Source organism: Streptomyces sp. NPDC014623, from assembly GCF_043088245.1.
In the GTDB taxonomy this organism is placed as follows: Bacteria; Actinomycetota; Actinomycetes; order Streptomycetales; family Streptomycetaceae; genus Streptomyces.
The window spans coordinates 171634-228900 of sequence record NZ_JBIBZU010000012.1 but is presented as its reverse complement, the minus strand read 5'-3'; the positions used below and the strand labels follow the sequence as shown (position 1 = coordinate 228900).

Here is a 57267-nt window from a genome sequence, read left to right as displayed (position 1 = left end):
CCGGCGAAGAGCAGGACGACCGCGCTGGCGGCCATGCCGCCGGCGAGAGCCCACACCAGCATCGCGCCCGGGGAGTCGGCACCGAAGAAGGTGAGTCCGAGGACCACGGCGAAGGCGGCCCCGGAGTTGACGCCCAGCAGGCCCGTTTCGGCGAGCGGGTTGCGGGTGGCCGCCTGGAGGAGGCAGCCGGCCGCGCCGAGGCAGGTCCCCACGAGGAGCGCGGCGAGCGTACGCGGAAGGCGTACGTCCATGACGGCCAGCCGGATCTGGGCATCGGCGCGGGCGGCGGGGTCACCGAGGAGGAAGTCCCAGGCCCGCCCCGCGGAGCTTTCACCGGTGCCGATGACGAGGGAGAGCAGCACGAGGGCCGCCAGGAACAGCAGAAGTCCCGTGGTGATCCAGAGGGTTGAGCGCCCCTCAGCCGGAGGGCCTTCGGATGGGTGGGATCCGGCTGTTCTCGGCCGACCCCCTTGCACTATCGACATAAGGTTAGCCTAACCTAAAAGCACTCGTCCGGTTCCGGCGGGTCATGGGCCGACCTATGCCCTGAAGTGGCGCGATGTGCGCCACTTCTCTCCGATGCAGGATTCGGAGGGTGCCCTGCCGGAACAGGATTCACCGAAGTAAACGGAGATCCCAGGCCATGGCGCCGTACTCGTCCCCCTCGTCCCGCGGTATCGCACGTCCCGTCGTGTCTGCAACCCTGCTCACACTCTGCGCTCTCACCCTCAGCGCTTGCGGATCCTCCGAGGACAAAGCCGAGTCCGCCGACGCGGGCGCCACGACGACGACCCAGGTCACGGACGCGGCCGGAACGAAGGTGAAGGTCCCGGCGGACCCGGAGCGCGTGGTCGCCCTCAGCGAGATGGACCTGGACGCGGCCCTCGCCCTGGGCGTCGAGCCGGTGGGCCTGACCGCGGGACGCGGTCAGAAGGGTGCCCCGCAGTACCTCGCGGACCAGGCGAAGGGCATCCCGGTGGTGGGCGCCGTGACCGGCCCCGACATCGAGAAGGTCGTCCGGGCGAAGCCGGACGTGATCCTCGCCGGGCAGCTCGCGGACGAGCAGGTACTCGCACAACTCCGGAAGATCGCGCCCACGGTGGTCACCATCGACGGCACCAAGGACTGGAAGAAGGCCCTCCGGCTCACCGGCACGGCGCTCGGCAGGTCCAACGAGGCCGAGAAGTTCCTCGCCGGCTACGCGACGAAGGCCGCGGCCCTCAAGACCGACCTCGGCGCGCAGGCCGGTGCGAGCGTGTCCGTGGCCCGCTACTCCGCCAAGGGCACCGCCGTCATGCAGCAGGGCGTCTTCATCAGTGACGTCCTGAAGGACCTCGGCTTCAAGCGTCCCGGCATCCAGAACGACAAGGGCGAGGGCCACTCGACGCCGCTCAGCGACGAGAACCTGAAGGAGATCGACGGCGACTGGCTGTTCATCGGTTCCCTCGACCCGGGCACCGACGCCGACCTCCTGGGCCGGCTGGAGAAGAAGCCCGCCTACCAGCAGCTCGGCGCCGTGCGTGAGAAGCACGCCACGGTCGTCGACGGGACCAAGTGGACCAGCCTCGGTGGTGCGCAGGCGGCCGTCTCGGTGCTCGACGACATCCGGAAGGCCATGGTCAAGTGAGCCACGATCAGGAACTCGCCGGCCGGACCGCCCTCGTGACGGGAGCGGGCCGCGGCATAGGCGAGGCGGTCGTCCACGCCCTCGCCGGCCGCGGGGCCCGTGTCCTCGCCACCGACCTGGCGGCGGACGGCATCACCGCCCTGGAGAAGGAGTACGCCGGCCCGGTGACCGCGCGCACGCTCGACGTCACGGACCCCACGGCCGTCGAGGAACTCGTCGCCGAGGCGGAGACCACGATCGGCCCGCTGGACATCGCGGTCAACGTGGCCGGGATCCTGCGTGGTTCGCCGGTCGCGGACCTGTCGGACGAGGAGTGGGCGGCCACGTTCGCCGTCAACACCCACGGCGTGTTCCACGTGTCACGGTCCGTCTCCCGCCGGATGACCGCACGCGGCTCGGGCAGCATCGTCACCGTGGCCTCCAACGCCGCGGGCGTCCCCCGTACGAACATGGCGGCGTACGCCGCGTCCAAGGCCGCGGCCGTGATGTTCACCAAGTGCCTCGGCCTCGAAGTCGCGGCCCGGGGCGTACGGTGCAACACCGTCTCCCCCGGCTCGACCCTGACCGACATGCAGCGCGGCCTGTGGACGGCGGGCGACGAGGAAGCCTCCGCACGCCGCGTCATCGAGGGGGACACGGCGACGTACCGCACGGGTATCCCGCTCGGCCGGATCGCGGACCCCTCCGACATAGCCGACGCCGTCGCCTTCCTGGTGTCCGACCGCGCCCGCCACATCACCATGCACGACCTGTACGTCGACGGCGGAGCCACCCTGCGGGCCTGACCCCCGCCCCGCCCCGCCGCCCTCCGGCGCTCGAGCCATCCCCACTGGAGACCACCCATGTCTGCATCTCTGCGCGTCCCCGCCGCTCCTCCCCCGCTCGACTCCCCCGGCGCGGCGACCGCCCTGCTGGAGGCCTACCGGCCCGGCACGGACCGCTTTCTCGCCACTCCCCGGCACACCCTGCTGGGCTCCGGCACCGCGTCGCTGGTCCCGCACGACTCACGGCCCCTGCCCGTACGGGTGCGGGAGGTCCTGGACGTCGCCCGGCGCGGCGGCGGACCCGCCCCTGTCGTCGTGGGCTCGGTGCCGTTCGCGCCCGGCGGTGCGGCGGCCCTGGCCGTCCCTGAGACCGTCCGGTGGGCGAGCGCCCTGCGCGCGGACCCCCTCGTGGCCCTGCACGGCCCGGCCGTGGAACACGGGGACGAGTGGCAGATACGCGAAGTGCCCGCCGCCGAGGAGTACTCCGAGGCCGTCGCCGCGGCCGTGAAGCGGATGCGGGCCGGGGAGTTCGACAAGGTCGTGCTCGCCCGCACGCTCGAGTTGACCTCGGCACGTGACCTCGACCTGCCGGCCATGCTGAGCCGGCTGGCACGCCGTGACCCGGACGGATACACCTTCGCCGTTCCCAGCGGACCGGGCCGCACGCTCGTGGGTGCGAGCCCCGAACTCCTCGTGGCCAGGCGGGGTACCCGGCTCGTCGCCAACCCGCTGGCCGGCTCCGCGCAGCGCAGCAGCGATCTGGCGGAGGACGTCCGCAGGGCGGCCGCGCTCCTGGATTCCCCGAAGGACCTCCATGAGCACGCGGTCGTGGTCGACGCCATCCGTGAGGCACTCGCGCCGTTCTGCGTGCGCCTGGAGGTGCCCGAACGCCCCACCCTCGTGCGGACCGCTGCCATGTGGCACCTGTCGACGACCCTGACCGGGGAACTGCGCGAGCCCTCGTCCACCGCCCTGGACCTGGCGTCGGCCCTGCATCCCACTCCGGCGGTCTGCGGCACGCCGACCGATGTGGCCCGGCAGGTCATCGCGGATTCCGAGCCCTTCGACCGCGGCGCGTACACCGGCATGGTCGGCTGGCAGAACGCGGACGGCGACGGCGACTGGGTCGTGACCATCCGCTGCGCCGAGGCCGAGGGACGCACACTGCGGCTGTTCGCCGGCGCGGGTGTGGTGGCGGAGTCCTCGCCTGCCGCCGAGACGGCGGAGACCGGGGCCAAGTTCCGGACCTTCCTGAGCGCCGTGGGAGCCGCCCTGTGACCGCCTCTCAGGCAGCTGACGCCCCTACCTGGCCCGCTGAGTTCGCCGAGCGCTACCGCGCGGCGGGCCACTGGCGCGGGGAGACGTTCGGCGGGTGGCTGCGCGAGCGCGCCGCCGCCCACCCCGACCGCGTCGCGGTCGTCGACCCGGCCCCCGAACGCCGCGAGTGGACGTACGGGGAGCTGGACGAGCGGGCCTCGCGGCTGGCCGCCGGATTCACGGCACGTGGCATCTCGCCCGGCGACCGGGTCGTGGTCCAGCTCCCCAACGTCGCCGAGTTCGTCGAAGTCGTCTTCGCGCTCTTCCGCATAGGCGCACTGCCCGTCTACGCGCTCCCCGCGCACCGGGAGACGGAGATCGAGTACTTCTGCTCGTTCACCGAGGCCGTCGCCTACGTGGTCCCGGACCGGCATGCCGGCTTCGACCACCTCGCGCTCGCGTCGAAGGTCAAGGAGCGTACGCCGAGCCTGGAGCACGTGTTCGTCGTCGGCGCGCCGGGGGAGCACACCGCCCTGTCCGAGGTGCCGTGCGCGCCCACGGGGACCGGATACGAGCCGGCGCCGCACGACCTGGCGTTCCTCCAGCTGTCGGGTGGCACGACCGGTGTGCCCAAACTCATCCCGCGTACGCACGACGACTACATCTACTCGCTGCGCGGCTCCAACGAGATCTGCGGTGTCGACGAGGACACCCGCTTCCTCGTCGTGCTCCCCGCCGCGCACAACTTCCCGATGAGCTCCCCTGGCTGGCTCGGAACGCTGTACGCCGGGGGCACCGTGGTCCTGTGTCCCGGTCCCGATCCGGCGACGGCGTTCCCCCTCGTGGAACGCGAACGCGTCACGATGACCGGCATGGTGCCGCCCCTGGCCCTGGTGTGGACGCAGGCCGCCCCCGACACCGGGTACGACCTGTCCAGCCTCGGCCTCGTCCTCGTCGGCGGGGCCAAGTACAGCGAGGCCGCGGCCCGTCGGCTGCAGCCCGCTCTGGGATGCAGACTCATGCAGGTCTTCGGCATGGCCGAGGGACTCGTCAACTACACGCGCCTGGACGACGACTACGAGACCGTGGTCACCACACAGGGCCTGCCGATCTCCGAGGACGACGAGATCCGTGTCGTCGACGACGCGGACGAGGACGTGCCCGAGGGGGGTTTCGGACACCTGCTGACCCGGGGCCCGTACACGATCCGCGGCTACTGGCGCGCGCCCGAGCACAACAGGAAGGCGTTCACCGAGGACGGCTTCTACCGCACCGGTGACATCGTGCGCCGTACCCCGACGGGCCACCTGGTCGTCGAGGGGCGTGCCAAGGACCAGATCAACCGGGGCGGTGAGAAGGTCGCGCCCGAGGAGATCGAGAACATCATCCTCGGCCACCCCTCGGTGCACGACGTGTCCGTCGTGGGGGTGGCCGACGAGTACCTGGGTGAACGCACCCTGGCCTACGTCATCCTGCGCGAGGGTGCCGAGCCGCTGAAGCCGGTCGCGGTCAAACGCCTCGTGCGCGAACGCGGTGTCGCCGCGTACAAGATTCCCGACCTCGTCGAATTCGTCGAGGCCTTCCCGCAGACCGGAATCGGCAAGGTCAGCAAGAAGGGACTGCGCTCCGAAGCGGTCCCCGGCCGCTCCGAATCCGCTCAGCACTGAGATCAGCACCGAGTTCCGCCCAGAGCGGCACCGAAAGGTTCCACCCCATGGCTCTTCCCGCCATCGCTCCCTACGCACTGCCGGCCGAATCCGAACTGCCCGCGAACCGCGTGGACTGGACCGTCGACCCCGCACGGGCCGTGCTCCTGGTCCACGACCTGCAGAATCACTTCCTCGGTGCGTTCCCGTCCGGGGAGCAGCCGCTCACCGGCATGCTCGACAACACGTCCCGCGTCATCGCGGAGTACCGCCGTCTCGGTGTACCCGTCGTCTACTCGGTGCAGCGGGGCGGTCAGACCGCGGAGGAACGCGGTCTCCAGCTCGACTTCTGGGGCCCGGGCGCCGCCGACGACCCCGAGGCGCTGGCGATTCCCGACGCCGTGGCGCCCGTGGACGGTGACACCGTCCTGACCAAGTGGAAGTACAGCGCGTTCGTGCGCACCGAACTCGAGTCCCTGCTGCGGGAGTCCGGTCGCGACCAGTTGGTGATCACCGGTGTGTACGCGCACATCGGCGTGCTCATGAGCGCCTGCGACGCGTGGATGCGTGACATCCAGGCCTTCCTGGTCGCCGACGCCGTGGCGGACTTCTCCCGCGAGGACCACGACATGGCGCTGCGCTGGGCCGCGGGCCGCTGCGCGGTGGTCACCTCGACCGACGCTCTTCTGAAGGGGATCTGAACACCGTGGCGCTCACCCTTGAACTGATCCGGCACGATGTCGCCGACGCCCTCGGTGAGGACCCGGCGGACATCCCTCTCGACGAGAACCTCCTGGACTACGGACTGGACTCGGTACGCATCATGGCGTTGCTGGGGCGCTGGCGCCGGGACCACGGTGTCGAGGCGGACTTCGCGGACCTCGCCGAGCAGCCCGTCATCGATGCCTGGGCGCCGCTGCTGGGGGCCTCATGACCGTCCTGCTGACCGGGACCGGAGGGACCGGACCGGAGGCCGGCCCGGAGGCCCGGTCCGTCGTGCTGCCACTGACCGCAGCCCAGTCGGGCATGTGGTTCGCGCAGTCGCTCGATCCGCTCAGCCCGGCGCAGAACACGGCGGAGTGCCTGGAGATCGACGGGCCGCTCGATCCGGAGGTGTTCGCGGCCGCTCTGCGCCATGTGACCACCGAGGCCGACGCCTTGCGTGTGTCGGTCGAGGACTCCCCGGACGGCCCGCTTCAGCGCGTCCGCCCCTCGGTCCCGCTGCCGCTCACGACCCACGATCTGCGGGACGCGCCGGACGCCGGCCGGGAGGCCGGGGAATGGATGCGCGCGGACCTGGCCGAGCCCTTCGACCTGGCGGCCGGCCCGCTGTTCCGGCATGCCCTGTTCCGTGTGGGCGAGGAACGGTGGCTCTGGTACCAGCGCATTCATCACCTCGTCATGGACGGCTTCGGCTACTCCCTCCTCGTACGCCGGACCGCGGAGGTCTACACGGCGCTCGCCCGGGGCGGGGATCCCGGCCCCCGTGTTTTCGGGACGCTGGCCGACCTCGTCGCCGAGGACACCGCCTACCGGTCCTCGGAAGCATTCACCGCCGACCGCGCGCACTGGACGGAGGCGTTCGCCGACCGCCCCGAGGCGCCCCGGCTCGCGGGCCGCGGGGCCCTGCCCTCCCGGACCTTCCTCCGGCGCACGGCCCACCTGGGTACAGAGGCCGCCGAGGGCGTGCGGGAGCTGGCCTCCCGCCTCCGGGCCACCTGGCCGGACGTGCTGATCGCCGCTCAGGCCCTCTACACCTCACGGGCGACGGGTCACCAGGAGGTCGTGCTCGGCCTGCCGATGATGGGCCGCGTGGGGTCCGTCTCGCTGCGGGTGCCCGGCATGGTCATGAACGTGCTCCCGCTGAGGCTGGACGTCTCCCCCGCCGCCACCTTCGCCGAACTGGTCCGCCAGGTGGTGCTCGGCATTCGCGAGGTCCGCCGCCACCAGCGCTTCCGTTACGAGGACATCCGCCGTGACCTGCGGCTCCTCGGAGAGAACCGCGGGCTGGTCGGTCCCCTCGTCAACGTCATGCCCTTCGACTACGACGTGGACTTCGCGGGCGCCCCGGCGCGCGCCCGGAACCTGTCCGCCGGGCCGGTCGACGACCTGACGGTGAACATCTACGACCGGGCCGACGGCCGTGGTCTGCGCATCGACCACGACGGCAATCCCGCGCTGTACGACGACGAGGGGCTGGCCGCGCACCAGGCGCGTTTCCTGGATCTGGTGGAGCGGCTGGTCCAGGCCGATCCGCATGTTCCGACGGCCACGCACGGCATCGCCACGGCAGCCGAACTCGACCTGGTCCTCGGCACGTTCAACGACACCGGCCGCGAGCTGCCGCCCACGACCCTCATCGGGCCCATCGAGTCGCGCGCCGCGCGCACCCCCGAGGCGACCGCTCTGGTGTACGGCGACACCTCGCTCACCTACGAGGAGCTGAACACCCGCGCCAACCGCCTGGCCCGGCACCTGCGGACGCTCGGCGCCAGGCCGGGTGCCGTGGTGGCGGTGTCGGTGCCGCGCTCGGTGGACCTCGTCGTGTCCCTGCTCGCCGTGCTGAAGGCCGGGGCCGCGTATCTGCCGCTGGATCCGGACTACCCCGGGCAACGGCTGGCGTACATGCTGCGGGACGCGGCGCCGGTGTGCGCGGTGACCGACCGGGCGGGGCGGCTCCCCGAGGACACCGGGACACCGCTGGTCGTCCTGGAGGGCCTCGACGTCTCGGAGTACCTCTGGGTGAACCCGTCGCGCCCTCTCACCCCGGCGCACCCGGCGTACGTCATCTACACCTCCGGTTCGACGGGACGCCCCAAGGGCGTCGTCGTCCCGCACGCGGCGATCGACAACCGATTGCGCTGGATGCAGAGTGCTTACGGGCTGACGGCGGACGACCGGGTGCTCCAGAAGACACCGTCGTCGTTCGACGTGTCCGTGTGGGAGTTCTTCTGGCCGCTGCGCCAGGGCGCGGCGCTGGTGGTCGCCGAACCCGGTGGCCACAAGGACCCGGCCTACCTGGCCCGGCTGATCCGCGAACAGGGCGTCACCACCTGCCACTTCGTGCCGTCGATGCTCCAGGTCTTCCTCGCGGAGGCGGAGCCGGACGCGTGCACGAGCCTCACGAGGGTCTTCTGCAGCGGTGAGGCCCTGCCGCGCGAGACGGCCGACGCGTTCGGGCGAGAGCTTCCCGGCGTCGAACTGCACAATCTGTACGGTCCCACGGAGGCGGCCGTCGACGTCACCTTCCACGCGTGCGCGGCGGACGCGACCGGCCCGGTCCCGATCGGCCGGCCCGTCTGGAACACCCGCCTCCATGTGCTCGACGCCGCGCTGCAGCCCTGCCCGCCGGGGGTCCCCGGCGAGCTCTACCTGGCAGGGCGCCAGCTCGCCGAGGGGTACCTGAACCGTCCGGAACTGACCGCTTCCCGTTTCGTCGCCGACCCGTTCGGCCGGCCGGCGGAGCGCATGTACCGTACGGGCGACCTGGCCCACTGGACGGCGAAGGGCGAAGTCGTCTACCTCGGCCGCACGGACGACCAGGTCAAACTCCGCGGGCAGCGCATCGAGCTCGGCGAGATCGAGTCGGCGCTGGCGGCCCGGGACGGGGTGGATGCCGCCTGCGCCCTCGTGCGGGAGGACCGGCCGGGCGACCAGAGGCTCGTCGGTTACGTCACCGGGGGCGCGGACCCGGCGGCCGTACGCGCCTCGCTGGCGCGGGAGCTGCCGGAGCACATGGTGCCGGCGGCGGTGGTGGCCCTGGACGCCTTCCCGCTGAGCCCCAACGGGAAGCTGGACCGGCGCGCCCTGCCCGCCCCGGTGTTCGGCGGCGCGAGTGCACGGCGCCCGTCGGGCGCGCGGGAGGAGGCACTGACGCGGCTGTTCGCGCAGGTGCTGGACATCGCGCGGGTGGGTCCGGACGACGCCTTCTTCGACCTGGGCGGCACCTCGTTGCTCGCCGTGCGGCTGGTGGCCCGCGTACGGGAGGAGTTCGGCGCCGGGCTGACCATCGGGTCGCTGTTCGAGTCCCCGACCCCGGCGGCACTCGCCGCCCGGCTCGGCGCCGCGGAGCCCGCTTCGGAGGACGCGCTCGGCGTCGTCCTGCGTCTGCGGGGCGGGGACGGGCGTCCGCCGCTGTTCGCCATCCATCCGGCCGGAGGGATCGCCTGGTGCTACGCCGGGTTGTCGGCCCGTCTGGGACCGGAGCAGCCGGTGTACGGCATCCAGGCCCGCGGGCTGGCCGGGGACGAGCCGTTGCCGCGCACCCTCCAGGAGGAGGCGGCCGACTACGTCGAGCACATACGCGCGATCCAGGAGCACGGCCCCTACCGGCTGCTGGGCTGGTCCGTCGGCGGAGTGCTGGCGCACACCGTGGCCGTGCTGCTCCAGGAGGCGGGTGAGGAGGTCGAACTGCTCGCGCTGCTGGACTCGTTCCCCGCCGAGCAGTGGCGGGAGCGGCCGGCGCCCGAGGAGGGCGACGCACTGACCGCGGTGCTGCGGATGGCGGGCTTCGAGCGTACGCACGAGCAGGACCGTGAGGACGTGCTGGCGACGCTGCGCCGGGCGGGCAGCCCGCTCGCCGGGCTCAGCGACCGTGCCCTGTCGAAGATCGTCGACATCGTGCCGAACCACGCCCGCATGATGCGTGAGCACGACCACCGGTGCTACGAGGGTGATCTGCTGTTCTTCACGGCCGCTGCCCCCCGCGCGGAGGACTGGCTGACCCGTGAGGCGTGGCGGGCGCACGTGACCGGGGTCATCGACAACCACGACCTCGACTGCACTCACCCGCAGTTGATGCAGGACCGCTTCCTCGACGACATCGCGGCCGTCCTGGCGGCCCGGCTGAAGGAGCTGGACGCGTGAGCGCGAGGAGTGGCCCGTTCGACGCGGACTCCGAGGGCCGCGCCACGCACCTGGTGCTGGAGAACGCCGCCGGCCGGCTGTCACTCTGGCCGGTCTGGCGGGAGGTGCCGGAAGGCTGGTCCGTCAGGTTCGGCCCGGCTCCGCACGGGGTGTGCACCGCCGTACTGGAGCCGGGCGGCGAGCGGGGATGAGCCGCCGGGCCGCCCCTAGGGCGTGGGGGCGGCCAGCAGGTCGACGAGACCGTCGGCCAGCTCCGTGCGCCAGCACAGGTAGTCGTGGCCGCCGTTGAACTCCCGGTAGGAGGCGTCGCCGTAGCCCGCCGCCGCCAGGACCTGGCGCAGACGCCTGGCGGCGGGCAGGGTGACCCATTCCTGTTCGCCGAAGGAGAGCCGGAAGCGGACCGGCAGACGTGGCGTCCGGGCGATCCGCTCGGTGAGCCACTGCGCCTGTGGCCCGTCGGGCCACCAGAAGGAGCCGGACTGGGCGAGGACGTTGCCGAAGCGGCCGGGCACGGACAGCGCCGCGTGGGCGGCGGAGAGTCCGCCCAGGCTCTGTCCGGCGACGATCGTACGGGCGGGGTCGTCCGTGACCGGCAGACGGGCCGCCGCCCAGGGCAGCAGCTCGTCGGCGAGGAAGCCGGCGAACTCCGGCCGGCAGGTCATCTCCGACCACCTGGTGTCCGCGTCGACGGACTCCGGGAGCAGGGCGACGAGCGGCGGGACGCGGCCGTCCGCGATCAGGTTGTCCAGGAGGTGTGCGAGCCCGAGCCGCGGCTGCCAGTGCTCACCGTCGAGGAGGACGAGCACGGGCAGCTCCGCCGGGTGCCCCGGGCCGGGAGGGGGTTCGTAGAGCCAGACACGGCGGGTGCCGCCCCCCAGCTTCGTGGCCGGCACCTCGTGGGCGGCCACCCGGCCGCGGACGACGCCGGGCCTCGGCTGCCAGTCCTGCCCGCCGGGCGCGGCCGGGAGCTCGGCGTAGGACACCGGGGTGCCACTCCAGCGGCGCGGCAGCGTGCGGTCGTTGAACGGGTCGTGCCGGGGCCGGCTGCGCAGCCACTGCCAGTAGCCGGCGGTACCGGGCCCGGGGCCACCGCCCTCGTCCACGTAGAAGTCGTAGGTGCCCCGCCAGTCGTGGCGCAGACGCAGCGACCAGTGCCAGACGTCGGTGCCGGGGACCCGCTCCATCAGGTTCCCCTCGGGCTCGCGGGGGTCGCCGAGCTTGTTGGGCAGTACCTGCACGGCGCGGGTGGCGGGGGTGCCGCGCCACAGGAACGTCACCGCCCGGTGGTCGGGGCTGCCCTGCGGGTCCGGGGCGACGAGGGGCGTGCCGCTGCCGCGTACGGCCTCCCAGAACTCCTCGGTCTCCCCCGGTGCCGGGAGCCGGCATCCCGGCTCCCGGAGCCGCGGCACTCCGTCCGGGCGCGCGGTCCGGGGCGGCCGGCGCGGGGCGTCTTGCGGCGGCACTGACGTGATCACGAGAGGAACTCCGAACAACGAGGAATGCGACTTAGGGTCACCTTATCTCCGATGAGGCGTGCAGGCCTTCAACGGTGGCGGGGCGAGGCCGGCCCGAGCTCGCGGGCCGCCGCTGCGGCGGGCGGAGCCGACGGCGCACGCCGGACGCGGCATCCCACAAGAGATCTGTTGCGCAGGTCACATGTCGGGGGTGAATTACTTAGGTAAGGCTAAGCTAAGTTGCAGGTGTTGTGTTTCCCATTGAACCCCTGTCAGGGAGTTGACCCCAGCATGACCTCGTCCCGCAGAAGCCGTCGCACCGTCACCCGTGCCGCCATCGCCCTCGTGCTCGCCACCGGCAGCACCGCCGCACTGACGGGCACCGCCTCCGCGCACACGGCGGCCGGCACCGTCACGGTCGCGCCGCTCGTGAAGGGCCTTTACCAGTCCTCGTACTCCGAGCGGAACAATGTCCTGTGGACCACCTCCGCCGTGGGCCGCCCGCCGGTCGTGGCCTCCAGCCTGCTCAAGGTCGACCCGAAGACCCTCAAGGTGAAGCAGACCATCACCCCGCCGGTCGCCGACGCCGCGACGGGTGCGCTGGAAGCCGTCTACGGGGTGGCCGTCGACGACGAGCACAACACGGTCTGGACGACGAACACCCGCAACAACACCGTGGCCGTGTACAGCCAGCGCACCGGCAAGCACCTCGCCACCCTCCCGGACGTGGGCCACGCCCGTGAGATCGTCGTGGAAGAACGGCGCAACACGGTGTGGGCCAGCGCGTTCACGGACGGCACCCTGGTCGCCTTCGACTCCAGGACCCTGAAGGAGAAGCAGCGGGTCACCGTCGCCGGTTCCGGCCCGACCGGCCTGGTCGTGAACGAACGGACCGGCACCGCCTACGCCGCGGACCTCAACGGCGACCAGGTCATCGAGGTCACCGCGAAGTCCGCCGCCCCGCGGCTCATCCCCGCCGGTGACGGCCCGATCTCGATCGCGCTGTCCAGGAACGGCAGGACCGCCTACACAGCCAACCAGACCGGCGGCGACCTCTCGGTGATCGACCTGAGGAAGGGGCTCGTCACCAAGTCCGTCGCCACGGGCGCGGGCGCCCTGTCCGTCGCCGACGACGACCGCACGGGCAACGTCGTGGTCGTCAACCGCACCGACGCCACCGCGACGGTCGTCGATCCGCGCAAGGGCACCGTCGTCCGGACCGTGACCACGGGCACGAACCCCAACCACGTCACCGTCGCCGGCGGCACCGCCTACGTGGTCGACAAGTCCGGAGCCGGCCTCGGCGGCTCCGACCAGATCCACAGCTTCCGCGTCACCCGCTGACCCCGGCAGCCCTGTTTCCCCTCCCCCGCTCCGCACAGCGGGTGTCCGGCTCACCGCTCCCCGCGGTGGGCCGGAATTTCCCGGCCGGCCCCTGGTCCGGAGCCGGCAGCGGAGCTCCTCCTCCGCGGTGAGCGCGTCCGCAGGCTGGTGGATGCGGACGGGCTCGGGCCGCGTCCGCAGGCCGTCGTTCCCCCGCGGCGCTCACGGCTCCGGCGAAGGCCCGGTGGAACGACCTCGGCGGCTTCCTCCAGCCGGCGCCGCGTCGGCGCGGGCAGCCGCTTCGTCCCGTGCAACACCCACGCGCCGCCGGTCGCCTCTTCCGTCGGACGCCGCCGCCCGACCACCTGCGCCGGGAGCCCGGGATGACCCGCTTGGCGACAAGCGCCGTACCGGTGTTCCCCGAAGTCGGCTTCCCGCTCCGTCCGCGCTTGCGTGCCCCTGGACGACCAGTGGTCCCATGGGAGTCGATGACCGTCAGCTCCGTATCCGGCCGGACGCGGCCGAACGAACCCGTCGGGAAGGACGCCCGGCGGCCGTCCGGACTCGTTTTGCGGTGAGACGTCCGGGGGTTCCTCGTCCGCGCTGCCGAGTCGGGCGAGAACGGCGCGGACCTGTGCCTCTTCGGGCTCCTGCCCTATGGCGTCCTCCACGGAGCAGTCACCGTCGCGCTCCGCGACCGGGTACCGCCCGGAAGGACGCGGCCGGCGCTCACCCGACGAGCACGCTGCGCGGTGTCCAGGACCCGGTGCCGGGGCCCGGCCCCGTGGAGACGGAGCGGAGAGTGACGGAACATAGCGTCGCACCCGGCAACTGGGGCCACGCTGCCGGCCCTGTGGTGCCGCCTGCGCCCCCGCACCTCACGAACCCGCCCCGCCGGGCCCGCGACGAGGCCCGTGCCCAGGGCGTCGACGAAAGGACACATGTGGTGAAGGTACGGATTGCACGTATGGGAGTCGCCCTTGTCGCGGCGGCCGCGGCCGTCGCGACGACGGCCGCGTCCGCCCAGGCCGACTCCGGCTTCTCCGTGGAGAAGTACGAGCAGATCCAGTTCGGGATGACCTTCGACGAGGTCTGGGAGATCGGCGGTGGTGAGGCGGCGTGTGACACCGGCGGTGTCATAGGTGACTCCATCCTCTGTTTCGCCGGGTCGGGCGACTACGCCCCTTACGGAGGCTTCTCCTTCACCGACGACGGCGAGTTGTACAGCAAGCGCAACGAGTACCTGTACCAGCCGAAGACGCCGTCCATGAGGCTGTCGCACTACGACAAGACCGCTCTGGGCATGACCGAAGCCCAGGTGTGGGCCGTCGTCCCGAAGGACTCCTGTGTGGTGCAGGGGGAGAGCTATCCCGGCTGGCCGGCCACCACCGGCTTCGTCAAGAAGTACGCCTGCAAGGCCCAGACAGGCCTCTTCCCGCCCACCGCCTACTTCCACTTCACCGACGGTGAGCTGACCTACCGTTACCAGCGCAGCCTGGTCTGATCCCGCGCGGACGGCGGTCGGCTGCGCTTCCCCGGCCGGTCCGGCCGCCACCGGCACAGCCATGAGCGGTGCCCGCCACCGCCGCGTCCTCGTCCCACCGCACACGGAGACGGAGACGGACCGGGCGGCCCGCCGGGCCGGCCGGTGCGTACGCGGAAGCCGCGTTCACCGTCCCGGTCGTCACTGCCGGCGGTGTCATCCTCGGTCTCACCGCCGAGGATCGCCTGGCGGAAGCCCGCCCGGGACGGCCCGCTCCGGGCAGGCCCCGTCCCTGCGGGGCGGGGAGTGCTCCTGCTGTTCGCCCAGGCCGTTCGGCGCCGGCGCGTGAGGCGGGTGGCCCCTGCCACTGCCGAACCGCTCGTTGCCGGTAGCCGCGCGTGACGAGTCCCCTGCCTACGCCGTCAGCGCCTGGCCGAAGCGGGCGTACGCCTCCTCGTCGAAGAGCACGAACCGGACCTCGGTGATCGGTGGGTGCGCTGCCTCACGGACCGTACGCACGGCGATCCGGGCACCGTCGCCGAGCGGCCAGCCGTAGACGCCCGTCGAGACCGCCGGAAAGGCAACTGTCCGGGCTCCCAGCTCCGACGCCACCCGCAAGGACTCCCGGTAGCAGGAGGCGAGCAGCGCGGAACGGTCCTCCGTACGCGACCAGACCGGGCCCACCGTGTGGACCACGTGCTCCGCGTGCAGCCGGCCGGCCGTCGTCGCCACAGCCTGCCCGGTCGGCAGCCCCTTGCCGTAGTGCGAGGCACGCAGGTCGCGGCAGGCGGCAAGGATCTCGGGCCCGCCACGCCGGTGGATCGCACCGTCCACCCCGCCACCGCCGAGGAGCGAGGAGTTGGCGGCGTTGACCAGGACGTCGGCGTGCTGCTCGGTGATGTCCCCGTGTACGAGGGTGATCGTCGGTCGTGTCGTCATGCGGCCATACTGCCGTCTGCCGGCCGGCCGTACCGGTGTCCCCCGAGGCCTCGCACGCGCCGGAGGCGGCGCCCGTACTGCGGGCGCCGCCTCCGGCCTGTTCCGTGGCGTCGTGTCAGACCGTGGAGGGGAAGCGGTCCCAGACCCGGTGCCTGCCCAGGAGCTGCTTGACCTCTTCCAGCACCTCGCTGCCCGAGCCCGCGTTCACCACGCCCGGCGCGTCCTGGGGCACGCCCGCGGAAGCGAGGACACGGTCACCGCCCGCCCACGTGCCGATCGCCTTGGCATGCCGGTACGCCTCGTTCAGCAGCAGAAGCACCCGGGGGTCGGTGGCGGTGCCGGCCGCGCCCGCCTTGGCGTCCCGCGCACCGATCGCGTCGGCGCCCGCACCGGGGGCGCCGGCGAGCAGCACGGCGTCGAACTCGATGGAACGGGCGGTGGCGTAGGTCCGCTGGACGGTGACCGGGTCGCCGTCCGCGCCGAGGACACCTCCGGCGGGAGCGATGACCAGCGGCACCATGCCGGCGGCCTGTACCGCGTCGCGTACCGCCCGGACACCGTCGAGGTCGGCGTCCTTGTCGGCGACGATGCCGATGATCCGCCCGTCCACCGGCCAGACACCGCCGACCTGTGACAGGGCAGGGCTCGGTTCCGGGTTCGCGAGCGGCCCGTCCGGCTCAGGAGCCGGCAGCCCCAGGCCGGCGGCGACCTGCTCGCACAGCTGGGCGTCGATCCGGGCGAGCACCTTGAGGGCACGCTCCTTGATCGCCTGCTCGTAGCACTTGCCCAGCTCGAAGGTGTACGCGGCGATGATGTGCTCGCGCTCCACGGGAGTCATGCTGAGCCAGAAGAGACGGGGCTGGCTGAAGTGGTCGTCGAAGGACTCGGGGGCCTCGCGTACCTTGCGGCTCGCGGCCACCTCGGCGGGCACCTCGACGAACGCGCCGTTGTCCGCTCCCGCCAGGAACGGGCAGCCCCCGTCGAGGGAGTTGGGCCGGTACGGCGCGACTCCCCGGTGGACCGCCGTCTGGTGCATGCCGTCCCGCAGCATGTCGTTGACCGGGGCGTGCGTCCGGTTGATGGGCAGCTGCGGAAAGTTGGGGCCGCCCAGCCGGGTGAGCTGGGTGTCGAGGTAACTGAACAGCCGGCCTTGGAGCAGCGGGTCGTTGGTGACGTCGATGCCCGGCACCATGTTGCCGACGTGGAAGGCGACCTGTTCCGTCTCGGCGAAGAAGTTCGACGGGTTGGCGTCGAGGGTCATCAGGCCGATCGGCTGTACCGGCGCGAGCTCCTCCGGGACGATCTTCGTCGGGTCGAGCAGGTCGATGCCCTGGAACATCTGGTCAGGGGTGTCGGGAAACGTCTGGACGCCCAGTTCCCACTGGGGGTAGGCACCGGCCTCGATGGCGTCGGCGAGGTCCCGGCGGTGGAAGTCCGGGTCGACGCCTCCCGCGATCTGGGCCTCCTCCCAGACCTGGGAGTGGACCCCCAGCTTGGGCTTCCAGTGGAACTTGACCAGGGTGGTGGCTCCTTCGGCGTCGACGAGGCGGAAGGTGTGGACGCCGAAGCCCTCCATGGTGCGGTACGAGCGCGGGATACCGCGGTCGGACATGTTCCACAGCGTGTGGTGGGTCGCCTCGGAGTGCAGGGTCACGAAGTCCCAGAACGTGTCGTGGGCACTCTGCGCCTGCGGGATCTCCCGGTCGGGATGCGGCTTGCCCGCGTGGATGACGTCGGGGAACTTGATGGCGTCCTGGATGAAGAAGACCGGGATGTTGTTCCCGACAAGGTCGAAGACGCCTTCCTCGGTGTAGAACTTCGTGGCGAAGCCGCGGGTGTCGCGCACGGTGTCGGCCGATCCGCGTGAACCGAGCACGGTGGAGAACCGGACGAAGACCGGTGTCTCCACGTCCTTCGCCAGGAAGGCTGCCTTCGAGATCTTCGCCGCGCTCCCGTATCCGCGGAACACCCCGTGGGCAGCGGCGCCACGGGCGTGCACCACACGCTCCGGGATGCGCTCGTGGTCGAAGTGGGTGATCTTCTCCCGGAGATGGTGGTCCTGGAGCAGGACCGGGCCGCGTGGGCCGGCCTTCAGGGAGTGGTCGGTGTCGTACAGCCGGGCGCCCTGTGCCGTGGTCAGGTAGGCACCGCTCTGAGCGTTGCGTGCCTGGTCCGCTCCGGTGGGCTGACCGGTCGGGCTCACCGTCTCGGGGCCGGTCTGGTCGTCCTTGGGAGGCAGCGGCTCGCGAGGAGCGGCCGGCTCCTCCACCGACGGGGGCATACTGCTGGGCGCGCCCGGAATCGGCTCGTTCCCGTCGTTCTCCGTCACTTCTCGTCCTCCTGAGATGTAGCTCGCCACCGGACCGACGTGCCGGTGGGTGCGGCGCAGTGAGCCGCCCGGTCACACATGTGCATTCCTGCCGTGGCAGGGCCCGACTGCCACGGCGGACGCCGCGCCCTCACTCGTTCGGCAGCGTCCGCCGGTGGACGGGTCAGACGTTCTTCCTGGGGATCTGTTCGTTCCACGTACGGGAGAAGACCCGGCGGCCGCCCTCGTACCCGTCGAGCGTGGCGTCCACGTGGAAGGTCTCCTCGTCCGAGGTCAGCACGGTTCGTGTCTCGACCCGGATGTCCCATCCGGGGCGTCCGAAACGCATCTCCCAAGCCGATTCACCGCGTACGGATCCGAAGTCCTCACCCACCCAGCTGTACTTCTCGCAGGCCCTCAGCCCGGTCTCGATCCCGGTGTCCTCGTGCCGCTGGAGGCCGCGGTCCTTCACGATGTCGAGCACCGACCGGTAGTTCACGAGGTCCCTGGACACGGTCCACGCCTGCTCCGGCTCGCTCAGCGGGGTGACGGCGGGGGGCGCGCAGCCCTCGGGCTCGCCGAAGGGCAGCAGCGCCTTGTCCTCCGTCACGTCGCCGGGGCGGACCGGCAGGGTGAGGGTGCTGCCCTTCTCGTACACGCTGAGCAGCGCCGGTCCCGGCGCCGGCCACACGAGGGGCCAGTACGAGGTGGACAGTGACAGCCTGATCCGGTGCCCGGGCGGGAACGCCTGTGCGACACCGTGGAGCGGTACGCGCACCCGGTAGCGCCTGCCCGGCTCCAGGGCCTCGGGGGCTTCCTCGCTGTCGCGGTGGGTGAGGTTGAGCACCCCGTACGTGACCCGGGTCGAGCGTCCGTCCGGTGCCACGTCGGACAGCCTGACGTTGACCTGCGCGACCGGGGCGTCCGCGGACACCTCCAGGACGACGGCGGGTGCGCCGAGGATCTCGATCCGCTCGGGCAGCGGCTCGGTCTGGAAGACGAGGGAGCCGCCGTCCTCCTCGCGCTGGTCGTAGGGCAGGTCCGGCGGAGCGTTGTACGAGGCCCACTTGCCGGCGAACTGGCCGACGGACAGCGGCGACTGCACTGTCCGGACCCGGTCCTCCTGCTCGCTGCCGCCACCTGGCATCCCGAGGGTCGCGTCGCACAGCGGGAAGACGGCTTCCCCGATGTTCGGGGAGGGCCAGGACGGCTCGCCGACCCAGCGGCCCGGCCGTTCCTCGTACGAGGTCGAGGGCGGGACGCTCTCCTGCATCCACGCCTTGAGCATGGGGCCGTCCATGACGCCGTTGTCGACGCCCTTGAGCCAGTGGTCCCACCAGCGGACGACTTCCTGGAGGTATCCGATGGCCGGCCCCGGCTCGCCGAGGTGCGGAAGCTTGTGCGACCAGGGGCCGATCAGCCCCTTGCGCGGAACGTCGACGTGGCTGAGCAGCCGGGTCACCGCGTTGGAGTAACCGTCCGCCCAGCCGCTGGAGGCGAGTACCGGGCAGCGCAGGGCCGAGTAGTCCTCGCTCAGGCTGGCATGACGCCAGTAGCCGTCCCGCTGCTGGTGGCGCAGCCACTCAAGGACCCAGGGGCGCGCGGCGTCGAGCCGCTCCCGCCACATCTCCCGCCAGCGGTCACCGACCACGGCCGGATCGGGCGGACAGGTGGCGTACGCGAACATGGTCCCGGCCTCGGCCAGGTTGTCGGACAGCATCGCACCGCCGAGGTAGTGCATGTCGTCCGCGTACCTGTCGTCGGTGAACGACGCGATGCAGATGGCGCGCAGGCTCGGCGGCCTGCGTGCGGCGGTCTGGAGGGCGGCGAAGGCTCCCCAGGAGATGCCCATCATCCCGGTGTTCCCGTCGCACCAGGGCTGCTCGGCGAGCCAGGCCAGCACCGCTTCGGCGTCACTCTGTTCCTGTTCGAGGTACTCGTCCAGCAGCACGCCCTCCGACTCTCCGGTCCCCCGCACGTCGACACGCACACAGGCGTAGCCGTGTCCGGCGATGTAGGGGTGGTGGATGGCGTCACGCGTGGAGGTGAGGTCGTTCTTCCGGTACGGGATGTACTCCAGAACGGCCGGCACGGGATCCGCGTCGGAGGCGGTGGGACGCCAGATCCGTGCGGAGAGCCTGACCCCGTCCTCCATGGGGATCGTGACGTGCTTCTCTTCGTGGGTCGCGTAGGGCAGCTGGTCGACGTATCGCATGCCTGGGCGACCTCCTTTCGTCGTGCTGGACTGCCGGATCACCGGGTCTTCGTGCCGCGGCCTCCCGGCTCCGTCTCGTCGAAGGTGAGGCCGAGGGCGGCCACGCACCGGTCGAACTTGCGGCGCAGGTCCTCCTCGTCGTCGCCCCCGGTGAAGATGTGTGCCACCTCGTAGCTGTAGCTGTCCTGCTGGGAGACCGTGGAGAGCTTCTGCCCCTCCTCGGGTACGACGTCGATGCGCACGCCGGGTATCTCGCGCTCGATGGCGGCGATCCGCTCCGGGGTGGGCACCTCGTGCACCTTGCCGTCGCCGAACCAGCGGTAGTACCACTTGGCGGCCATGGCGTAGGGCCCCTTGCCGCCGGGCAGTGCCGGGTCGCGGCCCAGTGCGAGGCTGATCATGCGGTGGTGGTTGGGTGCGCCGTCGACGTAGTCGAAGAGTTCGGCGTGGGACTGCGAATGCCGCGGGTTGATCTCCAGGAGGCGGATGTCCTGTGTCTTCGGGTCGTAGAAGTACTCGATGCTGAAGGTGGCCGACTCCATGCCGATCTGCAGCATGGTCCGCTCGCTGACCTCGTGCAGCTTGCGGACGACCGGGGCGGGGAGGCTGCTCGGGTACTGATGGCGCAGGAAGCACGGGGAGGCCGGGTAGTTGATCGAGTCCAGTACGCCGTACACATGCGCTTCGCCCTGGTACACGTAGCCCTCGACAGCCACCTGGATACCGGTCATCGCCTCCTCGGCCAGGCAGACCTGTCCTCCCACGCCCTCCATCTCCGGCGGGAGGTCCAGCAGGCCGAGCACGGTGTCGAAGGGCCTGCCGACCCGGGCTATGCCCGCCCGGATCTCGTCGACGGCCTTCCTGAACTCCGTCATGTCCGAGACGCCGAACGCCAGCTCGGACGAGTAGGCGAGGGCCGGCTTGAGCCACATGGGGAAGTTCACTCCCTCGGGGGGCTTCGGATCGTCCGTGTCCAGGTCCACCCGGCCGAAGCGGGGGTACTCGTCGATGACCTTCCGCTGTTCCAGCCGGCTCCAGTACTTGTGCTCGCACTTGACGACGGATTCGAGACTGGTCGTACGCACTCCGTACTCCTTGCCGAGCATCGGGACGAGGGTGCTCACCGGGAAGTCCCAGTACCCGACGATCGCGTCGATGCTGCCTTCGTGCGCGTCGAGAACGGCTCGGGCGCGGTCCATGAGGTCCGGTACGGACACCTCGCCCTCCTGCAGTTCCCCGACGGTCAGCAGACGGTGGAACCGGTAGGTGCCGGCGTCCGGGACCGCTTCCAGCATCGGCAGGTTGGAGTCGTCGAGGCCGACGACGAAGATGTTCCTGCGCTGCTCCTGCGGCATGTGGGAGTGTCCCTTCGATAGGAAGTGTTCGGGCACTCCGCAGCGCCTGCCCTGAGGGGCGCCCGACATGCGCGGGGTCGTCTTCCGGGACGGCCGTACGGCTTTCCCCGCCGCGTCAGCGCACTCCGTGGGGGCGGTACTGGACACTGATCCGCGGCCCTCTGGCGTGTGCGGTCTTGGGAACGGCGTGCTGCCAGGTGCGCTGGCAGGAGCCGCCCATGACGATCAGGTCGCCGTGCCCCAGCGTCCGGCGCACCGTGTCGCCTCCGCAGCAGGGGCGCAGGAGCAGATCACGCGGGGCCCCGAGGGAGAGGATCGCCACCATCGTGTCCTCGTGCGAGCTGCGTCCGGTCAGGTCGCCGTGCCAGGCGACGCTGTCGCGTCCGTCCCGGTAGTAGCAGAGTCCGGCCGTGGTGAAGGGCTCGCCCAGTTCGTCGCCGTAGTGGCGGGACAGCGCGTCCCGGGCCTCGTCGAGGACGGGGCTCGGCAGGGCGTCGTGGGCGCGGTAGAAGGCGAGCAGCCTGGGCACGTCGACCGTCCGGTCGTACATCTGCCGGCGCTCGGCCCGCCAGGGCACCCCGTCCGCGAGCTCGGCGAAGAGCTCGTCGGCACCACTCAGCCAGCCCGGCAGCAGGTCGATCCACGCACCGTCGCCCAGGGCCGTCCTGCGCAGCCCGGTGAGACGGCCGAGGTGCGGGCGGTCGGCCTGGTCGAAGAGCGAACCCTGGAGATGAACGGACATGGCGACCACCCTACTCACGCACTAGAACGAATGTTCCCTTCGCTGGGCGGGGCCGTCGCCCTCGGGGTCGCCTCCGCCCAGTTCCGGCTCCAGCCCTTCGGAGACCCCGGCCCGGCCGAGACCCGCGTCGGCACGCCACGCCCCGAAGGACCAGCCCGTCAGTGCCACTACCACCAGCCCGAGCGTCCAGCCGCCGAGCACGTCGCTGAACCAGTGGACGCCGAGCGCGATACGGGTGAACCCGACGCCCAGGACGGAGACTGCCGCCACGGCCCAGAAGAAGGGACGGGCCCCTTGACGCACCACGGGCAGGAGGACGAGCAGCAGGATCGCGAACGAGGTCATGGCCGTCATCGCGTGGCCGGAGGGGAAGGAGAAGCCGGGGGCGTGCGCCACCGGGTCCGGCAGCTCAGGCCTCGCCCGCTCGACCACGACCTTCACCAGCAGGCCCGTCAGTCCTCCGGCCACCGCGGTGACGGCCGCCCATGCGGCCAGACGCCAGGCGCGGCGGTGCACCAGCCACAGGGTGAGCACCGCCACCGCCGCACGCAGGGTCACGGGATCCCACACCACGTCGGAGAAGAAGCGCAGGGTGCCCGTCCACGCCGGATGGTCGAGGGCGGTCCGGTTCAGCCACCGTGCCGCGTCCGCGTCGAGACGCCGCAGCGGACGCCATCCGCTCTCCACGAGGGCGAGCAGGAGGCCGAAGAGGACGGCGGCGGCCGCGGCGGCGGCCGCGGATCCGAGCAGCCGGATCCCGAATCTGCGGTCGGCGTCCCGGCTGCTCCGTCGTCGGGGCCGGGCGGCGGTTCGGACGGTCATTCAGACTCCTGGGTCGGGTTCCACGGGGCCGGGCCGCCTGGCCCGCACCGCCTCTAGCTGGGCGGCGAAGGAGAGGCCGAGGAAGAGGGCGATGGACGTGAGGTAGGCCCAGAGCAAGAGGGACATGAACGCCGTGAGCGGGCCGTACACGGTGTCGAACGAACCGCTGATCTCCAGGTAGAGGCTGAACAGCCAGGTCAGGGTGGTCCAGAGCACCAGGTAGACGGCGGCACCGAACGCCAGCCAGGTGTAACCCGGCTGGCGGCGCCTCGGGGAGCGGCGGAAGATCGCGCTCGCCGAGAGGATGACGAGGACCACCCCGGCGGGCCCGCGCAGCAGGTCCCCAGCGGACCGGGCACCGGGACCGAGGTCGTACACGTCGGCCGCGGCCGCCACCAGGTCGCCTCCGGCCACCATCGCGATGAAGCCGACGCCGAGCGGGATGCCTGCTGTCATCGCCATCATCAGCCCTCGCAGGTACTTCAGGTGGAACGCCCGGTCGCGCTCGACCCCGTAGATGCGGTTGGCACCGCGCTCTATCTGGCACATCGCGGTCGTGGTGTTGGCCAGGGAGAACAGCAGCCCGAACCACAGGGCGAGCTGGGTCCCGTCTCCGGCCCTGTGCCGGCTGCGGTCCAGCGCGTCCTGGACCACCTCGGCGCTGGGCCCCGCTGTGATGCGGTGGATCGTCAGTTCCGCCACCTTGCCCAGGTTCTCCGTGTGCAGGGTTGTGGAGAGCCCGACGAAGACGATGACCAGGGGGACGACGGCCAGCACTGTCTGCAGGGCGAGCGCCCGGGAGTTGCTGAAGCCGTCGGCGTACCGGAAGCGGACGAAGGAGTCACGCAGCAGCGGCCAGCGGCCGTAGCGCCGCAGGGTGGTCAGCGCCTCGTCGCCGGACAGTTCGCTGCCGACCATGTCACGGGTCTGCGGGACCCTGGTGGCAGTGCCCATCTCACTCTCCTCCCACAGGCATGAGTACGGTCAGCGCGCCGGGCCTGACCCACGCGGTGAGGCGCCGGCCCGGTGGCACCGGGTCGCCGTCCAGCTCACGCGGTTGTGCCTCCTCGAAGCGGATGTCCGCGTGGCGGAAGGTGAAGTACTCCACGGGGCGGGACCCGCCCGCGGGGCCGGTCTCCCCTCCTGACCGACGGCACACCAGTGACGCCACGGCGCTCAGCCAGCCCGCCGGCCCACGCGGGTCGAGGATCATGAGGTCGAGCAGGCCGTCGTCCGGTTCCGCGGCCGGAACCAGGGCCGCGCCGCCCTGCACCTTCCCGGTGTTGGCCATGAGAACCATCCTGGCGGTGCGCCGCAGGGGCCGTGCTCCGTCGATCTCCACCGTCAGGCGCATCCGGGGCGCGCGCAGTTCCCGCAGGCCCGCCATCACATAGGCGGGCCATCCGAGCAGGGCCTTGGCGCGGTCGCTGGTGCTCTCCAGCATCGCGGCGTCGAGCCCCGCTCCGGACATCACGGTGAAGTGTGCGGGCGTCATGCCGTCCCCCTCGATCCGCCCGAGGTCGACCCGGTGCGGAACACCGCTCAGCGCGACGTCCAGCGCCTGGGCCGGCTTCACCGGCAGGCCGAGGTTGCGGGCGAGGAGGTTGCCCGTGCCGCACGGCACCACCGCGAGCGGTACGCCGGTGCCGGCCAGCGCCTCCGCGGCGGCGCGGACCGTTCCGTCGCCGCCGCAGACCACGACGAGTGCCGCCCCTTCGCGTACCGCGCGTGCGGTCTGTCCCTCCCCCGGGTCGTCGGCCGTGGTCGGTACGAAGACCGCTCCGTGGCGGCCGTGGTCCTCCAGGACGCGCCGGAGTGCGTCGCAGGCCGCCTCGTCGGTGACGGTGGGGTTGAAGACCACCGTGGTGCGGCCGGCGGCCCGCCCGCCCGGCATACCGGTGGCCGGCTCCTGGCGAGCGGCCCTGTCGGCGGGCGCGGGGGCGGGCACATGCGGCCCGGCCAGCAGGGCGCGGCCGACGATCAGCAGGGAGAGTCCGCCGTTGAGCAGGCCTCCCGCGATGTCCGTCGGATGGTGCATCCCCCGGTAGGCCCTGGCGAGGCCCACCAGCAGGGGCACGAGCAGCAGCAGCACCGCGACCGCCCTGCGCCAGGGGGCCTTCGTCCGGTGCAGCACCAGGATCGCGAGGCCGGCGTAGAGGGCGGTCGCCGCCCCGGTGTGTCCGGAGGTGTAGCTGGAGGTCGGGGGCGAGGCGTCGAGTCGTTCGACCTCGGGCCGGGCGCGGTCCACCGCTGCGGTGACGACCAGGAACACCAGGGACTGGAGCGCGACGGCGGCGGCCAGGAAGAGCGCCTCCCGCCACCGGGGAAGCCGCGGGACCAGGAGCAGGCCGAGGCAGGCGAGGAGGGTGCCTGCCACGACGGTGACCGTGTTGCCGGCCTCGGACACGACGAGGGAGACCGTGTCCAGCGTCCCGGTGCGGGCCCGTTCCAGCGCCTCGCCGGCCTCGTCCTCGGACGCCAGCGGCCACAGCCGCGCCGCCGGCCCGGTGAGCAGGAGCCCGAGCCCCACCATCAGGGCCGTCTGGCAGACCGCCGTCGAGGCGATGATTCCGGCGGCCCGGCCCATGCCCCCGGCGGTCTCCGCAGCTCCGCGGCGCGGGCGCTCCGCGCCGGTCCGGAGCGGCGCGGACGGGCCGTCTCCACCGGCCGGGGCCGGCACGGCGGGCACCTGTCCGCCGTGGCGGGCTGTGCGTCTTTCCGGTGTGTCGGTCGACATGGCTTTCCCGTCGGTTCGGTGCCCCTCGGGCTACGAGTTGGGCCGGGGCTCACCCCGGCGTTCGCCGTCTGCCCCTTCCTGGCCCCGTCAGACCTGTCTCAGGGCTCCGTGCCTCCCTCTTCCGGCACCGTGCCGCGGTCCCTCCCGGTCGCAGCGGCCGGGGAACGGCCATAAGCTGCCGGGGCCGACGGGGTTCGGCCGTGGGGGCTCCGACCAGGACTTCCGCTCCGCCCGGCAGTCGAACCGAGCGCCCCGGAGGGTGAGCGGCGATCGGGAAAAACCGCATCACTGAGATGCGCGCACGTGGGCAGGAGAGCGGCGACGCCGCACGGCCCGGTACGGGCGGCGGCGGATACGGCAACCTCAAGGGAAGGAGCGTCCCGATGTCGGAAGCAGCACGCGGTGACGACGTCTACCAGCCGGACGGATCGGACTCGGACAACAGGCCGACGGACGATCTCGACCCGCAGAACGTGATCGACGAGCCCGATCTCGACGACATGCTGGACACGGGTTACTCCCCGCCGGAGAAGCCCCTGGGCGTATCGAAGTACGGCACCACCGGCGAGGAGCAGAGGGAGGGCGAATCCCTCGACCAGCGTCTCGCGCAGGAGCGGCCCGAGGAGGACCCTCTCAAGGCCGCCCGGGCCGACGACGAGCCGGAGGACAACGGCCCGGAGGAGGACGACGCCGGGCAGGAACGTGCCGGCCGCGTCGCCACCGCCGACGAGGAGCCCGGCGCCGTGCGCAACAACAGGGTGCTGGGCCGCGACGTCGGCATCGACGGAGGCGCGGCCTCCGCCGAGGAGGCGGCGGTTCACATCCAGGAGGACGACGAGAGGGCCTGAGCCGCGCGGCACGGAGACCCAGGTGCCGTTCTCGCGGAACGCGGTGTACGGAGTACGGCCGGCGCACCGCGGGGTCGCGGCCGGCCGCGCCGAGGCTCTTCCCCGCGTGAGCAGCAGGCTCTCGGGGGAGTTGGCGGGCCACCACCCGGGCCGCGCCGTCCCTCGACGCCTTGCCCGTCACGATGACGGCAGGACGTTCCCGCAGGCTCCACTGCGGTCCCCCGGCCTCTCCCGACCCTGCAGACGGGGCCCGCGTCCTGCTGCTCGGGGTCCCGGCGGAGCGGCGGCCGACCGGTGGCCCGCAAGGCCACCGCTGCCGTGAGCCGGAGGTGCCCGGTCCGGCCGCCTCCTCCCGGGCCCTGTGACCTACCCGCCCCGGACACCGGAGGCATATGCTCCGTATAGCGGGGAAACGTCACGATTGCGGGCCACGATCCGGTGTTCCGCCCGAGGAAAGGTGACAGCCGATGACCGACAACGACGTGAAGCAGCAGAAGGTACTGGCCGTGGTCACCAACTACGGCGTGGAACAGGACGAACTCCTGGTGCCCCTTGACCACCTCCGTGGTGCGGGAGCCCGGGTCGACGTCGCGGCCGTTTCGATGGACGACATCGTGACGCTGGTCGGCGACAAGGACCCGGGGAAGACCGTCCGCCCCGACCTCACACTGGCCGACGCCGACCCCACGGACTACGACCTGCTGCTCATCCCGGGCGGCACCCTCAACGCCGACACCCTCCGCCTGCAGAGCGCCACCACCGGGATCATCCGTTCCTTCACGGACTCCGGGCGCCCTGTCGCGGCCATCTGCCACGGCCCGTGGGCGCTGGTCGAAGCGGGCGTCGTCGCTGACAAGCGGCTGACCTCCTACGCCTCGCTGCGGACCGACATCCGCAACGCGGGGGGCGAATGGACCGACGAACCGGTCGTGACCGACGGTTCCGGTGGCTGGACGCTGATCACCTCACGCAACCCGGGTGATCTGGAACCGTTCGTACGGGAGATCGGCACGGCACTCTCGGCGCGGTCCTGACGCAGCGCACCGGCGGCACGGTCGCCCTCGCCCGCTGCGGCGTGCTGATCACCAGCCTCAAGGCGTCCAGGAAGGCCGTGCGGGCCGTGACGTACGAGAGCCGCACCGGACGGGAAAACGAAGGCCCGGGGCCGGGCCGCCCCAGCGATCGCCCGGGGCGGCCCGGCCCCGGACCTGTGGGAGGCGGCCCGTGCTACCAGCCGGCCTTCACGGCGTTGTAGGTCCGTCGGCAGTCGGCGTTGGTGGCCTGGTCCGCCAGCTTCTGCATGGAGGTGGCCCAGACCTTCTTGGCGACCGTCTCCAGCCCCCGCGTCCCGGCCGGAATGCCGGGTGCGTACTTCTTGATGGTCGCCAGGGCGGACCTGGCGAACTTGTTGCACACCGGCCCGGCGGCGCTCCGGTAGCGGGTGTCCAGGTCACCGGCCACTGCCTGGCCGTTCGCGGTGGCCCAGTCGTTCCAGGCTGTGCACGCCGACTGCGTGAACGCGGCCTGATCGGCCTCGCTCAGGTTGAGGACCTCGACCAGCGCGGTGTTCTGGACCTTCTCGGGGACCGTGAAATCCACGACCGGGAACTTGTCGAGCGTTTCGAGCAGCGCCGTCTGACAGGCGGGCGGCAGCTCCGCCGCCTGCGCGGAGGCGGGCACGGTCAGCACGGAGGCGGAGACGATCACCGCGGTGAGAGCGGCACGCTGGACGGTACGTGAGAGGGTCATGGCGGGCGGTACTCCTTGGGAAAGGCCGGTTCCTGGCCGGGCGCCGATGGCGGCCCGGCTACAGAACGGAACGATCACGGGGCCCCGGAGTCACGGCCGGCGGAACTGGAGGAGCGGCAGGCGGGGGTGTGATCCTCCGGCCCCGGACGCGGGCCCGCTCCCCGTCAGCTGCCGGACTCCAGGGGAGCCACGGCGCGCTCCAGCTCCTGCACCGCCTGCTCCCACAGGCCCGGCAGGGTTTCCCCCTGAGGGAGTGCCCGGTCGGTCACGAAGGACCCCTCGGCATAACTGCCGAAGAACGACAGCCCCACCCCGCAGAGGTGTCCGGGCAGGAGCGGAGGCAGCAAAGCGGTGCCCGTCACGGTGGCGGTGCCGAGGCTGCCCTTCCCCGCCAACGGCATGGACGTGGCGATCAGGTCGGTGACACGCGGGGAGAGCACGAGCCTCATGTACCACTCCGTCGGCCGGTCCGGCATGAACCTCACCAGGTCCTGGACGGCCTGACGCCACCGTTCGGCCCGCAGCTTCCGGGTCACCTGCGTGACACGGTCCAGTCGCCACAGGTGCGCTCCGTTATCCGGGACGTCCTTCCCGTTCTCCGCCGGTGAACCCGCCGGCGGGTTCACCGGCAGGTTCACCGGCAGGTTCACCGGCAGGGCGAAGAAGCGGTTGCCCCAGCTCTGTTCCTCGTCGGGGCGGCGGACGTCGACGGGGAGGAGTGCCGCCATCCGCGGCACGGAGACACCTGTCCGCGCCGACCAGGCCGACAGCGCGCCGGCGAGCGCGGCGAGGTGCGCGTCGTGCGCCGATCCGCCTCGCGCCGTGCCGATCCGGCGCAGGGTGTCCACCGCCACCCTGCCCCGCCACAACGCCCTGTCGCCCGAAGGCACGAAGGGCACGGCCGGCCCCCGGCCCCGGGGGAGGAGGGCGCCGCACACGGCGCGTACGGCCAGGCCGAGCGCGACCGCCACCCTGCGCGGGAAACCGAAGCGACCGTAAGGGCTCGGCACGGGCCTCGCCGAGGGCTCTCCGCCGCCCAGCATGGCCCGGAAGGTGAGTGCCGCGGCCGATCCGTCCTGGCAGGCGTGGTGGAATCGGTAACACACCGCGTAGGCGTCGGGTGCGTGGCCGTGCACGAGCCAGACTCCCCAGTAAGTGCCGGGGGCGAACGGTGCGTTGCGCGCGGTGTCCAGAGCCTGCTCCCACCCCGCGGCGCCGTCCGCCACCACCTCGTGGACGTGCTGGTCGACGTCGAAGTCCGCGTCCGGCCTCCACCAGGAGCGCCCCGGCGCCCCCTCCACGCGGCACGTCAGCATGGGCAGCCGGCCCAGGCCGAGGCCGACGTAGGCGCGAAGTTCTGCGAGGCTCGGCGGCGGGCCGCTCAGATAGGCGACGCCCCCTCCGTCCCACAGGGTGCCGGGGTGGCGGCTCTGCAGGCGGAGGAAGGCGCGGTCGACCGAGTGGGTGCGCTGACGTGCGCCGGGAACGGACTGGACTGACGGGTCAGAGACGGTCATCGAGGACTCCGGTTCGGCCGGCGCCCTGCCGGAGACCCGGCCGGGCGAGGAAAACGGTTCACCGGCCCGGTCGGAGCGGCTGCCCGCCAGGCGGATCGACTCTTCTGCCGCCCCCGGCCCGGTCCGCCCGGTATATACCGGGCGGACGCAGCGCGCCGACCACGGGACGCACGCCCCACGGGGGCGGCCGCCCTCACCCGGTAGCCCCTGCCTCCGGGCCGTCCCGGCTCGGTGCAGCAGGACCGGCCCGCCGTCGTCGAACCGTCCGGACCGTCCGGACAGGCCGTCGGCCCTGCCGTGGCATCACCCGAATTGATGACAGGGATTCAGGGGTTCTCAGGGGCCGTGCGTCGCCACCGCCGGCCTCGGGCCTTTGCCCGACACCGTGACCGAGGGCTGCGGCGCCCGGTCGCCCGGCGGCGGCGTCGTGTACGGACACGCGCATCGGGCCGATCGCGCTGTCGGCGGCGTCGGGAACGGACACCCCACCGGTGCCGGTGCGCAGGTAGTCCGCTGCGGCCTGGCCGAGCGGCTCGCCGGGGGTCGGCGGGGATCCCTGGAAGGCAGGGCGTCAGCATCCCGGCGCACACCCGGCCGGCCGCTTCGCCCTCGGGTACCGGCTCGACGTCCCCGGAGGAGGCGTCACAGGGAAGCGCCGCCTGCTGGAGAGGGAGGGCGCCGGGGCAAAGGCCTCTTGGGAGTCGGCTGTAACCGTACTGGTGGATCAGCCGCTCGACGCGAGCCCGGGTCTCGTCCGAGACCCGGACCTGCCGTCGAGTACCTTCGAAACGGTCGGACCGGAGACGCCCGCGGACTCGGCGATGCACGCGATAGTCACCGTCCCGGGCCCGGTGTCAGGCTCGCGGTGCTCGTCCGCCGAAGGTCTTCCCGACCGACTGGCCGGCACGGTCGCCTTCCCCGTCCCTCGACTGCTGTGACGGCCATTCCGGCGCCTTGCACCAAGAGCGCGGTGGGAGCGCTGGGCCAACGGGCGCGGGCCGCTCGACGACGCACTGCCTCACCGCGTCGGGAACCACGGTGACGGGCACGACGTCCTGGGCCGGGACCGTGTCCGTCCGGAGATCTCCCGGGCGGACACGGCGCTCAGCCGCAGGCGGTGCCGTGCAGGGTGCAGGTGTTCGGCGAGAGGGTGTTGCCGGTGTGGGTGGCCGGCCTGGAAGCCGATGTACCGACGCCCGGGGTCCCGCCGCAGCCGGAGCCGGGGGCGGCCGTGCCGGCGGATGCGGCAGTCGTGCGGGAGGCCGTGGCCGGGGTGTTGTCGCTCTGGCCATGACGCAGTGCCGTGTCGCTCACGCGCGGGTCCACTTCTGGTTGGCCTGGCCGTTACAGGTCCACAGCACCAGCGGGGTTCCGTTGGCGGTGCCGGCCCCGCTGGCGTCGAGGCACAGTCCGGAGCGGACGTTGCGGATAGAGCCGTCGGAGCCGACGGTCCACTTCTGGTTGTCCTGGTCGTTGCAAGGCCAGGTGATGACACGGGTGCCGTTGGTGGTGCCCTGGTTGTAGGCGTCCAGGCACTTGTCGCCGTAGACGCGGATCTCGCCGCTCGCCCATGTGGTCCACAGCTGGTTGGCGGCCGTGTGGCAGTCCCACATCAGAGTCGCGGCGCCGGCAGCCGTGGAGGCGTTGTCCACGTCCACGCAGCGGCCGGAGGCGTTGCCCCGCAGGCGTGAGGTGGCGGCGGCCAGCGGGCTGCCGCCGCTCACCCGGTACGCGGCGACGCCGTGCACGGGGACGCTCGCCGAGATCTGCCCGGACGTGCTCGACGTGCCGCCGGTCCACAGGTCGGTGAGGGTGAACGGTCCTCCGCTCAGGCCGATCCGGGCGGCCGTCGTGGTGACCGTCGCTGCGCCCTCGCCCCGGTTGAACAACCCCACCGCGACCGAACCGTCCGCCAGGGGCTTGGCGAACACCTCGATGTTGCCGTCATCGCGCACCCTGCGTCCACCCGCGCCTTGGGAGTCCTGGTTCACCGCCAGCAGGCGCGGGTTGCGCAGAATCACGCTGACGTCGGCGGACATCGTGCGGATGTCGTTGCCGGCCATCAACGGGGCACTCATCAACGCCCACAGGGCGAAGTGGGAACGGGACTCGGTCAGCGACAGGCCGGGGCGGCCGACGACCAGCATGTCGGGGTCGTTCCAGTGCCCCGGGCCGGACTGTGCGGCCAGCGGCGCATTGACGTCCAGGACGTTGCCGACGCCCATCGGGTAGCTGTTGGTGTTGCCGTTCTGCCAGATGTCGAGCAGGTCCTCGGTCGTCCGCCACAGGTCGGCGACCTCGCCCCAGTTGTACGTGGACCCCGTGATGGCGTGGAAGCTGTTGGGGTTGATGCTGTAGACGATCGGCCGACCGGTGGCGCGCAGGGCATCACGCATCAGCTTGAACCGCGCGACCTGCTCGTCACGCGTGCCGCTCGAGGAACACCAGTCGTACTTGAGGTAGTCGACCCCCCACGTGGCGAACGTGGCGGCGTCCTGGACCTCGTGGCCCCTGCTGCCCGTGGAGCCCGGGTAAGTGCCCACGGTCTGCGCACAAGTGCGCTCGCCCGGCACCTGGTAGATGCCGAACTTCAGGCCCTTGCTGTGGATGTAGTCCCCGAGGGCCTTCATCCCGCTCGGGAACTTCGTCGGGCTGGCCCGCAGGTTGCCCTGCGCGTCACGCTGCGGGTCGAACCAGCAGTCGTCGACCACCACGTACCGGTACCCGGCGTCCCGCATGCCCGAGGACACCATCGCGTCGGCGGCCTGGCGGACCTGGGCCTCGGTGATGCCGCACCCGAAGCTGTTCCAGCTGTTCCACCCCAGTGGTGGGGTGAGCGCCGGACTGCCCGGCGCGGCCGTGGCGGTGGACTGCGCTGAGGCCGTCACGGACGCGGTCAGCATCAGCGCGGCGGCCGTGAGGAGGCGGAACAGCCGTCCGCCTAATCGTCTGGGCACCGGGACTCCTTCGGCAGGGAAGAGAGGAGAGGAAAGAGTTCGAAATTTCGATCGTCGTTCGGAAACTTCAGATGCCCCACGGATACTAGAGAGGAGAATGAACATGTCAACCCCTCCTCGATGGGCAGAAGGCGTTGCGAGATCAGCAAAGGAGCAAGCCGAGGCGCACCGACTCCACACCAGACGCTTCGAACATTTCGAAGCGACGCACGACTTACGCGAGAAGGGTTGACGGGGTACACCAACCTCCTATCATCCAGAATGGCCGACAAGCCGCACCGCGTTCGATATTTCGAATGGAATAGAGCCGCTCCGACCGATGAACCCGAGGTGAACGCCTCCATGGATATGTCATGGCCGCATCAATCTCTCACGCGACGCCGCACGCTCGCGGCCGCCACCGGCCTGGCCGCCGGCGCCCTCCTCCCCCCTGGGCCCGCCCTCGCGGTCGCGGCACAGTACACGAACCCGGTGATCTGGCAGGACTTCGCGGACATCGACATCATTCGCGTCGGCGACACCTACTACGCCTCGGCCTCGACGATGCACTACTCGCCGGGCGCGCCCGTTCTGCGGTCGTACGACCTGGTGAACTGGGAGATCGCCGGCCATTCGGTACCCGTCCTCGACTTCGGCGCCAAGTACGACCTGAACGGCACCCGCGGCTATGTCAGAGGAATCTGGGCATCGTCACTGGCCTACCGGCCCAGCAACAGGACCTTCTACTGGCTCGGCCAGATCGACTTCGCCCGGACGTACCTCTACACCGCCACCGCGGTGGAGGGGCCGTGGAACAGGCTGACGACGATCGACACCCCCTACTACGACGCCGGCCTGCTCGTCGACACCGACGACACCCTCTACGTGGCGTACGGCAACACCACCATCAGCGTGGCCCAGCTCTCGCCCGACGGCCGCAACCAGATCCGTACGCAGGAGGTGTTCAGGACACCGTCCAGTGTCGGCACCTTGGAAGGCGCCCGGTTCTACAAGATCAACGGACAGTACTACGTCTTCCTGACCCGCCCCGCGAACGGCCAGTACATCCTCAAGTCCTCGAGCGGCCCCTTCGGCCCGTACGCGATGCGGCAGGTCCTCCTCGACCTGCGCGGACCGATCCCCGGCGGCGGTGTCCCCCACCAGGGCGGGCTGGTGCGGACGCAGAGCGGCGCCTGGTACTACATGGCCTTCGTCGACGCCTACCCCGGCGGCCGCATGCCCGCCCTGGCACCGGTCACCTGGACCGCGGACGGCTGGCCCGTCGTACAGCTCGTCAACGGCGCGTGGGGCACCACGTACCCCAGTCCGGCCGTACCCACTCCGCCCCGCCGGGTCACCCCGATGACCGGCGTCGACACCTTCGACGGTGCGGCTCTGAAACCGAGATGGGAGTGGAACCACAACCCCGACAACACCAAGTGGTCGGTCGGCAACGGCCTGACGCTGCGGACCGCGACCGTCACCCACGACCTCTACTGGGCCCGCAACACCCTTACGCACCGCATCCAGGGCCCCACCTCCACCGCCACGGTTCAGCTCGACCACTCCGCGATGCGGGACGGTGACCGGGCCGGGCTTGCGCTGCTGCGTGACTCCTCCGCCTGGATCGGCCTCAAGCGCGACGGCGGTGCGACACGGGTGGTGGTGGTCACCGGGCTGACCATGGACAGCAACTGGAACACCACCGGCACCGGCACCGAGATCGCGAGCGCGCCCGCCTCCGGCGGTCGCATCTGGCTGCGCGCGAACGCGGACATCCACCCTGGCGCACCGCGCCCCGGGACCTTCTCCTACAGCACCGACGGCATCACGTTCAACCGTTTCGGGCCCACCTTCTCCATGGGCAACGACTGGCGGTTCTTCATGGGCTACCGGTTCGCCCTCTTCAACCATGCCACTCAGGCCCTCGGCGGCACGGTCCGCGTCACGCGGTTCGAGGTGTCCACACCCTGATCCGATCCATCGACCGCACCGCCCGGCCCCCGCCCCTGCCAGGAGAACCATGAGCCCGCTGAAACAGCTCGGTCTTCGCCGGGCATCCGTCCCGGGCGTGCCGGCCGCGACCGCCCTGATGAACCCGGCACCGCGACCCGCATCAGCGAAAAGGGCAGGCTGCGACCAGTACCCAAGTCATCGGACCGGACAGCAGTCACTGCTTCCGCTGCTGGACCTCGACCACCCTGGCTGGCTCCCTGGACGCTCCGCGCCACGTCCGGGAGCGACCCGTTCGGACCGGGGCCCGCCCCTCCCGGAAAGTGAGGAGTCAGGCGCCGGCCCGGACGGCCAGGCGGGTGGGGAGGACCAGCGGGGTGGGGAGGACCAGCGGGGTGGGGTCCTGCCCGTTGACGAGCGCGACGAGCATGGGGGCGTCGTTGAGGGCGCGGGAGGCCGCGGAGCGGGAAACGCCGGCGTGTTCGGCCACCTCGTCGGGCGTCGGATGCCGACACGGCGCTGCTTCTGCCATGGCTCGTGAGCCTTTCACAGGCGGGGAGCGCTCAGGGACGCATGAGAGGGGACCGCTTCCAGCGCCATGGCCTACAGGACCTGTCTCCCCCTGCGGCAGTCGGATGCTGTGCCGACTATTGACAGCTCAACCACCCACCCACACGATGGGGACCGCTTCCAGTGGGAGCGCTCCCAAAGCGCACCTCCTCTGAAACCGAGGTACCGTCTTGAGCCGCAGACTCCGCACCCTGATGGCAGCGCTCTGTGCTCTGCCGCTGGCGTTCGCCGCCTCACCCTCCGCCCACGCGGCCGACCCCACCACCATGACGAGCGGGTTCTACGTGGATCCCGACTCGAGCGCGAGGCAGTGGGCGGTCGCCAACCCCGGCGACGGCCGGGCCGCCGCGATCAACGCCTCCATCGCCAACACACCGATGGCCCGCTGGTTCGGCTCCTGGAGCGGCACCATCAGCACCGCAACAGGTGCCTACGTCGGAGCGGCGGACTACCGGGACAAGCTGCCCATTCTCGTCGCCTACAACATCTACCACCGTGACTACTGCGGCGGGCACTCCGCCGGCGGAGCCGCCTCGCCGTCCGCCTACGCCAGCTGGATCGCTCAGTTCGCCGGAGGCATCGCGGCCCGCCCGGCCGTCGTCATCCTCGAACCGGACTCCCTCGGAGACTACGGCTGCATGACCCAGGCCCAGATCGACGAACGCGAGGCCATGCTCACCGGTGCCCTCGTCGAGTTCAACCGCCAAGCCCCCAACACCTGGGTCTACATGGACGCAGGCAACCCCCGCTGGGCCGACGCGGCGACCATGGCCCGGCGCCTCCACGAAGCCGGCCTCCGACAGGCCCACGGCTTCTCGCTCAACGTCTCCAACTACATCACCACCGCCGAGAACACCGCCTACGGCAACGCCGTCAACAACGAACTGGCCGCCCGCTACGGTTACACCAAGCCGTTCGTCGTGGACACCAGCCGCAACGGCAACGGCTCCAACGGCCAGTGGTGCAACCCCTCCGGCCGCCGCATCGGCACGCCCACCCAGACGGGCGGAGGCGCCGAGATGCTCCTGTGGATCAAGACCCCGGGTGAGTCCGACGGCAACTGCGGTGTCGGAACCGGCTCCGCGGCCGGCCAGTTCCTCCCCGAGGTCGCCTACAAGATGATTTACGGCTACTGATCCAGGACTCCCGCCGCCCGCACAGGCGACCGGCAGCCCGCCGGGGCGGCGGGCACTCCCCCGGCCATCTCACCGGAGAGGGACCGACGTGATCCCCCCTCAGCCTCGCGCTTTCATGAAGCGGGCTGTCCGGCAGAAAAGCAGAAAGCGCCTCTGAGCAGCAAGAATGAGGACTGCCGAGGTCCTTGTTCCTGCCACCGCCGGAGGCACTTCCCGGGTGAAGCACTCTAACGATCAAGGGCCGGTTCCGGATGACTCCGGAACCGGCCCCGCTCTGCGACTGTCTCCAGTCGGGACGACAGGATTTGAACCTGCGACCCCTTGACCCCCAGGAGTAGGGGTGATCCCTTTTGTCTGCACATACGTCCAGAAATCAGGGGGCACGGCGTGTGGTGCCGTGCGTGCCGTTCAGGTGCGCGGACACCGTCTGGTCCCCAACTGGTCCCCATGGGGCATGTCCTTGACACGTACGACAAAGGGTCGCCGCCCTCCAGGAGGCGGCTCGTCAGGGCTTGTCACGGCATGAGACCTGGCAGCCTCGCGTCCGATCTCGCGGATAAATGCCACGGCCTGCCCGTGATCGCGCTCACCGACGACCGTGGCCGACTGCTGCGAGTCTCCGCAGCCCGGCCCGGACGGACCTCGGCGATCACCACCTGCCGCCACGACCTCCTCACCGCCAAGCTGCGGCGGGCCTCGGAGCCATCGCCGACCTGGGCTTCGTCGGCCTCGACGACAGCAATCCCGACGCTGAGCCGGCGGCGATCACCGGCTGCAAGGCAGCTCGGAACATGCCACAGGGGAACTGCCCGTAGAGGACCAGGCCGCAGCCCTTTACGCGGGAGGATCCAAAAGTTCTGCAGGAACGCCTGTCACGCCGCCGGTGCGGTTCAGGTGGCACGGATGGTGCGCTCACGGGACGGCAAGGGCTCAGCGTTCCCTCCGTATCGGCCGTACGGGGCGACTCCTTGAGGACCATCGTCCGTTACTGGGGCGGCGGTTGAGACCATCCGGCACCGGACGAGCGCGCGCCACCCTATCGGGCAACACGACAGATGCAGTCCTGCGGCCGGGCCCGGTGCGACTGGCCTGAATCTGCCTCCGATATGGCTACATGACATCTAGGAAGCGCAGAATGAATGTGCAGGGCATCTAATTTGTTGACGTGACCATGGTGGCGATATAGCTTGAGGCGGCTTCCACAGTAAAAGTCGCACGGAGAACGAGATGCGTAGGATTTATTTTCCGGTACCTTTGTCCATTCTTTTGGCAGGTATCCTCACCGCCTGTTCATCCGCACCGGAAGCGTCCGTCTGGCAGGACGATACCGAACCGGCTGCGCGTTCTGGTTCGGTCGGCGGGTCCAGCTCCGCGTGCGCCCTTCCCGTAACGTTCGGCATCGCGCCCTCATGGACTCCGCGCCCCGTAGTCGGCGCAACCGACTCCCTCCCCAAGCAGGGCAATGTGACCTTGGCCTGCGAAATTGATGCCAAACCTGCGGGCATCTTCGGCTTCCTCCGCGTGTGGCGCAGCGCCGACACCGCAAAGAATTCCCGCCGCGTCCTCGACGCCTACCTGGCCGAGGAGAGGAAAATCTCCGAGCCCGAATACCGCGAGACGAAGGCCGGCCCCTTTTCCGCAACGGAAGTCACATATCTTAAATCCTCGACGGATGGCCCCGCAAAAAGGGAGCGCGCTCTTTCCGTACTGCTCCCCGAGGGGTATTTGATCATTCACATCGGTGGTCTCGACACGCAGGAGCACGAAAAGCTACTGCCTGGATACGAACTTGCTCGGGACACCATGGCCGCCTCCGCCGCCTCGTTCCCGAAAGCCCAGTAGCACACGGACACGGACGCGACGTCGTGGCTCCTCCCCTCTGACGGCTACCACTCCTCCGAATGCAGCACGCCTCGGAGGGCGTCCTCCTCCATGCCCGCTCTTCACGCACAATCCTCCGGACCTCGCGTCCCGGTACCGCAGCCTGTCCACGAACCCTGCGTCGCTGAGGGAATCCGAGGGCGCGCCACCGCTGTCGACGAACCAGTCGCTGCATCAATCAGCACATCAGAAAGGCACCATGGGATGAGCCCCATAAGATCGACCACCTTACGACACCTGCGAAAAGCACTCAGACGCACCTTCGTGGTAGCAGCGGCTGCAACTGCCATGTCCCTGCTCGCGTCTACAGCCGACGCGGCGGCCGTCGCCTCCCGGACCACGGGCACGAGGCCGGCAGTCACCGCGGCCGCTTCCGCTTCCGATGTCCCTCCAGGCTTTCCGGATCTCAAGTGGGACCGCTGGCCGGAGTGGAGCATCTGGACGAACTTCGCGAAGCCCGACCCGGTCAACTGGAACACCTGGACGCCTAGTTCCGACACCGGCGAACAGGCACAGGCCGATCAGTGCAGGCTCGGACACGTCCTCCACAACGGCGGACCGCTTGTCAAGAACCTGGCCCAGTCCGCACTAGAGGGAACGCCACAGGACCGCCGTAACGCTCTGACGGAGAATTCCTCGGCCGAGAGCCCGGTCGACCTGGCGAACGACGACGACTGGGATACCGCGCCGCCGCCCTCGGGCTTCCAGACCGAGCAGCAGCAGCGCTGGCTGGAGCAGATCAACAAGTTCCAGCACCACTTCGATGCACCGGAATTCGACACCGCCACACGCGAGTTCCGACGTGATTCCCACGAACGCACTTCGCAGGCGACCTTCGCCGACCTCGTTCCCAGGGCAGGCAAGGACTCACTCGATCGCGTCACCGAGATCATCGGCGAGACGCAGGGCAGTGACGAGTACTTCCAGGCGCTCGACAAGTTCCAGAAGGAACTGGCAGCCCTGGTGGGCTCGTCCGGTGGCACGCTCAAGGACCTCTCCGTCGGGATGTCCGCCGATGACGCGCGGATGTTTCTGCAGTTCGGTGGATTCCCGAAGACTGCGCCGGTACCGGGAACGGTTGAGCACCGTACCGAGATCGAGTCGCTGAAGGTTCGTTGGTCCAACTGCGACTTCGAGAACCCCGCTGACCCGTACCGGGTCATGGGCGAGGTCGTCGAGACCGCACGCACCGAATGGCAGGCGGAGCTCGACGCCCAGGCCCCGTACCGGAACACCATCGTCGCTGCCGAGGCCGCGGCCTACGACGACCTGTGGAACGCCTCGTTCGCCATGGTCGAGGCGGTCGGCCAGGCGTGGGTAGCAGAGGAAGTACTGGCCTGGCAACGCTCCCAAGGACCGAACTGGCAGCCCACCGCGGCGCAGAAAAGCCAGATCGAAACGGAGCTGAAGAACACCCAGACCCGGATCAACGCGCAGCTGACGCTCGCGAAGTCGCTCGCCGACGACGCGGCGGTCCAGGCGTCCAAGGCGGACACGGCTCAGGCCGCGGCTGCTGAGGTCGCCGAGGCGGCGGGTACCCCCCGGGGCCGTGGCCTCGCCTACGCCCAGCAGTCGGCGCAGGTCACGAAGGCGTCCGCAGCGGGGGCGCAGGCCGCGTACAAGGCGGCCAACACCGCGCTGCAGGCATCCAAGGCTACGGTCGCGGACAACGGCGCCCTGTTCTCCCGCGCCCGCGCGGAGGCGAACGCCCTGGAGGCGGAGTACCGCCGCGCGGCCGCGCAGGAGAACGCCGCGCAAGCCACGGCGGCGGCCAAGGCAGCCGCTGAGCAGGCCACTCTCGCCGCCGACGAAGCGGCGAAGGCCAAGTCGGCACGCACGCGTGCCGAGACCGCGGAGGGCAAGGCCAAGGTCGCTGCCGCAGACGCTCGTTCGAAGATGGAAACCGCACAGCAGGAGAAGGCGGCCGCAACGGCAGCACGCAAGCGTGCCGACACCGAACGCGCCAAGGCTGCCGCTGCCGAGGCACGAGCCGTGACGGAACGGAACGCCGCGGCGGACGCTCTCGATCGTGCCACTGCGGCCGGCGCCGTGGCTGACTCGAAGTCACAGGCCGCCCTCGTCTCCGAGATGGACGCGGCTGCGGCCAGGGACAAGGCAGTCGCTGCGGAGCGGCAGGAGGACGCTGCTGCCTCCAGGGCGGCGGCCTACGAAGCGGCTGCCGCCGCTGCGGAGGGAACCGACAACGCTGCCGCGGCCCGTGCCGCGGCGACCGAGGCCAGGGCTGCGGCGAACGACGCGTCGGGGGCTGCTTCCCGTGCTCGTACTGCGGCAAACGAGGCGAGCACCGCGGCGGTCGCGGCTCGCAAGGCGGCCACGGAAGCCACAGGCGCCGCCGAGCGTGCCAGAGCCGCGGCGAATGGCGCGAAGGCGGCGGCGGCGACGACCCACGCCCAGGCCACCGCGGCACACGCCGCGGCTGCCGATGCCATCGAGGCTTCCAAGGCTGCGGCGGGGCACGCCCGGGCGGCGGAGGGCTTCAGCCGCGTGGCGGCGGCGAACGCGGTCGCGGCTAAGGCCAACGCGGCGGAAGCCCGCTCGCAGGCCGATCAGGCACGGGCCGAGAGCGCCGTGACCGCGGGACAGGCGTTCGCGGCGGCCCAGGCGGCCACGGCGGCCGGCGACGCCGCGAAGGAGGTGATCGATCCCGCCAACGAAGCGATTTCATTGGGTAGCCCCTACCAGGAGATCGACGCTTCGGCGGGTATGGCCGTACTGGTGGGCCAGAACGCCATGACGCTGGCCGATCAGCAAGCCGCTGCGGCGCAGGCCAAGGCCGACGAAGCGGCCAAGGCCGCCGTGGCGGCGGCGGATGCCGCAGACCGGGCAGATGCCGACAGCAAGCTGGCGGCGGAGGCGGCGGCCACGGCCGTGGCCCAGGCGGCGAAGGCCGCAGTCTCCGTCACCCAGGCACGGGCCTCCGCGAAGGCGGCAGCGGCCGACGCGGCTGCGGCACAGACCGCCGCGGCCAACGCCACCAAGTACGACAATGAAGCACAGGGATACGCGACCACTGCCGACACGGCGGCGACCGCTGCCGAGAGCGAGGCCGCTGCCGCGCGTAACGCGGCGACCGAGGCTGAGCTGGACGCAGAGGGCGCTCACAAGGCGGCGGACGCCGCCCAGAGCGATGCCGACAGCGCCAACAGCATCGCCCAGTACGCGGAGGAGGCGGCCGTCAGAGCGGAGGCCGCAGCCGCGAACGCTCAGGACAGTGCCGTCGAGGCCGACGAGGCGGCAACGCGCGCCGAGGAGGCTCTGAGACAACGGATCGAGGCCGCACGCGCCGAGCGGGCGGAGGGAGCCGTCGACACTGGTGCCGAGCTGTCGAGCGAAGAAGAAGCGATCCTGCTACGTCTCTGTGGCCAGAGCTGTGTTGATGAGTGGCGGGTGGCCAAGGACGCCACGGCTCAGGACGTGCTCGACTGGATCAAGGCTAACGGCGGAGAGATCATCCTCGACGTCGTCGGCTACACCGATGCGAAAATCTGCTTCACCAAGGGCGACATCGAAGCATGCCTGTGGACACTGATCAACGCCGCCAGCGTTGCCGTCGTGGTGCTCAAGCTCCCAGCACTCACCGTCGCAGTCGCCAGGGTCACCGCGGGGATCACCAAGTTCTTCGAGGCGTCCGCGAAGGGCAAGCGGACGCTGACGAAGCTCCGGGACCTCATCGAGAGGGCCAGGAAGGACCCCGACCTGCCGCCCTGCGCGGGCAAGTCACTGGCCCGCGCGGCCGCCGACGACGTCTGTGATCTCGACTGGGACATCGGTGACCTTCCCTTCGAGAAGCTGGAAGATCTCGACAAGAGATACGGCAGCGATGTCACCGACGGCGTCGAGTACAACTGGGGCAAGATGCAGGAGAAGGGTGCGGACGGAAAGCCGACGAAGAACGCCATCGACCACGCCATCCCCGGCATCGGCACAAACATCGAAGAACTTGCCAAGTACTGGGCCAAGTGGCGTGGCAAGGCCACCCACATCGACCCCACCACCAAGAACCCCGTCGCCTTCGACGAGGCGAAGGGTGTAGTCGTCATCATCAAGGACAGGTACATCCACGGGTACCGGATGACCAAGGAAAAGTTCCTCAGCAAGTACGATCCACTGCCGTCCAACTAAGGAGGACGACCGGCTTGAGGACGCAGATCAAGGTGACCGAGGTCGAAGGATCGTTCCACACACGATTCACATCGACCCAGACCGACCTGATGCTCGAGGCGCTGCGGACGCTCCAAGGGTGGGGGTACTCCGACGAGGCACTCGCCGTACAGCTGAACGCGGATCAGGAGGAGATCAGCCGTCTGGCCGAAAGGCTCAAGGGTGATCACAAAACCACCCGTGACTTCACCCTGACCGCGCGCGAACTGCACGTCATCCACTCGGCGCTGACCGCGGTGGCCACGACGTTCATCTCTGGTGGCGGGTTCTCCGAAGAGGGGTTCTACAACAAGACCAGCTTCTTCAGGGAGAACTTCGACGCGATGGCGTTGAGCATCGTCAGGGCTGTCGACGAAGCGACGACACCGTAGGTGACGTGGTCGGTGGGCCGCACTCTCTCCAGGGGTGCGGCCCACCTGCATCGCGGCCGTCTGCGTCACGTACCCCGGCCCGCAGTGATGGCCGAAGAAACGGCTGTGCCGGTTGTCGGCTGGACTGACCCAACCACCAAGCGCCGCCAATCGCTCTCGGAAGGAAAAGATAACGAGGAAGAAGCACAGGAATGGCTCCAGAGCATCAGCGAGGCCGCACAGGCCGGCCTGACACCGACCCTAGCCACGACGAAGCTCGCCGAATACGGCGAAACAAATATGGACCTCGCCTTGCGCGGTCTGGAACTGAAGACGCTGGACCCCTACCTCTCGGGAGGGCGGATCCGCGTCGTCCCCGCCCTGGGACACCTCGCGGTACGGATGATCACTAACGGCGTCGTGGACCGGACCGTGCAGAACTGGATCGCCGACGAGCACAGCCGCTCAACGGTGAAAAAACACCATCGCTGTTCCGGTGCGCGTCATGGAACAGGCGGTACGTGACGGCATCATCAAGGTCAACCCCGCCCGAGTCACACCGACCTGGTTCGCCGACGCCGGAGTCCAACTGCACGTCCTCCGCAGAATCGCCGGCCACAGTTCACTGACCACCACCCAGCGCTACCTACACCCGGACGTCCACAAGATCACGGCCGCCGGGGCGGCACTCCCGGCCCACTTCAACGCGCTGCGCGCACCGCGATCGCTACCGAGCCCCCTCGCCAGGACCCGCTCACCCAGTCAAGGACGCCGGACCTCCATCTGGCCCCCAACCGGTCCCCAGAAATGATCAAGGGCCGGTTTCGGATTGCTCCGAAACCGGCCCTGACCTGCGACTGTCTCCAGTCGGGACGACAGGATTTGAACCTGCGACCCCTTGACCCCCAGTCAAGTGCGCTACCAAGCTGCGCTACGTCCCGATGCGTTTCCTCCCGGTGTTCCCGGGCGGCCGCGCAGGACAAACATTACCTCACTCCGAGGGCCGGATCGACGCCCGTACCTGCTGGGCGCGACTCGCCAGCCCTTCCGCGCCGCAGGCGGTGGCGAGCTTCTGGGCCAGGGCGACCTCCCGCCGGGAACGGATCGCGGCCCCGTACTCGAAGCGTGCCAGGGCGTGCTCGTAGGCGGACGAGGAGGCCTCCAGATGGCGTACGGACTCGGCCAGCAGGTGGGTGGCCTCCTCCGCCGGCACGAAGAGGGCTACGCAGCGCAGGGCCTCACCGATCGCCGTGTCCGTACCGAAGCGTTCCGCGTGGACGCGGGCCCGGGTGGCCAGCTGGGCTGCCCGTACCGGGTCGGTGTCGGCGAGAGCACGGGCGAGATCCCCGGCCCAGGGCGCCCAGACACCGTTGAACCGGCCTCGTGGCTCCAGGGCCGCGCCCGCCGCTTCCAGCTCGATGACGGCCTCTTCCGTGCGGCCCTCGGCCAGCAGCAGCCGTCCGCGTACGCACGGGGCGTCCGGCAGGACCATCGCGCTGGGGTACGGCGGGCCGAAGCCGTACCGGTCGGCGACCAGCCGGGCCTCCGCCGTCCGGCCGCGGGCGAGCAGGGTGTCGACGAGGAGGCAGGTGGCGTCCCAGTGGACGGGCAGTCCGCTGCCGGCCCGGTCGGCGAGGCGCAGTCCTTCGCGCAGGAAGCCCTCGGCCTCGGCGAGACGGCCGCGGCGCCGGTGCACGAGCCCGAGGAGGGTGTGCGCGAACGCGAGGTGCGCACCGCTCCAGCCGGAGATCTCGAAGGCCCGGACGGCCTCGCCGAAAAGCGCGTCGGCCCGGTCGAGCCGGTCGGTGAACGCGTAGGTGATCCCGACCATCGCGGGGAGTTCGAATCCCCATTCCGAGTCGGTCCAGCCGAGTCCGCGTGCGGGCCGCCCGTCCACCAGCGCGCGTTCGCAGAAGTCCACGACGACCTGGGCGTTCTCACCGCGCAGCATGGCGTCGAAGGCCCGCAGGGTCAGCAGGGCGCGCTCGGCGTTGTCGCGGCCCTTGAGATGGTCCGCGTTACGGGCGAGGCGGGCCGACCGGCCGGGGCCGTCGTCCTCGGTGGCCTGCATGCCCTCCCACAGGAAGTGCGCGGCCTGGAGGCGCATCAGGCCCGGCCCGGGAGGGGTGCGGGACGCCTCGGCCGCAAGGGAGAGCGCCGCGTCCTTGAGCTGGTTGTTGTGGGACAGGGCGGAGGCGAGCCGGAAGGTGGCGTCGATCCGGAGTGTCCCGTCGAGCCCCGGCGTGTCGAGTGCGGCACGCAGGTGCTGCACCGTGGTGGCCGGCGAGGAGAGCAGTGTGGCGCAGCCCAGTTCGTACAGCAGCACCGCGCGGTCGCGGGGGCGTGGCGGCTCGTCCAGGGCGCGTTCCAGACAGCGCCTGGCGGCTTCCGGCGCGCCGACCGCGAGGTGCTGGTGTGCCGCCTCCCGGAGCTGTGCGACCAGTTCCTGGTCGTCGTCCGGGTGGACTTCCAGGAGGTGGCGGGAGGCCGCCGCGGCCCCGAGTCCGGCCTGGGTGATCGCCCAGGCCGCCCGCCCGTGCATCGCGGTGCGGGTCGCGGGCGGGATGGAGCGGTAGACGGCGGTGGCGATGAGCGGGTGGACGAATTCCAGCGGGTCGAAGCCGCTGACGATGCGGGCGTCCCGCAGTCGCGCCGTACAGTCGGCGGCCTCCGCCGAGCTCATTCCGGCGAGTGACGCGGCGAGTTCCTGGGAGATCTCGGTGCCGAGCACGGCCGCTGCCCAGGCGAAGCGGTTGGCGTTGGTGCCCAGGCGCTCGAGGCGCGCGACGAGTCCGCTCCCCCGCGCGGAGGCGCCGAGTTCCCGCAGGAGACCCGCGGATTCCTCGACCGGTGCCAGTTCACGGTCCTGCGCCTTGGCGACGAGTTCGACCGCTTCGTACGGATTGCCTCCGGTGACGGCCCAGACCTCGCGGCAGAAGGGATCGTCGGCGTGCTCACCCAGGCCGGCTCGCACCAGGTCGGCCGTGGCGTCGGGGGTGAGCGCGCGCAACGCCACCCGGGTCAGCGCCGGATGGCCCGCCGCGTCGGTGCTGCCCTCGGCGCGTGAGACGGCCCAGTCGGTGTTGCGGTCGGCGAACTCCTGAGGGCGGTGCGCCTGGACGACCAGCACGGGCAGTTCCGACAGCCGTGCGGTGAAGCCGGCGAGCCAGGCCAGGGACTCGCCGTCCGCCCAGTGCGCGTCGTCCACTATCAGGAGCAGCGGGCGGTGGCTGAACCGGGAGGCGAGCCGGGACACGACGTGGTCGAGCCCGTCCCTGACCCCCTGCGGGTCCGGCTGGGGGCCGCTGGGGTCCGCCAGGCCGAGAGCGGGCGCGGTGATCTCGAACCAGTCGCCGAACAGGGCGCGGGTCTCGTCGGCGGGGAACCGGTCCAGTGCGGGCTGGAGCAGTTGGCGTACGACGTGGAACGGCACCGAGGTGACGGTCTCACCGCCGCGTGCGGACCAGATGGTGCAGCGGTCGGCGGCCATGACCTGGATCTCGCCGAGCAGCGCGGTCTTGCCGATGCCGGCTTCGCCGCTGAACACCAGCAGCCCGCCGACTGCCTGCCCTCCACAGAGGGCGTCCAACGCCTGCGCGGCGGCGGCGAGTTCCGGTTCGCGCTCGTACAACGGCCGGGACGGTTTCATTCCTCCCCTTCCCAGATGACTGCGGAGAGCCCCGAGCCTAGCCGCGCGCGGGTGCCCGCGGACAGGGTTCCCGTGGTTCTCCGCAGGTGCGAGGCACAATCGGAGGGTGGAAGGATCTCGTAGGGACCGCGACGAGGAAGGGCGGGCGCGTAATGCGCGCCCCCGGGACGGGCTGGGGCGCCCCCTGCCGTACGGGTCTTCGGGGGTGGAGCGGCAGCCCGAGGGGGTGGTCCGCTCCCCCGACGAGACAGTGCGCGAGGCCCAGCGGCTGCTCGACGCGGGCATGCCGTTCCATGCCCATGAGGTGTTCGAGGACGCCTGGAAGTCGGCACCGGAGGCGGAACGTGGGCTGTGGCGGGGGCTGGCACAGATGGCGGTCGGGCTGACGCATTCCGCCCGGGGCAACGCGGCGGGCGGGGCACGGCTGTTGAGGCGGGGCGCCGCCGCTGTCGAGGATTTCGGGGCGTCGGATCCGCACGGGATCGGCGTGGGCGGGCTGATCGGCTGGGCCCGGGAACTGGCAGACCGCGTGGAGCTCTCCGGGGCCGAGGGCGCGGAGAGTGCCGGTGGGGGCGCGGACGGGGCCCCCGGGGGCGCTGCGGCCGTGGACGCCGCCTCGGAAGCGCCACGGTTGCGGCGGGAGGACCGGGCCGGAAGCTGAGCACATGAATGCGATAGGTTTTGCTCCCTCTTGACGACGCATTGATCACTCTCATCACATCCATATTTCGCTTTCGACTACTTGCTCAGGAAACGGACGCCCCGATGACCGACATCATCAACGGCCTCGGCCGTGCCACCGCGTACGGGGCCCTCGGCGTCGTACTGCTCGTTCTCGGCATATTCCTGATCGACGCCCTGACACCGGGGAAGCTCGGCCGCCAGATATGGGAGGAGCGCAACCGCAACGCGGCACTGCTCCTGAGCTCGGCGATGCTGGGCATCGGCGGCATCGTGTTCACGTCGATCTGGACGACGTACGAGGACTTCGGCAAGGGGCTCGCCTCGACGGCCGCGTTCGGGCTTCTCGGTCTCGTCATGATGGCTGTGGCCTTCCTCGTCGTGGACCTGGTCACTCCCGGAAAGCTGGGTGCCACGCTGGTGGAGCGGGAGCCGCACCCGGCGGTCTGGGTGACGGCTTCCTGCAACCTGGCGGTGTCCGCCATCGTCTCGGCGTCGATCGCCTGACCACCGGGTGATCCCGCGGCCCGGCGAACACCGCGGTGCGCAGCCATTACGATCCGGCGTCATGAGCACTTCCGACCAGGACCACGACCGGCAGCGGGATCAGGAGCAGGACCACGAGCCGGGAGAGAGCCCGGCAGCGATACCCGGGCCCGCCGCGCGGGAGCGGAGGCTGACGCCACGCCAGGCGCGGCGGCTGCGGATCGTCCTCTCCTCGGCGGGCATGGCGGTGATGGCCGTCGTGCTGGCGCTGCGGATAGCGAGCCGTTCGTCGGTCCTGGTCGTCGGGGTCTACGGGCTCGCGCTCATCCTCTGCGGTGTGGTGATCGAACTCAGCAGGAACGGCCGCACCCGGCTCGGCAGCTGGCTGCTGGGCGCCGGGCTGGCGGCGGCCGTGGGTGCGGACCGGCTGCTCATCCCCTGAGGCCGCCCCGCCGTCACAGCGCGGTGACCCGTACGGACGCACCGTGCGGGTCGACCCGGTCGACCCAGTCGGCCGCCAGACGGAAGGGCCTGCCGGGGACGGCCGGTGACAGCAGCCGCTGCCGGTGGAGTTCGCGCCCGCCCTGCGAGACGACGAGCAGCGGCCGCGGCAGCCGCAGCGCGGTACGCAGCACGAACCGGTCCCCCGTCGGGCGCGTCCCGTCCGGCCCCGTCACGTTGGGGGCGATCCACCGCAGGGGGGCGTCGACGACCACGGGCCGTCCGCGGCCTGCGGGCTCCTCCGTACCGGACAGGCGGTGCAGCACGGGCACCGCGACGGCTCGGCCCTCCTGAGCCGCGAACCCCGCGTGTTCGACGGCGTGCAGGAGGTTCCCGGCGGCGAAGACGCCCGGTCGCGAGGTGCGGTGGGCGGCGTCGTACGCGGGTCCCCGGGTGCCGGGGTCGAGGAGGAGGCCGCCGCGCCTGGCCAGTTCGTGGTCGGGGACGAAGTCGCCGGTCAGGACGACGGTGTCGCAGCGCAGGGTGGTGGTGCGGCCGTCGTCGTGGCGCAGCGCGACCCCGGACAGCCGGCTCCGGCCCGTGAGCGCCGTGACGGTGGCGCCGGTGAGCAGCGGGGTGCGCCGGCTCCGCAGCCGGGCCGGGGAGGCCGGCTGGTCGGTGACCATGGCGACCACGTGGACCCCGGCGGCCCGCAGGGTGGCGGCGGCCGCGTGGCCGACGGGTTCGTTGCCCACGACGACCGCTCTGCTGCCGATCCTCTGCCCGTGCAGGTGGACGGCCTGCTGGAGTTCGCCGGTGGTGTAGACGCCCGGCGGCCGGGTGCCTGGGATCAGACGGGCGCTGCGCGGCCGTTCCCGGGCACCCGTGGCGAGGACGACGGCTCGGGCGGTGATCCGTTCGAGCCCGGCGGGCCCGGTGGTCTCGACGGTGCGGGGCCCTGCCCAGCCGGTGACGGTGACTCCGGTGCGCAGGACCGCACCCGCGTCGAGGGCCGCGGCGACACCGCGCCGGGCGTAGGCCGGACCGCTCGTCCCTCCTGGGGGGAACGCGGTTCCGGTGGCCGGTGCCCAGGCGTACGCGGACCGGTCGAGGCGTCCGCCGAAGCCGCCGTGGTGGCAGTGGCGGGGAACCCCGCCCGCCTCCTGCTCGCGTTCGAGGATCTCCACCCGTTCCACGCCTGCCGCGGCGAGTTCGGCTCCGGCCGCGAGGCCCGCGGGGCCCCCGCCGACGACAAGGACGTCGACCTCTCGTGCGTTGCGGGTCACGGGTGCGCCTCCTCGAACAGGGCGCGGACGGTGGCGCCGCAGTAAAAACCCTGGCACCGGCCGCCACGTGCGCGGGTGCGGCGCCGCAGGCCGTCCAGGGAGTGCGGCGGGATCCTCGCGGACAGTGCGTCCCGGATCTCTCCGAGGGTGACCTGTTCGCAGTGACAGACGAGGGTGCCGTACGCCGGGTCCTGGGCGATCAGGCCGGCACTCCGGTAGGGCCGGGGGAACGCCTCGCCGAGGCTGGGCATCCGCAGAGGTGGCAGGGGGCGTGGCCCGGCGGGGTCCAGGCCGGTGGCCGAGAGCAGTTCCACGACGTGACGGCCGATCGCCATGGAGGCGGTGAGACCGGTGGAACGGATGCCGCCCACGGCGACGTAACGCAGCCCGGGGTACTCCTGGATGCGGTAGTCCTCCTGCCCGGTGGCGGCGCGCAGACCCGCGTAGACGGCGGTGACCTCCTCGTCGAGGAGCGCGGGCACGATCCGGCGGCCCTTCTCCCGCAGCAGGTCCATGCCCTCGGCGGTGGACGCGGTGTCGGTCCTGTCGTGGAGTTCCTCCGCGGTGGGGCCGAGGAGGACGTTGCCGAACACGGTCGGCGCGACCAGGACGCCCTTGCCCGCCGGGCCGGGGACCGGCAGGAGGATGTGGCCGACGAGGTCGCGGGCGAGTTTGTCGAAGACGATGAGCTGGCCGCGGCGTGGGGTCACGGTGAACACGTCGTGCCCGAGGAGCCGGTCGATCCGGTCGGCGTACAGCCCGGCGGCGTTGACCAGGTAGCGGGTACGCAGCGGGCCGCGCGAGGTGGTGAGCGTATGTCCCTCGTCGTCGGTGCCGACACCGAGCACCCGGCAGTTCAGGTGCAGGTGGACGCCTGCCCGGACGGCCTGGGTGGCGAAGGCGAGCGGGGTGGTCCAGGGACAGATGATGCTCTCGTCCGGGACTTCGAGTGCGCCGAGCGCGCCGGGACCCAGGTGCGGTTCGCGGAGCCGGAGTTCCCCGGCGCCGATGACGCGGCAGGCGTGGTAGCCGTTGCGCGCGGCCTTGGCCCGCAGCCCGGGCAGAGCGGCGAGCTGCTCCTCGTCCCAGGCCACGAGCAGGGCGCCGACCCGCTCGACCGGGATACCGGTCTCGGCGGCGTAGGCGGCGAGGAGTCCGTGTCCTTCGCGTACGAGGCGGGATTCCAGCGAGCCGGGTACGGCGTCGAATCCGGTGTGCAGGATCGCGGTGTTGGCCTTCGACGTGCCGTCGCCGATGTCGTCGGAGGCGTCGAGCAGGGCGGTGCGCAGGTCGTAGCGGGCCAGCTCGCGGGCGATGGCCGCACCCACGACGCCGGCTCCGACGACGGCGACGTCGTACGGGCCCTCGGTCTTCCCCGGGGGCAGGGGGCCGGCAGTGGTGAGGGTGACGGTCACGGGCGCTCCAGCAGGGTGTCCACCGCGGCACGGAAGCCCGCGAGGCGCTCCGCGGCCTCCTCGGGGCCGATCCGTGGTTCGTACACGGCCGAGGGCCGCCATGCGGGTGTCGCCCGGTCCGGTGGCAGCTGCGGGTCGAGTCCCATCCTGGCCACCACGCCGGCGCCGAGCGCGGTCACGTCGGGCAGCGCCGAGACTTCGACCGGCAGTTGCAGCAGGTCCGCCTGGGTCTGCATGAGCAGGCAGGAGCGGGTCAGGCCCCCGTCGACCCGCAGCACGGTGAGCGGGGCACCGAGGTCCGAGGCGACGGCGTCCGCCAGGGCCACGACCTGCGCGGCGATGCCCTCGCAGAGGGCGCGGACCAGGTGGCCCGCAGTGGTGTCGAGGCCGAGGCCGGTCAAGGAGCCGCGCAGGTCGCTGCGCCACCAGGGGGCGGCGAGACCGGCGAGCGCGGGGACGAAGGTGACTCCTCCGGTGTCATGGGCCGAGGCGCCCACCGCGTCGAGGTCCGCGGCTTCGGAGATCACCCCGAGGTCGGTGAGCCAGCGCACGGCGGAGGCGGCCGTGTAGACCTGACCGTCGAGGCAGTAGTCCGTACGCCCGCCGAGGCGCCAGGCGACGCAGCTGGCCAGGCCGCTGGAACCGGTGCTGGCCCGACCGCCGGTCTGGGCGAGGAGGAACGCCCCGGTGCCGTAGGTGCACTTGGCCTGGCCGGGTGCCAGGGCGCCCTGCGCCAGCAGGGCGGCCTGCTGGTCGACGAGGAGGCCGGTCAGGGGGATTTCCCCGCCGAACGCGGTGGTGGTGCCGACCGGTCCCGCGCAGTCGACGACGGCGGGCAGACGCTCGTCGGACAGGCCGAAGATCTCCAGAGCCGCGGGTGACCAGCCGACGTCGTGGAGGCCGAGCAGCTGGGTGCGTCCCGCAGTGGCGGCATCGGTGACGAACGCGCCTGTGAGCTGGTGGACCAGCCAGGAGTCGCTGGTGGTCACGACCCCTTCCCGCGTCAGCTCGCGCCGGATCCACGCCATCTTGGGCGCGGCGAAGTACGGATCGAGGGGCAGCCCGGTGAGCCGCTTCAGCTCGTCCCCGTGGGCGGCGAGGTCACCGCAGAGGTCTTCGGCCCGCCGGTCCTGCCAGACGACGGCGTCGGTGAGCGGCCGGCCGGTCGCGGGGTCCCAGGCCAGCACCGTCTCACCCTGGTTGGCCAGACCGACGGCCGCCACGGGCTCGGCGGCGTCCGCCATCGCCTGCCGGCCGGCGTCGATGACCGACCCGACCAGCTGGGCGGGATCGGCCTCCACCAGGCCCCCGGCGCCGTACCGCGGGCGTACGGGCGCGGAACCGGAACCGATCACGCCCCGCTCGGGACAGATCACCAGCGCCTTGGTTCCGGACGTCCCCTGGTCGATGGCGAGTACCGGGCCTGTCAAGCGATGCTCCAGCCGTGCGGACCGCCCGGACCCGGGCGGAATCGTGATCATCTGGTCCCTGCGCCCACAGTCGTGCAGACCACGCCCCGCGTCAACCCCGCCCGGATCATCCTGCGCCCGGCCTCACGCGGAGATCAACGTCCGGCGGGGAGTAGCTACTTGAGTAAGATCCGCGGAGTCACCGGACGACTGCCGCCGAGCGTTCTACACTCACCGCCGAGTGAACAACCGGACTATGACCACCGGTAGTTCATGACCGAACAGCCCAACCCCCCACGCTCCATGAGGATTCATGACGAGAAGAATCTGCGCCGTGCCGTCGCGTCCGGCCCACCGCCTCTCCCCGGCCGCGAGTTCAGGGGCGGGGCACGTACATGGCTCCCGGTGATTTCCGGCCGGTCTACCACCCCGCGGGGCACGATCACGAGCTGAGGGTGGCGTTACAGGACCTGCGTACCGGCCGTTGGCTGGCCATGCGGAATCTGCTGGAGAGCACACCCGACTGGACCCTGTGGACTCAGCGGACCCAGGTCCTCGCGACCGTGGCGGCGGGCTCCGACGCGGTGCACGCCTGGCTCGCCGAGGAGCCGAGGAGCGTGGCGGCGACGGTGATGCGTGCCCGGGTGGCCGTGGAACGGGCCGTCCGCGCCCACCGGGAGAGACGTCCGAGTGCCCAGGAGCTGTGGCAGGAGGCGTGGGAGGGGTGCCGCTCCGCCGCGCACGCCTCTCCGGCGGACCCGGTGCCCTGGGTCTGCCTCCTCGCGCTGTCCCAGCTCGACGAGGGGCAGCGCCTGGCGGAGCACCGGCTGCTGCCGCCCGGCCCGATGCTGTTCCCCGGGCCGTGGGGGCTGCTGGCGGAGGCGGACAAACGCGATCCGTTCAACCGCGAGGCCTACCACCGGATGCTCCAGTTCGTCTACGCGAGGCAGGCGAGCGGCACGCTCTCCGAGGCGGTCAACTTCGTGCAGTGGGCGTCCTCCTCCGCCCCGGAGGGCTCCCCGCTCCATGTGCTGCCGCTGTACGTCCGGGTGGAGCGCTACCGGCGTGAGCACGGCAACGAACGGGCGCTGGACCTGCACTGGGTCACCGAGGACGGGGAGCGCGACGCCCGGCGCGCGCTGCGCGTCTGGTTCGCCGCTGCGGACCCGGCTGCCCGGCCCTTGCTCGATCTCAACCATCTGGCCCACGCGTTGTGGGGTTCACTCCGGTTCGCCGACGCCGCACCGGTGTTCCGGGCGATGGGCCCGTACTACACGTCGCTTCCCTGGGCCCACCGCACCCGGACGCCCCAGGATCCGGCCGGCGCCGAGGACGTGTTCCTCCGGGCCCGCAGCCGTTGCCTGACCGCCGCCGAGGCGGAGCCCGGGAGGAAACCGCCCGGCTGACCGGCCGTCCCCCGGGGACCGGGCCCGGCCGCCCGGGCCCGCCCCACCACCTTCCTGCCCCGATCCCCCCACCTGGAGGTCGTCCCCATGTCCATATCCGCCTCGACTCCGTCGAGCACGGAGCACACACAGCAGAAGGACGAGGAGCAGCGGCTGCGCGAGCTCGGTTACCAGCCGGTGCTGGCCCGTCGCATGGGCGGCTTCGGTAACTTCGCGATCAGTTTCTCCGTGATCTCGATCCTCTCCGGCTGCATGACGCTGTACGGCTTCGGCATGTCGACCGGCGGCCCCTCCGTGATGCTGTGGGGCTGGGCCGGCGTCGGGCTGTTCGTGCTCTGTGTGGGCATGGCCCTGGCCGAGGTCACCAGCGCGTACCCCACGTCGGGGGCCCTCTACTACATGGCCGACCGGCTCGGCGGCCGCAAGTGGGGCTGGTACACCGGGTGGCTGAATCTGCTCGGCCTGCTCGGCGCGATCGCCGGGATCGACTACGGGGCGGCCCTGTTCACGGGCGCCCTGCTCAATCTGCAGTGGGGCTTCGATCCCACTCCCGGTTCCACGATGGTGATATTCCTCTGCACCCTGCTGCTGCACGCCGTGCTGAACCTCTTCGGCGTGCGCCTGGTCAGTGTGCTCAACTCGATCAGCGTCTGGTGGCATCTGGCCGGTGTCGCCGTGATCGTGACGGTGCTGGCGATCGTGCCCTCGAACCATCAGTCCCCGTCGTTCGTGTTCACCGAGTTCGTCAATGACACGGGCTGGGAGAACCCGATCTATGTGGCGGCGATCGGTCTGCTCCTGGCGCAGTACACCTTCTGCGGCTACGACGCCTCCGCCCATCTGTCCGAGGAGACCTCGAACGCGTCGGTGACGGCTGCCAAGGGCATCGTCCGCGCCATCTGGGTCTCCTGGATCGCAGGCTTCGTACTGCTGGCCGGGCTGACCTTCGCCATCCAGGACTACGCCGGCACCCAGAACAGTGCCACCGGGGTCCCGCCCGCCCAGATCCTGATCGACGCGCTGGGTACGTCGGGCGCCACCGCCATGCTGCTGATCGTCATCGCGGCTCAGCTGTTCTGCGGAAACGCCGAGGTCGCGGCCGCGAGCCGGATGGTCTTCGCCTTCAGCCGTGACAACGCGCTGCCGGGCTCCGCGCTGTGGCGCAAGGTGAGCGCGCGCACCCAGACCCCGGTGCCCGCCGTGTGGCTCTCGGTCGGTGTCGCCGCGCTGCTGGCTGTGCCGTCGCTGTACTCCGCGACCGCGTACGGTGCGGTCACGGCGATCAACGTCATCGGCATCACGCCGGCGTACGCCATCCCCGTCTACCTGAAGCTGCGAGCCGGGGACCGTTTCCAGCGCGGCCCCTGGCACCTGGGCCGCTGGTCGAAGCCGATCGGCTGGATCGCCGTGGTGTGGGTCGCCCTCGTGAGCGTGCTGTTCCTGCTGCCGCAGTCCTCGCCGGTGACCATCGACTCGATGAACTACGCGTCGGTCGCCCTGGTCGCCGTCCTGGTCCTGGCGACGGTGTGGTGGTTCGTCGCGCGCCGTTCGTACAGCACCCCGGCCGCGTACGGGAACGCCCGTGAGCAGGCCGAGATCGCCGAGGGCATCGTCTGACGGTTCCTCCCCCGGGCGGTCTTCAGCGCAACAGCAGCTGGAGGCCGCCCAGGACGGTGGCTCCGATCACGATCCGGTCGAAGAGCTTCTGGTTGATCCGGCCCACGCAGGCGCGGCCGAGGTACGCACCGGGGACGACGAACAGCACGAGGGCGGCGTCCAGCAGCAGGGACTGCGCGTCGATGAGGCCGAGCCCCACGCTGAAGGGCACTTTGGACGTGTTGACGATGAGGAAGAACCACGCCGACGTCCCGAGGAAGCCCAGTTTGCGGAAGCCCGCCGACAGCAGGTAGAGCGACATCACGGGGCCGCCCGCGTTGGCGACCATGGTGGTGAATCCGCCGAGCGCCCCGTACGAACGGGCCTTGAAGCGTCCCCCGCGTGCCGGGCCGTCCGTGTCCTCCTGCTCCGGCGCCGGCCCGGAGCGGGCGCGCCGGCGCCAGACGGTGACGCCCGCCATGAAGAGCAGGATGGCGCCGATCGAGGTGCGTACGGCGTCGTCGTCGGCCCACATCATGAAGACGGTGCCCGCCACCACGCCCACGGCGACGGCGGGGAAGAGCCGTAGCAGGGTGGGCCAGTGGGCGTGACGGCGGTAGACCAGCACGGCGAGGATGTCGCCCGCGATCAGGATCGGGAGCAGCACTCCGGTCGATTCGCGGGCCGGCAGTACGGCTGCGAAGACCGCGAGGCTGATCGTATTGGCTCCGCTGACCGCCGTCTTGGAGAAGCCGACGAGGGTGGATGCCGCCGCGAGCGCGGCCAGTTGCCAGAGTGTGATGGTGTCCATTCCGGATCAGATGGTAGACGGGTCTTCGGTTCAGCGGATGATCACGGCCCCCCGGAGCGTCGGCCCCTCGCTATGCTGCGATCGCTCATGGAAACGTTCAAACGAACATCGCACAGCGGTGGGCAAGGGGGCCAGCATGCGGGAGCCGGTCGAGCTGAGGCGCAAACGCATTCTCGCGGTGGTGCACGCGCGCGGCGCCGTCAAGGTGAGCTCGCTCGCCGCGGAGCTGGACGTCTCGGCGGTCACGCTCCGGCGGGACGTGGAGGAGCTGGCCAGGACGGGCAGGCTGCGGCGCGGCCACGGGGTGGTCCGGCCGCTGGGGGAGACCGTGCCGAGGACGGCCGCGCCCGCCGCACGGAGCGGACGGCCGATCGGGGACGAGGGCTCCGTCGCCCTGGTCGTCCCGGAGCGGCACTCCTATCTCTACGAGACGCTGCACGGCGCCAGGACTGCCCTGGAGGCGGCCGGGAAACGCATCGCCCTGCACATCGCCCCGCAGGCCGCAGGGGCCGAACGGCCACAGGTGGAGCGGGCGCTGGCCGCCGGCGCGAGCGGGCTGCTGATCGCTCCCCGCTGGCGCAGTTCCGCCGACGAGGAGGCGGACTACGGCTGGCTCGCCGAGGTGGGGGTGCCCACGGTCCTGATGGAGCGACGGCCCCGGCCCGGCAGCGCGCTGCACGCACTGGACTCGGTGTGCTCCGACCACTGGTACGGGATCCACCTGGCCGTGGACCATCTGGTCTCGCTCGGCCACCGCCGGATCGTGCTGGCGGCCAGGAACGACAGCCCGACCGCGCGCTCCGTACGGGCCGCGTTCGCCGATATCGCGGCGGCGTGGCCCGAGGTGGAGGACTGGGCGGTGGTCCTCAGCTCCCGGAACGCGGGGCCCGGGGAGCCCGGCACGCGGGAGGCGGTGCCGGATCTCACGGCGCTGCTGCGGGAGCGCGGCATGACCGCCGCCGTCCTGCACGGCGACGAGGACGCCCTGATGCTGGTCCAGCGGATGGCGGAGAACGGGACACGGGTGCCGCAGGACTGCTCGGTGGTGGCGTACGACGATGTCGTCGCGGCGCTGGGCAGTACCGCCCTCACCGCCGTCGCGCCGCCGCGCGCGGAGATCGGGCGGGTGGCGGCCGAACTCCTGATGCACCGGTTGGCGCAGCCTGCGGACCACCCCCGTGCGGTATGCCGGACAGAGCTGCTCCCCCGCCTCGAAGTGCGCGGATCGACCCAGGAGTTGCCGTATCCGACCGTCTGATCGTTTGAACACTTCAAGCTTCTTCAGATCGATCTATTGACCGCTATCGATCAGTCGATCAGTATTCCCCGTGTCTCGAATCAGGAGCCGCGGGAGGCACCCATGCCTGATCGACAGAGCCGTCGATCCGTGCTCGCCACGATCGCCGCACTGCCTCTGACAGGCGCGC

Annotated in this window: 45 protein-coding genes, 2 tRNA genes and 1 pseudogene (2 of these 48 cut by a window edge); 26 read left to right on the top strand and 22 right to left on the bottom strand. The window is 71.1% G+C overall.

The window, feature by feature from the left end; all coding sequences use genetic code 11:
* Positions 1-485, bottom strand: partial view of a FecCD family ABC transporter permease gene (locus ACF1FZ_RS20865; protein ID WP_391774875.1) — the start only. The gene continues 601 nt to the left of window position 1, outside the view; the window shows 485 of its 1086 coding nt (coding positions 1-485); it begins with the start codon at positions 483-485; the stop codon falls past the left edge of the window.
* Positions 486-643: 158 nt separating this feature from the next.
* Between ACF1FZ_RS20865 and ACF1FZ_RS20860 the strand changes: the two genes are divergently transcribed.
* The 8 genes from ACF1FZ_RS20860 to ACF1FZ_RS20825 are packed head-to-tail and all read left to right on the top strand — an operon-like array spanning position 644 to position 10351.
* Complete coding sequence (locus ACF1FZ_RS20860; RefSeq protein ID WP_391774874.1) at positions 644-1627, top strand: ABC transporter substrate-binding protein; 984 nt, start codon at positions 644-646, stop codon at positions 1625-1627.
* Positions 1624-2412, top strand: coding sequence for a 2,3-dihydro-2,3-dihydroxybenzoate dehydrogenase (locus tag ACF1FZ_RS20855; protein ID WP_391774873.1), 789 nt, complete (start codon positions 1624-1626; stop codon positions 2410-2412). Before ACF1FZ_RS20860 ends, ACF1FZ_RS20855 begins: the two co-directional genes overlap by 4 nt.
* 57 nt (positions 2413-2469) lie before the next feature.
* Complete coding sequence (locus ACF1FZ_RS20850) at positions 2470-3669, top strand: isochorismate synthase (RefSeq protein WP_391774872.1); 1200 nt, start codon at positions 2470-2472, stop codon at positions 3667-3669.
* Complete coding sequence (locus tag ACF1FZ_RS20845; protein WP_391774871.1) at positions 3666-5315, top strand: (2,3-dihydroxybenzoyl)adenylate synthase; 1650 nt, start codon at positions 3666-3668, stop codon at positions 5313-5315. Before ACF1FZ_RS20850 ends, ACF1FZ_RS20845 begins: the two co-directional genes overlap by 4 nt.
* A gap of 47 nt (positions 5316-5362) precedes the next feature.
* A complete protein-coding gene (locus ACF1FZ_RS20840; RefSeq protein ID WP_391774870.1) occupies positions 5363-5995 on the top strand; it encodes an isochorismatase family protein in 633 nt (210 codons plus the stop codon).
* Positions 5996-6000: 5 nt separating this feature from the next.
* Positions 6001-6228: a phosphopantetheine-binding protein gene (locus ACF1FZ_RS20835; RefSeq protein ID WP_391774869.1), complete on the top strand. Its 228-nt coding sequence runs from the start codon at positions 6001-6003 to the stop codon at positions 6226-6228.
* The gene (locus ACF1FZ_RS20830; protein ID WP_391774868.1) at positions 6225-10160 is read left to right on the top strand and encodes an amino acid adenylation domain-containing protein; all 3936 of its coding nucleotides are present in this window, start codon (positions 6225-6227) and stop codon (positions 10158-10160) included. The genes ACF1FZ_RS20835 and ACF1FZ_RS20830 overlap by 4 nt, the downstream gene beginning before the upstream one ends.
* Positions 10157-10351, top strand: coding sequence for an MbtH family NRPS accessory protein (locus ACF1FZ_RS20825; RefSeq protein ID WP_391774867.1), 195 nt, complete (start codon positions 10157-10159; stop codon positions 10349-10351). The genes ACF1FZ_RS20830 and ACF1FZ_RS20825 overlap by 4 nt, the downstream gene beginning before the upstream one ends.
* Before the next feature lie 15 nt (positions 10352-10366).
* Here the strand turns inward: ACF1FZ_RS20825 and fes are convergent, their stop codons facing one another.
* Positions 10367-11635, bottom strand: coding sequence for an enterochelin esterase (gene fes, locus ACF1FZ_RS20820; protein WP_391774866.1), 1269 nt, complete (start codon positions 11633-11635; stop codon positions 10367-10369).
* Between the two features lie 270 nt (positions 11636-11905).
* Between fes and ACF1FZ_RS20815 the strand changes: the two genes are divergently transcribed.
* Both ACF1FZ_RS20815 and ACF1FZ_RS20810 read left to right on the top strand, forming a co-directional pair.
* Positions 11906-12958, top strand: coding sequence for a YncE family protein (locus ACF1FZ_RS20815; protein WP_391774865.1), 1053 nt, complete (start codon positions 11906-11908; stop codon positions 12956-12958).
* Positions 12959-13904: 946 nt separating this feature from the next.
* Positions 13905-14441 carry a BLIP family protein gene (locus ACF1FZ_RS20810; protein ID WP_391774864.1) on the top strand — a complete coding sequence of 179 codons (537 nt, stop codon included), beginning with the start codon at positions 13905-13907 and terminating at the stop codon, positions 14439-14441.
* Positions 14442-14834: 393 nt separating this feature from the next.
* On the opposite strand, the gene ACF1FZ_RS20805 is transcribed toward ACF1FZ_RS20810, so the two are convergent.
* The 8 genes from ACF1FZ_RS20805 to ACF1FZ_RS20770 all read right to left on the bottom strand — a co-directional run bounded on the left by ACF1FZ_RS20805 (position 14835) and on the right by ACF1FZ_RS20770 (position 25538).
* Positions 14835-15359, bottom strand: coding sequence for an O-acetyl-ADP-ribose deacetylase (locus ACF1FZ_RS20805; RefSeq protein WP_391774863.1), 525 nt, complete (start codon positions 15357-15359; stop codon positions 14835-14837).
* 115 nt (positions 15360-15474) lie between these two features.
* Entirely contained in the window at positions 15475-17640 is a 2166-nt protein-coding gene (locus ACF1FZ_RS20800) for a catalase (protein ID WP_391774894.1), read from the bottom strand.
* Between the two features lie 211 nt (positions 17641-17851).
* Positions 17852-19882: a CocE/NonD family hydrolase gene (locus ACF1FZ_RS20795; RefSeq protein ID WP_391774862.1), complete on the bottom strand. Its 2031-nt coding sequence runs from the start codon at positions 19880-19882 to the stop codon at positions 17852-17854.
* Between the two features lie 38 nt (positions 19883-19920).
* A complete protein-coding gene (locus ACF1FZ_RS20790; RefSeq protein WP_391774861.1) occupies positions 19921-21237 on the bottom strand; it encodes an acetyl-CoA carboxylase biotin carboxylase subunit family protein in 1317 nt (438 codons plus the stop codon).
* Between the two features lie 115 nt (positions 21238-21352).
* A complete protein-coding gene (locus ACF1FZ_RS20785) occupies positions 21353-21979 on the bottom strand; it encodes an alpha-ketoglutarate-dependent dioxygenase AlkB (protein WP_391774860.1) in 627 nt (208 codons plus the stop codon).
* A gap of 21 nt (positions 21980-22000) precedes the next feature.
* Positions 22001-22801, bottom strand: a complete 801-nt coding sequence (locus ACF1FZ_RS20780) for a phosphatase PAP2 family protein (protein ID WP_391774859.1) — start codon at positions 22799-22801, stop codon at positions 22001-22003.
* Positions 22802-23755 (bottom strand): YihY/virulence factor BrkB family protein, encoded by a 954-nt coding sequence (locus ACF1FZ_RS20775; protein ID WP_391774858.1) that lies wholly within the window; start codon positions 23753-23755, stop codon positions 22802-22804.
* A gap of 1 nt (position 23756) precedes the next feature.
* The gene (locus tag ACF1FZ_RS20770; RefSeq protein WP_391774857.1) at positions 23757-25538 is read right to left on the bottom strand and encodes a diacylglycerol kinase family protein; all 1782 of its coding nucleotides are present in this window, start codon (positions 25536-25538) and stop codon (positions 23757-23759) included.
* 383 nt (positions 25539-25921) lie between these two features.
* Here ACF1FZ_RS20770 and ACF1FZ_RS20765 point away from each other — a divergent pair, with 383 nt between their 5' ends.
* Positions 25922-26386 carry a DUF5709 domain-containing protein gene (locus tag ACF1FZ_RS20765; protein WP_391774856.1) on the top strand — a complete coding sequence of 155 codons (465 nt, stop codon included), beginning with the start codon at positions 25922-25924 and terminating at the stop codon, positions 26384-26386.
* 467 nt (positions 26387-26853) lie between these two features.
* Positions 26854-27420, top strand: a complete 567-nt coding sequence (locus tag ACF1FZ_RS20760; RefSeq protein WP_391774855.1) for a DJ-1/PfpI/YhbO family deglycase/protease — start codon at positions 26854-26856, stop codon at positions 27418-27420.
* A 193-nt stretch (positions 27421-27613) separates the two neighbouring features.
* Here ACF1FZ_RS20760 and ACF1FZ_RS20755 read toward each other — a convergent pair whose 3' ends face one another.
* The 4 genes from ACF1FZ_RS20755 to ACF1FZ_RS20740 form a co-directional block, all read right to left on the bottom strand.
* A complete protein-coding gene (locus ACF1FZ_RS20755; RefSeq protein WP_391774854.1) occupies positions 27614-28135 on the bottom strand; it encodes a hypothetical protein in 522 nt (173 codons plus the stop codon).
* Positions 28136-28299: 164 nt separating this feature from the next.
* The gene (locus tag ACF1FZ_RS20750; protein ID WP_391774853.1) at positions 28300-29652 is read right to left on the bottom strand and encodes a wax ester/triacylglycerol synthase domain-containing protein; all 1353 of its coding nucleotides are present in this window, start codon (positions 29650-29652) and stop codon (positions 28300-28302) included.
* A 1104-nt stretch (positions 29653-30756) separates the two neighbouring features.
* Entirely contained in the window at positions 30757-30966 is a 210-nt protein-coding gene (locus tag ACF1FZ_RS20745) for a hypothetical protein (protein WP_391774852.1), read from the bottom strand.
* Positions 30963-32555, bottom strand: coding sequence for a glycoside hydrolase family 27 protein (locus ACF1FZ_RS20740; RefSeq protein ID WP_391774893.1), 1593 nt, complete (start codon positions 32553-32555; stop codon positions 30963-30965). Before ACF1FZ_RS20740 ends, ACF1FZ_RS20745 begins: the two co-directional genes overlap by 4 nt.
* 396 nt (positions 32556-32951) lie before the next feature.
* Between ACF1FZ_RS20740 and ACF1FZ_RS20735 the strand changes: the two genes are divergently transcribed.
* Entirely contained in the window at positions 32952-34562 is a 1611-nt protein-coding gene (locus ACF1FZ_RS20735; RefSeq protein ID WP_391774851.1) for a glycoside hydrolase 43 family protein, read from the top strand.
* Between the two features lie 310 nt (positions 34563-34872).
* Here ACF1FZ_RS20735 and ACF1FZ_RS20730 read toward each other — a convergent pair whose 3' ends face one another.
* On the bottom strand, positions 34873-35073 hold the full coding sequence (locus ACF1FZ_RS20730) for a hypothetical protein (protein ID WP_391774850.1): 201 nt from the start codon (positions 35071-35073) through the stop codon (positions 34873-34875).
* 208 nt (positions 35074-35281) lie between these two features.
* Here ACF1FZ_RS20730 and ACF1FZ_RS20725 point away from each other — a divergent pair, with 208 nt between their 5' ends.
* A complete protein-coding gene (locus tag ACF1FZ_RS20725) occupies positions 35282-36247 on the top strand; it encodes a glycoside hydrolase family 6 protein (RefSeq protein WP_391774849.1) in 966 nt (321 codons plus the stop codon).
* Between the two features lie 290 nt (positions 36248-36537).
* Here ACF1FZ_RS20725 and ACF1FZ_RS20720 read toward each other — a convergent pair.
* Positions 36538-36617 (bottom strand) — tRNA-OTHER (locus ACF1FZ_RS20720).
* 857 nt (positions 36618-37474) lie between these two features.
* Here ACF1FZ_RS20720 and ACF1FZ_RS20715 point away from each other — a divergent pair.
* The 5 genes from ACF1FZ_RS20715 to ACF1FZ_RS20695 all read left to right on the top strand — a co-directional run bounded on the left by ACF1FZ_RS20715 (position 37475) and on the right by ACF1FZ_RS20695 (position 43471).
* A complete protein-coding gene (locus ACF1FZ_RS20715; protein ID WP_391774848.1) occupies positions 37475-38089 on the top strand; it encodes a lipoprotein in 615 nt (204 codons plus the stop codon).
* 327 nt (positions 38090-38416) lie between these two features.
* Complete coding sequence (locus tag ACF1FZ_RS20710; protein WP_391774847.1) at positions 38417-42271, top strand: hypothetical protein; 3855 nt, start codon at positions 38417-38419, stop codon at positions 42269-42271.
* Positions 42272-42285: 14 nt separating this feature from the next.
* Entirely contained in the window at positions 42286-42681 is a 396-nt protein-coding gene (locus ACF1FZ_RS20705; RefSeq protein WP_389725911.1) for a hypothetical protein, read from the top strand.
* An 84-nt stretch (positions 42682-42765) separates the two neighbouring features.
* Complete coding sequence (locus ACF1FZ_RS20700; RefSeq protein WP_389725909.1) at positions 42766-43185, top strand: hypothetical protein; 420 nt, start codon at positions 42766-42768, stop codon at positions 43183-43185.
* Entirely contained in the window at positions 43166-43471 is a 306-nt protein-coding gene (locus tag ACF1FZ_RS20695) for a hypothetical protein (RefSeq protein WP_389725907.1), read from the top strand. The genes ACF1FZ_RS20700 and ACF1FZ_RS20695 overlap by 20 nt, the downstream gene beginning before the upstream one ends.
* 56 nt (positions 43472-43527) lie before the next feature.
* On the opposite strand, the gene ACF1FZ_RS20690 is transcribed toward ACF1FZ_RS20695, so the two are convergent.
* Positions 43528-43601: transfer RNA gene (locus tag ACF1FZ_RS20690), tRNA-Pro, on the bottom strand.
* A gap of 50 nt (positions 43602-43651) precedes the next feature.
* A complete protein-coding gene (locus ACF1FZ_RS20685) occupies positions 43652-46309 on the bottom strand; it encodes an ATP-binding protein (RefSeq protein WP_391774846.1) in 2658 nt (885 codons plus the stop codon).
* 106 nt (positions 46310-46415) lie between these two features.
* On the opposite strand from ACF1FZ_RS20685, the gene ACF1FZ_RS20680 reads away from it, so the two are divergent.
* From ACF1FZ_RS20680 to ACF1FZ_RS20670, 3 genes and pseudogenes are all read left to right on the top strand, one after another.
* Positions 46416-46970 (top strand): DUF309 domain-containing protein, encoded by a 555-nt coding sequence (locus ACF1FZ_RS20680; RefSeq protein WP_391774845.1) that lies wholly within the window; start codon positions 46416-46418, stop codon positions 46968-46970.
* A gap of 104 nt (positions 46971-47074) precedes the next feature.
* Positions 47075-47497, top strand: a complete 423-nt coding sequence (locus ACF1FZ_RS20675) for a DUF350 domain-containing protein (RefSeq protein WP_325751554.1) — start codon at positions 47075-47077, stop codon at positions 47495-47497.
* Positions 47498-47657: 160 nt separating this feature from the next.
* A pseudogene (locus ACF1FZ_RS20670) lies at positions 47658-47918 on the top strand (hypothetical protein); the annotation flags it as partial.
* A 13-nt stretch (positions 47919-47931) separates the two neighbouring features.
* Here ACF1FZ_RS20670 and ACF1FZ_RS20665 read toward each other — a convergent pair.
* Genes ACF1FZ_RS20665 through ACF1FZ_RS20655 form a run of 3 tightly spaced genes read right to left on the bottom strand, consistent with a single transcriptional unit; the run spans position 47932 to position 52048 of the window.
* Entirely contained in the window at positions 47932-49203 is a 1272-nt protein-coding gene (locus ACF1FZ_RS20665) for an FAD-dependent oxidoreductase (RefSeq protein ID WP_391774844.1), read from the bottom strand.
* Positions 49200-50618, bottom strand: a complete 1419-nt coding sequence (locus ACF1FZ_RS20660; protein ID WP_391774843.1) for an FAD-dependent oxidoreductase — start codon at positions 50616-50618, stop codon at positions 49200-49202. Before ACF1FZ_RS20660 ends, ACF1FZ_RS20665 begins: the two co-directional genes overlap by 4 nt.
* Positions 50615-52048, bottom strand: coding sequence for an FGGY family carbohydrate kinase (locus ACF1FZ_RS20655; RefSeq protein ID WP_391774842.1), 1434 nt, complete (start codon positions 52046-52048; stop codon positions 50615-50617). The genes ACF1FZ_RS20660 and ACF1FZ_RS20655 overlap by 4 nt, the downstream gene beginning before the upstream one ends.
* Before the next feature lie 374 nt (positions 52049-52422).
* Between ACF1FZ_RS20655 and ACF1FZ_RS20650 the strand changes: the two genes are divergently transcribed.
* On the top strand, positions 52423-53433 hold the full coding sequence (locus ACF1FZ_RS20650) for a hypothetical protein (protein ID WP_391774841.1): 1011 nt from the start codon (positions 52423-52425) through the stop codon (positions 53431-53433).
* Between the two features lie 87 nt (positions 53434-53520).
* Complete coding sequence (locus tag ACF1FZ_RS20645; RefSeq protein ID WP_391774840.1) at positions 53521-55050, top strand: amino acid permease; 1530 nt, start codon at positions 53521-53523, stop codon at positions 55048-55050.
* A 22-nt stretch (positions 55051-55072) separates the two neighbouring features.
* On the opposite strand, the gene ACF1FZ_RS20640 is transcribed toward ACF1FZ_RS20645, so the two are convergent.
* On the bottom strand, positions 55073-55840 hold the full coding sequence (locus ACF1FZ_RS20640) for a sulfite exporter TauE/SafE family protein (RefSeq protein ID WP_391774839.1): 768 nt from the start codon (positions 55838-55840) through the stop codon (positions 55073-55075).
* 136 nt (positions 55841-55976) lie between these two features.
* Between ACF1FZ_RS20640 and ACF1FZ_RS20635 the strand changes: the two genes are divergently transcribed.
* Positions 55977-57098: a substrate-binding domain-containing protein gene (locus ACF1FZ_RS20635; protein ID WP_391774838.1), complete on the top strand. Its 1122-nt coding sequence runs from the start codon at positions 55977-55979 to the stop codon at positions 57096-57098.
* A 102-nt stretch (positions 57099-57200) separates the two neighbouring features.
* Positions 57201-57267 carry the start of an ABC transporter substrate-binding protein gene (locus ACF1FZ_RS20630; protein ID WP_391774837.1) on the top strand. It continues 1301 nt past the right edge of the window, so only the first 67 of its 1368 coding nucleotides appear in the window; its start codon is at positions 57201-57203; its stop codon lies off the right edge, out of view.

Excerpts from the sequence above, each read along its gene's own strand:
- ACF1FZ_RS20775 (WP_391774858.1), bottom strand. The coding sequence starts at position 23,755 with ATGGGCACTGCCACCAGGGTCCCGCAGACCCGTGACATGGTCGGCAGC.
- ACF1FZ_RS20635 (WP_391774838.1), top strand. The coding sequence starts at position 55,977 with ATGCGGGAGCCGGTCGAGCTGAGGCGCAAACGCATTCTCGCGGTGGTG.
- ACF1FZ_RS20860 (WP_391774874.1), top strand. The coding sequence starts at position 644 with ATGGCGCCGTACTCGTCCCCCTCGTCCCGCGGTATCGCACGTCCCGTC.
- ACF1FZ_RS20790 (WP_391774861.1), bottom strand. The coding sequence starts at position 21,237 with ATGCCGCAGGAGCAGCGCAGGAACATCTTCGTCGTCGGCCTCGACGAC.
- ACF1FZ_RS20750 (WP_391774853.1), bottom strand. The coding sequence starts at position 29,652 with ATGACCGTCTCTGACCCGTCAGTCCAGTCCGTTCCCGGCGCACGTCAG.
- ACF1FZ_RS20645 (WP_391774840.1), top strand. The coding sequence starts at position 53,521 with ATGTCCATATCCGCCTCGACTCCGTCGAGCACGGAGCACACACAGCAG.
- ACF1FZ_RS20675 (WP_325751554.1), top strand. The coding sequence starts at position 47,075 with ATGACCGACATCATCAACGGCCTCGGCCGTGCCACCGCGTACGGGGCC.
- ACF1FZ_RS20805 (WP_391774863.1), bottom strand. The coding sequence starts at position 15,359 with ATGACGACACGACCGACGATCACCCTCGTACACGGGGACATCACCGAG.
- ACF1FZ_RS20850 (WP_391774872.1), top strand. The coding sequence starts at position 2,470 with ATGTCTGCATCTCTGCGCGTCCCCGCCGCTCCTCCCCCGCTCGACTCC.
- ACF1FZ_RS20695 (WP_389725907.1), top strand. The coding sequence starts at position 43,166 with ATGGAACAGGCGGTACGTGACGGCATCATCAAGGTCAACCCCGCCCGA.
- ACF1FZ_RS20780 (WP_391774859.1), bottom strand. The coding sequence starts at position 22,801 with ATGACCGTCCGAACCGCCGCCCGGCCCCGACGACGGAGCAGCCGGGAC.
- ACF1FZ_RS20815 (WP_391774865.1), top strand. The coding sequence starts at position 11,906 with ATGACCTCGTCCCGCAGAAGCCGTCGCACCGTCACCCGTGCCGCCATC.
- ACF1FZ_RS20795 (WP_391774862.1), bottom strand. The coding sequence starts at position 19,882 with ATGCGATACGTCGACCAGCTGCCCTACGCGACCCACGAAGAGAAGCAC.
- ACF1FZ_RS20650 (WP_391774841.1), top strand. The coding sequence starts at position 52,423 with ATGGCTCCCGGTGATTTCCGGCCGGTCTACCACCCCGCGGGGCACGAT.
- ACF1FZ_RS20840 (WP_391774870.1), top strand. The coding sequence starts at position 5,363 with ATGGCTCTTCCCGCCATCGCTCCCTACGCACTGCCGGCCGAATCCGAA.
- ACF1FZ_RS20710 (WP_391774847.1), top strand. The coding sequence starts at position 38,417 with ATGTCCCTGCTCGCGTCTACAGCCGACGCGGCGGCCGTCGCCTCCCGG.
- ACF1FZ_RS20715 (WP_391774848.1), top strand. The coding sequence starts at position 37,475 with ATGCGTAGGATTTATTTTCCGGTACCTTTGTCCATTCTTTTGGCAGGT.
- ACF1FZ_RS20765 (WP_391774856.1), top strand. The coding sequence starts at position 25,922 with ATGTCGGAAGCAGCACGCGGTGACGACGTCTACCAGCCGGACGGATCG.
- ACF1FZ_RS20640 (WP_391774839.1), bottom strand. The coding sequence starts at position 55,840 with ATGGACACCATCACACTCTGGCAACTGGCCGCGCTCGCGGCGGCATCC.
- ACF1FZ_RS20830 (WP_391774868.1), top strand. The coding sequence starts at position 6,225 with ATGACCGTCCTGCTGACCGGGACCGGAGGGACCGGACCGGAGGCCGGC.
- ACF1FZ_RS20755 (WP_391774854.1), bottom strand. The coding sequence starts at position 28,135 with ATGACCCTCTCACGTACCGTCCAGCGTGCCGCTCTCACCGCGGTGATC.
- ACF1FZ_RS20810 (WP_391774864.1), top strand. The coding sequence starts at position 13,905 with ATGGGAGTCGCCCTTGTCGCGGCGGCCGCGGCCGTCGCGACGACGGCC.
- ACF1FZ_RS20800 (WP_391774894.1), bottom strand. The coding sequence starts at position 17,640 with ATGCCCCCGTCGGTGGAGGAGCCGGCCGCTCCTCGCGAGCCGCTGCCT.
- ACF1FZ_RS20740 (WP_391774893.1), bottom strand. The coding sequence starts at position 32,555 with ATGCTGACCGCGTCCGTGACGGCCTCAGCGCAGTCCACCGCCACGGCC.
- ACF1FZ_RS20760 (WP_391774855.1), top strand. The coding sequence starts at position 26,854 with ATGACCGACAACGACGTGAAGCAGCAGAAGGTACTGGCCGTGGTCACC.
- ACF1FZ_RS20770 (WP_391774857.1), bottom strand. The coding sequence starts at position 25,538 with ATGTCGACCGACACACCGGAAAGACGCACAGCCCGCCACGGCGGACAG.
- ACF1FZ_RS20735 (WP_391774851.1), top strand. The coding sequence starts at position 32,952 with ATGGATATGTCATGGCCGCATCAATCTCTCACGCGACGCCGCACGCTC.
- ACF1FZ_RS20685 (WP_391774846.1), bottom strand. The coding sequence starts at position 46,309 with ATGAAACCGTCCCGGCCGTTGTACGAGCGCGAACCGGAACTCGCCGCC.
- ACF1FZ_RS20785 (WP_391774860.1), bottom strand. The coding sequence starts at position 21,979 with ATGTCCGTTCATCTCCAGGGTTCGCTCTTCGACCAGGCCGACCGCCCG.
- ACF1FZ_RS20730 (WP_391774850.1), bottom strand. The coding sequence starts at position 35,073 with ATGGCAGAAGCAGCGCCGTGTCGGCATCCGACGCCCGACGAGGTGGCC.